The sequence below is a fragment of the Flavobacterium sp. genome, assembly GCF_041392005.1.
In the GTDB taxonomy this organism is placed as follows: Bacteria; Bacteroidota; Bacteroidia; order Flavobacteriales; family Flavobacteriaceae; genus Flavobacterium.
In genome coordinates this window covers 1-42,373 of record NZ_JAWKMX010000022.1, presented here as the reverse complement: position 1 = coordinate 42,373, position 42,373 = coordinate 1, and the positions used below count along the sequence as shown (strand labels likewise).

At 32.3% G+C, this 42,373-nt stretch carries 42 protein-coding genes; 21 read left to right on the top strand and 21 right to left on the bottom strand.

The window, feature by feature from the left end; all coding sequences use genetic code 11:
- From R2808_RS09830 to R2808_RS09810, 5 genes are all read left to right on the top strand, one after another.
- Positions 1 to 299, top strand: a 299-nt coding sequence (locus tag R2808_RS09830) for a type IX secretion system membrane protein PorP/SprF (RefSeq protein ID WP_371270815.1), incomplete at its 5' end; no start/stop codon positions are given.
- A 13-nt stretch (positions 300 to 312) separates the two neighbouring features.
- The gene (locus R2808_RS09825) at positions 313 to 2,331 is read left to right on the top strand and encodes an OmpA family protein (protein ID WP_371270814.1); all 2,019 of its coding nucleotides are present in this window, start codon (positions 313 to 315) and stop codon (positions 2,329 to 2,331) included.
- Between the two features lie 126 nt (positions 2,332 to 2,457).
- Positions 2,458 to 4,788 carry an ATP-dependent helicase gene (locus tag R2808_RS09820; RefSeq protein WP_371270813.1) on the top strand — a complete coding sequence of 777 codons (2,331 nt, stop codon included), beginning with the start codon at positions 2,458 to 2,460 and terminating at the stop codon, positions 4,786 to 4,788.
- A 55-nt stretch (positions 4,789 to 4,843) separates the two neighbouring features.
- Entirely contained in the window at positions 4,844 to 5,464 is a 621-nt protein-coding gene (locus R2808_RS09815) for an L-threonylcarbamoyladenylate synthase (protein WP_371270812.1), read from the top strand.
- A gap of 45 nt (positions 5,465 to 5,509) precedes the next feature.
- On the top strand, positions 5,510 to 5,776 hold the full coding sequence (locus tag R2808_RS09810; protein WP_371270811.1) for a heavy-metal-associated domain-containing protein: 267 nt from the start codon (positions 5,510 to 5,512) through the stop codon (positions 5,774 to 5,776).
- A gap of 75 nt (positions 5,777 to 5,851) precedes the next feature.
- Here the strand turns inward: R2808_RS09810 and R2808_RS09805 are convergent, their stop codons facing one another.
- The 3 genes from R2808_RS09805 to R2808_RS09795 all read right to left on the bottom strand — a co-directional run bounded on the left by R2808_RS09805 (position 5,852) and on the right by R2808_RS09795 (position 8,261).
- Positions 5,852 to 6,712, bottom strand: a complete 861-nt coding sequence (locus R2808_RS09805) for a flagellar motor protein MotB (RefSeq protein ID WP_371270810.1) — start codon at positions 6,710 to 6,712, stop codon at positions 5,852 to 5,854.
- A 73-nt stretch (positions 6,713 to 6,785) separates the two neighbouring features.
- Positions 6,786 to 7,781, bottom strand: a complete 996-nt coding sequence (locus tag R2808_RS09800) for a glycosyltransferase family 2 protein (protein WP_371270809.1) — start codon at positions 7,779 to 7,781, stop codon at positions 6,786 to 6,788.
- 27 nt (positions 7,782 to 7,808) lie between these two features.
- Positions 7,809 to 8,261 carry a type I restriction enzyme HsdR N-terminal domain-containing protein gene (locus R2808_RS09795; protein WP_371270808.1) on the bottom strand — a complete coding sequence of 151 codons (453 nt, stop codon included), beginning with the start codon at positions 8,259 to 8,261 and terminating at the stop codon, positions 7,809 to 7,811.
- Positions 8,262 to 8,342: 81 nt separating this feature from the next.
- Between R2808_RS09795 and holA the strand changes: the two genes are divergently transcribed.
- Positions 8,343 to 9,347 (top strand): DNA polymerase III subunit delta, encoded by a 1,005-nt coding sequence (holA, locus tag R2808_RS09790; protein WP_371270807.1) that lies wholly within the window; start codon positions 8,343 to 8,345, stop codon positions 9,345 to 9,347.
- A 7-nt stretch (positions 9,348 to 9,354) separates the two neighbouring features.
- Here holA and R2808_RS09785 read toward each other — a convergent pair whose 3' ends face one another.
- A complete protein-coding gene (locus tag R2808_RS09785; RefSeq protein WP_371270806.1) occupies positions 9,355 to 9,999 on the bottom strand; it encodes a hypothetical protein in 645 nt (214 codons plus the stop codon).
- A gap of 169 nt (positions 10,000 to 10,168) precedes the next feature.
- On the opposite strand from R2808_RS09785, the gene R2808_RS09780 reads away from it, so the two are divergent.
- From R2808_RS09780 to ettA, 3 genes are all read left to right on the top strand, one after another.
- The gene (locus R2808_RS09780) at positions 10,169 to 10,591 is read left to right on the top strand and encodes a hypothetical protein (protein ID WP_371270805.1); all 423 of its coding nucleotides are present in this window, start codon (positions 10,169 to 10,171) and stop codon (positions 10,589 to 10,591) included.
- 62 nt (positions 10,592 to 10,653) lie between these two features.
- Complete coding sequence (locus R2808_RS09775) at positions 10,654 to 10,836, top strand: CAL67264 family membrane protein (protein ID WP_371270804.1); 183 nt, start codon at positions 10,654 to 10,656, stop codon at positions 10,834 to 10,836.
- A 27-nt stretch (positions 10,837 to 10,863) separates the two neighbouring features.
- Entirely contained in the window at positions 10,864 to 12,555 is a 1,692-nt protein-coding gene (ettA, locus tag R2808_RS09770) for an energy-dependent translational throttle protein EttA (RefSeq protein ID WP_371270803.1), read from the top strand.
- A gap of 26 nt (positions 12,556 to 12,581) precedes the next feature.
- On the opposite strand, the gene R2808_RS09765 is transcribed toward ettA, so the two are convergent.
- A complete protein-coding gene (locus R2808_RS09765; RefSeq protein WP_371270802.1) occupies positions 12,582 to 13,616 on the bottom strand; it encodes a formimidoylglutamase in 1,035 nt (344 codons plus the stop codon).
- 121 nt (positions 13,617 to 13,737) lie between these two features.
- On the opposite strand from R2808_RS09765, the gene R2808_RS09760 reads away from it, so the two are divergent.
- Positions 13,738 to 14,628: a hypothetical protein gene (locus R2808_RS09760; protein WP_371270801.1), complete on the top strand. Its 891-nt coding sequence runs from the start codon at positions 13,738 to 13,740 to the stop codon at positions 14,626 to 14,628.
- Positions 14,629 to 14,670: 42 nt separating this feature from the next.
- Here the strand turns inward: R2808_RS09760 and hutI are convergent, their stop codons facing one another.
- Positions 14,671 to 15,909 (bottom strand): imidazolonepropionase, encoded by a 1,239-nt coding sequence (hutI, locus tag R2808_RS09755; protein ID WP_371270800.1) that lies wholly within the window; start codon positions 15,907 to 15,909, stop codon positions 14,671 to 14,673.
- Positions 15,910 to 16,018: 109 nt separating this feature from the next.
- Here hutI and corA point away from each other — a divergent pair, with 109 nt between their 5' ends.
- Both corA and R2808_RS09745 read left to right on the top strand, forming a co-directional pair.
- Positions 16,019 to 17,092, top strand: a complete 1,074-nt coding sequence (gene corA / locus R2808_RS09750) for a magnesium/cobalt transporter CorA (RefSeq protein WP_371270799.1) — start codon at positions 16,019 to 16,021, stop codon at positions 17,090 to 17,092.
- A gap of 91 nt (positions 17,093 to 17,183) precedes the next feature.
- Positions 17,184 to 17,348 carry a hypothetical protein gene (locus R2808_RS09745; protein WP_371270798.1) on the top strand — a complete coding sequence of 55 codons (165 nt, stop codon included), beginning with the start codon at positions 17,184 to 17,186 and terminating at the stop codon, positions 17,346 to 17,348.
- Positions 17,349 to 17,394: 46 nt separating this feature from the next.
- Here the strand turns inward: R2808_RS09745 and R2808_RS09740 are convergent, their stop codons facing one another.
- Entirely contained in the window at positions 17,395 to 19,872 is a 2,478-nt protein-coding gene (locus R2808_RS09740; RefSeq protein WP_371270797.1) for a TonB-dependent receptor domain-containing protein, read from the bottom strand.
- Between the two features lie 79 nt (positions 19,873 to 19,951).
- Positions 19,952 to 20,293, bottom strand: a complete 342-nt coding sequence (gene arsC, locus R2808_RS09735; protein WP_371270796.1) for an arsenate reductase (glutaredoxin) — start codon at positions 20,291 to 20,293, stop codon at positions 19,952 to 19,954.
- A 61-nt stretch (positions 20,294 to 20,354) separates the two neighbouring features.
- On the opposite strand from arsC, the gene R2808_RS09730 reads away from it, so the two are divergent.
- Together R2808_RS09730 and R2808_RS09725 are read left to right on the top strand one after the other, a co-directional pair.
- Entirely contained in the window at positions 20,355 to 21,272 is a 918-nt protein-coding gene (locus R2808_RS09730) for a lysostaphin resistance A-like protein (RefSeq protein ID WP_371270795.1), read from the top strand.
- Complete coding sequence (locus R2808_RS09725; protein WP_371270794.1) at positions 21,253 to 22,311, top strand: AMP-binding protein; 1,059 nt, start codon at positions 21,253 to 21,255, stop codon at positions 22,309 to 22,311. The genes R2808_RS09730 and R2808_RS09725 overlap by 20 nt, the downstream gene beginning before the upstream one ends.
- 212 nt (positions 22,312 to 22,523) lie before the next feature.
- Here R2808_RS09725 and R2808_RS09720 read toward each other — a convergent pair whose 3' ends face one another.
- Positions 22,524 to 24,137 carry a M1 family metallopeptidase gene (locus R2808_RS09720; protein WP_371270793.1) on the bottom strand — a complete coding sequence of 538 codons (1,614 nt, stop codon included), beginning with the start codon at positions 24,135 to 24,137 and terminating at the stop codon, positions 22,524 to 22,526.
- A 142-nt stretch (positions 24,138 to 24,279) separates the two neighbouring features.
- On the opposite strand from R2808_RS09720, the gene R2808_RS09715 reads away from it, so the two are divergent.
- Positions 24,280 to 24,801, top strand: a complete 522-nt coding sequence (locus R2808_RS09715) for a hypothetical protein (RefSeq protein WP_371270791.1) — start codon at positions 24,280 to 24,282, stop codon at positions 24,799 to 24,801.
- Between the two features lie 11 nt (positions 24,802 to 24,812).
- Here R2808_RS09715 and R2808_RS09710 read toward each other — a convergent pair whose 3' ends face one another.
- From R2808_RS09710 to R2808_RS09695, 4 genes are all read right to left on the bottom strand, one after another.
- Positions 24,813 to 25,013, bottom strand: a complete 201-nt coding sequence (locus tag R2808_RS09710) for a helix-turn-helix transcriptional regulator (RefSeq protein ID WP_371270790.1) — start codon at positions 25,011 to 25,013, stop codon at positions 24,813 to 24,815.
- Entirely contained in the window at positions 25,003 to 25,488 is a 486-nt protein-coding gene (locus tag R2808_RS09705) for a hypothetical protein (protein ID WP_371270789.1), read from the bottom strand. The genes R2808_RS09710 and R2808_RS09705 overlap by 11 nt, the downstream gene beginning before the upstream one ends.
- Positions 25,489 to 25,662: 174 nt before the next feature.
- A complete protein-coding gene (locus R2808_RS09700; protein WP_371270788.1) occupies positions 25,663 to 26,736 on the bottom strand; it encodes an alanine/ornithine racemase family PLP-dependent enzyme in 1,074 nt (357 codons plus the stop codon).
- 1 nt (position 26,737) lies between these two features.
- Positions 26,738 to 27,172 carry a GNAT family N-acetyltransferase gene (locus R2808_RS09695; RefSeq protein WP_371270786.1) on the bottom strand — a complete coding sequence of 145 codons (435 nt, stop codon included), beginning with the start codon at positions 27,170 to 27,172 and terminating at the stop codon, positions 26,738 to 26,740.
- 230 nt (positions 27,173 to 27,402) lie between these two features.
- On the opposite strand from R2808_RS09695, the gene R2808_RS09690 reads away from it, so the two are divergent.
- On the top strand, positions 27,403 to 28,938 hold the full coding sequence (locus tag R2808_RS09690) for a YifB family Mg chelatase-like AAA ATPase (RefSeq protein ID WP_371270785.1): 1,536 nt from the start codon (positions 27,403 to 27,405) through the stop codon (positions 28,936 to 28,938).
- 6 nt (positions 28,939 to 28,944) lie between these two features.
- Here R2808_RS09690 and R2808_RS09685 read toward each other — a convergent pair whose 3' ends face one another.
- The 5 genes from R2808_RS09685 to panB form a co-directional block, all read right to left on the bottom strand.
- On the bottom strand, positions 28,945 to 30,297 hold the full coding sequence (locus R2808_RS09685) for a hydroxymethylglutaryl-CoA synthase family protein (RefSeq protein WP_371270784.1): 1,353 nt from the start codon (positions 30,295 to 30,297) through the stop codon (positions 28,945 to 28,947).
- A gap of 146 nt (positions 30,298 to 30,443) precedes the next feature.
- Positions 30,444 to 31,298 (bottom strand): neutral zinc metallopeptidase, encoded by an 855-nt coding sequence (locus R2808_RS09680; RefSeq protein WP_371270783.1) that lies wholly within the window; start codon positions 31,296 to 31,298, stop codon positions 30,444 to 30,446.
- A 39-nt stretch (positions 31,299 to 31,337) separates the two neighbouring features.
- A complete protein-coding gene (locus R2808_RS09675) occupies positions 31,338 to 32,675 on the bottom strand; it encodes a DUF5723 family protein (RefSeq protein ID WP_371270782.1) in 1,338 nt (445 codons plus the stop codon).
- A gap of 78 nt (positions 32,676 to 32,753) precedes the next feature.
- The gene (locus R2808_RS09670) at positions 32,754 to 33,443 is read right to left on the bottom strand and encodes an RluA family pseudouridine synthase (protein WP_371270781.1); all 690 of its coding nucleotides are present in this window, start codon (positions 33,441 to 33,443) and stop codon (positions 32,754 to 32,756) included.
- A 38-nt stretch (positions 33,444 to 33,481) separates the two neighbouring features.
- The gene (gene panB / locus R2808_RS09665; RefSeq protein ID WP_371270780.1) at positions 33,482 to 34,300 is read right to left on the bottom strand and encodes a 3-methyl-2-oxobutanoate hydroxymethyltransferase; all 819 of its coding nucleotides are present in this window, start codon (positions 34,298 to 34,300) and stop codon (positions 33,482 to 33,484) included.
- Between the two features lie 103 nt (positions 34,301 to 34,403).
- Here panB and nhaD point away from each other — a divergent pair, with 103 nt between their 5' ends.
- On the top strand, positions 34,404 to 35,675 hold the full coding sequence (nhaD, locus tag R2808_RS09660) for a sodium:proton antiporter NhaD (protein WP_371270779.1): 1,272 nt from the start codon (positions 34,404 to 34,406) through the stop codon (positions 35,673 to 35,675).
- Between the two features lies 1 nt (position 35,676).
- Positions 35,677 to 36,111, top strand: a complete 435-nt coding sequence (locus R2808_RS09655) for a nuclear transport factor 2 family protein (protein ID WP_371270778.1) — start codon at positions 35,677 to 35,679, stop codon at positions 36,109 to 36,111.
- Here the strand turns inward: R2808_RS09655 and R2808_RS09650 are convergent.
- From R2808_RS09650 to R2808_RS09640, 3 genes are all read right to left on the bottom strand, one after another.
- Entirely contained in the window at positions 36,108 to 36,464 is a 357-nt protein-coding gene (locus R2808_RS09650) for a DUF2809 domain-containing protein (RefSeq protein WP_371270777.1), read from the bottom strand. The genes R2808_RS09655 and R2808_RS09650 overlap by 4 nt on opposite strands.
- Position 36,465: 1 nt before the next feature.
- Positions 36,466 to 37,881 (bottom strand): L-serine ammonia-lyase, encoded by a 1,416-nt coding sequence (locus R2808_RS09645; RefSeq protein WP_371270776.1) that lies wholly within the window; start codon positions 37,879 to 37,881, stop codon positions 36,466 to 36,468.
- Between the two features lie 78 nt (positions 37,882 to 37,959).
- Entirely contained in the window at positions 37,960 to 39,216 is a 1,257-nt protein-coding gene (locus tag R2808_RS09640; RefSeq protein WP_371270774.1) for a DEAD/DEAH box helicase, read from the bottom strand.
- A gap of 225 nt (positions 39,217 to 39,441) precedes the next feature.
- Here R2808_RS09640 and dnaK point away from each other — a divergent pair, with 225 nt between their 5' ends.
- From dnaK to R2808_RS09625, 3 genes are all read left to right on the top strand, one after another.
- On the top strand, positions 39,442 to 41,340 hold the full coding sequence (gene dnaK, locus R2808_RS09635) for a molecular chaperone DnaK (protein WP_371270773.1): 1,899 nt from the start codon (positions 39,442 to 39,444) through the stop codon (positions 41,338 to 41,340).
- A gap of 245 nt (positions 41,341 to 41,585) precedes the next feature.
- The gene (locus R2808_RS09630; protein ID WP_371270771.1) at positions 41,586 to 41,720 is read left to right on the top strand and encodes a hypothetical protein; all 135 of its coding nucleotides are present in this window, start codon (positions 41,586 to 41,588) and stop codon (positions 41,718 to 41,720) included.
- Positions 41,721 to 42,083: 363 nt separating this feature from the next.
- The coding region (locus R2808_RS09625) for a type I restriction-modification system subunit M N-terminal domain-containing protein (RefSeq protein WP_371270770.1) at positions 42,084 to 42,373 on the top strand (290 nt) is incomplete at its 3' end.

Below are 42,373 nucleotides of genomic sequence, written 5' to 3'. Positions count from 1 at the left end.
AAAGTATTAAATTTAAGCCTGCCTTTTTAGGTAAAGTTGTACAAGGGGCACCACTTCAATTAGATGTTACAGCAAACTTTATGTTTAACAATAAGTTTGTTTTAGGAGCAGCTTGGCGTTGGGATGCCGCACTTAGTGGTTTAGCAGGTTTCCAAGTATCAGACAGATGGTTTATTGGTTATGCTTATGATGCAGAAACTACTAAATTAGCTAATTATAATTCAGGATCACACGAAATATTTTTACGATACGAATTTGTATCTAAAGAGAAAAATATTATTACACCACGATTCTTTTAATACCTAAACAGTTATGAGATATAAATTAATACTTGCTACTGCTGCATTTTTTGGATGTCTTAGCTCTTTTGCTCAGGTAACCAAAGCTAACAAAGAGTACAACCAGCATAATTATTTTAATGCAATAGAAATATACCAAAAAGTGTATGATAAAGGATATTCTTCTCCTGAAGTTTTAACTAGGTTGGCTAATTCGTACTATAATAATGCTGAATATACTAAAGCAGCTACTTATTTTGGTAAGCTTTATTCGGAAAACCCTGGTTCAATGAATGGAACCAGCCTTTTACGATATGCAAATACACTTAAGGCATTAGGTTCTTATAAAGAGGCCGATAAAATTATGCAGAAATTTATCAATCAATCTGATGATAAAGATGTGTTGTCGGTTTTAACAGAAAAATCACAATCGTATTTAGATGAGATAGAAAGAAATTCGGGTCGTTACGATATTAAAAACGCAGGATTTAACTCTTCTGGGAGAGATTATGGTGTTGCGTTTTATAAAGATGACGAAGTAGTTTATTCTTCAACCAGAGATACAGGTGGTATAATTAAAAGAAGAAACGGTTGGGATAATCAAGCTTATTCACAATTGTATGCACAAAAAACAGAATCAGAATCAGGTTCAGAATCTGATTCAACGAAAACAGAGACTAATTCGAAATCTAGTTTGTTTTCAAAAATGATTAATACCAAGTATCACGAGTCAACACCTGTATTTACTAAAGATGGAAACACTGTTTATTTCACTAGAAATAACTATACTAAAGGTAAAAGAGGTTACGATTCTGAAAAATCAACTTTATTAAAAATTTACCGTTCTGAATTTAAAGACGATAATTGGACAGAACCAGTTGAGTTACCGTTTAATAGCGATCAATTTAGTACAGCTCACCCAGCTTTAAGTCCTGATGAAAAAACCTTATATTTTGCATCAGATAGACCAGGTGGATTAGGTTTTTCAGATTTATATAAAGTTTCTATTTCTTCATCTGAAGAAATGGTAGATTCTCTAAATATGGCGACAAGTTATTCATACGGTATGCCTGAAAATTTAGGTAATAGAATTAATACACCAGGTAGAGATACATTCCCGTTTATTAGTAAAAATAACGATTTATATTTCGCTTCAGACGGACAGTTAGGTTTAGGTGGATTGGATATTTTTACTATTAACTTAAGTAATTTAAACAGCCCAGATATTAAACCTCAAAACGTGGGTAAAGAAGTAAATACAACATTCGACGATTTTAATTTTATTATTAACGACGATACTAAAACAGGTTATTTTACTTCAAACAGAACTTCAGATAACCAAGGTTTAGACGATATTTATAAAATAAAAGAGCTTAAAAGAATATGCTCACAAGCATTGGCAGGTACAGTAATAGATTCTGAAACGAGAAAAACTATTCCAAATGCTAAAGTTGAATTGTTAGATAAAGATCACAATTCATTACGTTCAACTACTGCAGATGAAAACGGTGCTTTCGATTTTGGTATTGTTCCTTGTCAAACAGTATATTATATTAAAGCTACGAAAGACGAGTATGAACCAAATGAAGTTATGGCTACTATACCAGGTGTTGAAGGAAAAACAGTTGAAGATGTTGAATTAGCACCTTTAACGCCACCTTTAACTGAAGGTGTTGACCTTAAAGATGTATTAAATATTCCTTACATTTTATTCGATTTAGACAAATCATTTATACGTCCAGACGCTGCAGTTGAGCTATCTAAAGTATTAGCGGTTATGCAAGAGTATCCAACAATGCACATCGATATTCGTTCGCATACCGATTGTAGAGCTTCGTATGCTTATAACATGGCACTTTCAGAAAGAAGAGCACAATCTACTAAAGAATGGTTAATTGCAAATGGTATAGCACCGTATCGATTAACAGCTAAAGGTTACGGAGAGTCGCAATTGGTTAACGATTGTGGTTGTGAACCTACAAACGATTCGCCTTGTTCAGAATACGAACACCAACAAAACAGACGTAGTAATTTCATAATTATGAAAATGTAAAAAAAAACGAACGATAAGTTTATAAAACGTCTCGCAATTTGCGAGACGTTTTGTTTTATAGGCTGTTAATAACTTCACTTGCAATAACTACTTGCATAATGTAATTTTGTACTATATTCTTAATTTATGCAAAAGTATTTAAACCAACTTAACGAAGCGCAACGCCAACCTGTATTGCAAAAAGATGGACCAATGATTGTTATTGCAGGCGCAGGCTCAGGTAAAACACGAGTACTTACTATGCGTATTGCTTATTTAATGAGCCAAGGTGTAGATGCTTTTAATATTTTAGCTTTAACTTTTACTAACAAAGCAGCGCGCGAAATGAAAAACCGTATTGCGAGTATTGTAGGCAATAACGAAGCTAAAAATTTGTGGATGGGAACTTTTCACTCGGTTTTTGCAAAAATACTGCGTATTGAGTCCGAAAAATTAGGCTACCCATCAAATTTTACCATTTATGATACGCAAGATTCTGTTCGGTTAATTTCTGCAATTATCAAAGAAATGCAACTCGATAAAGATATTTATAAGCCTAAACAAGTTCTCAATCGAATTTCGCAATATAAAAACTCATTAATTACAGTAAAAGCATATTTTAATAATCCAGAATTGCAAGAAGCCGATGCCATGAGTAAAAAGCCACGTTTAGGCGAAATTTACCAAAATTATGTAGAACGTTGTTTTAAATCGGGCGCAATGGATTTTGATGATTTGTTGTTAAAAACAAACGAATTGCTTAATCGATTTCCAGATGTTTTGGCAAAATACCAAAATCGTTTTCGCTACATTTTGGTTGATGAGTATCAAGATACCAATCATTCGCAATACTTAATTGTTCGTGCACTTTCCGATAAATTTCAGAACATTTGTGTGGTAGGCGACGATGCACAGAGTATTTATGCGTTTAGAGGTGCAAATATTAATAATATTTTAAATTTTCAAAAAGATTACGATGGCGTAAAAACGTATCGTTTAGAGCAAAATTATCGTTCTACCAAAAATATTGTAGAAGCAGCAAATAACGTTATCGATAAAAACAAAACTAAATTAGAAAAAATAGTTTGGACAGATAACGATGAAGGACCAAAAATAAAGGTACACCGAAGTTTAACCGATGGCGAAGAAGGACGATTTGTGGCTTCAACCATTTTTGAGCAAAAAATGCAACAGCAATTGCCTAACAACCATTTTGCTGTTTTATACCGAACAAATGCCCAATCGAGAGCTATTGAAGATGCCCTGCGAAAACGCGATATTCCATATCGAATCTACGGTGGATTATCGTTTTATCAGCGTAAAGAAATAAAAGATGTGTTGGCTTATCTACGCTTAATCATCAATCCAAAAGACGAAGAAGCATTGGTTCGAGTAATTAATTACCCGGCTCGTGGAATTGGCAGTACAACTGTAGAAAAGTTAACTGTAGCGGCAAATCATTACAAACGTTCTATTTTTGAGGTAATGGAACACATCGATAAAATTGATTTAAAACTAAATTCAGGAACAAAAGCAAAATTGGCCGATTTTGTTACCATGATTAAAAGTTTCCAAATTATAAATGAAAACCAAGATGCTTTTTATGTAACCGACCACGTTACTAAAAAAACAGGACTGGTGCAAGAACTTAAAAAAGATGGAACGCCCGAAGGAATTGCTCGAATTGAAAATATTGAAGAACTTTTAAACGGTATAAAAGACTTTACCGAAGGTCAAAAAGAAGTTGATGAAGCGAGAGGTTCGCTTTCCGAGTTTTTAGAAGATGTAGCTCTTGCCACCGATTTAGATAAAGATACTGGCGATGATGATAGGGTAGCTCTAATGACTATTCACTTAGCAAAAGGATTAGAATTTCCACACGTTTTTATAGTAGGTTTAGAAGAAGATTTATTTCCAAGTGCGATGAGTTTGAACACCCGAACCGAACTTGAAGAAGAACGCCGTTTGTTTTATGTAGCACTTACACGAGCCGAACACCAAGCGTATTTAACCTATGCCGAATCGCGTTACCGATGGGGAAAATTAGTAGATGGCGAACCGTCGCGGTTTATTGAAGAAATTGACGATACCTATTTAGAATATTTGAACCCGCAAACAAATTCTAATTATCGCTATAAACCGATGATGAATGTGGATATTTTTGGCGATATTGATAAATCGAAATTACGACTAAAAAAGCCAACAAATACGACACCGCCAAAATATATAGAAAATCCTAGCGATAAACCAACTATTAGAAAATTAAAGCCTGTTTCGGGTATTAAAACACAAGCTAATACAAATTTATTTGACAGTAACTTAACTGTAGGAAATATTGTAATGCACCAACGTTTTGGAAAAGGGCAAGTTGTAAGTTTAGAAGGAGTAGGAGGCGATAGAAAAGCAGAAATTAAGTTTGATGTAGGCGGAATAAAAAAATTAATTCTTAAATATGCAAAACTTGAAGTAATAGGTTAGTTTTAGTAAAGAGACTTCTATTTTCTTTTATCTTTGCTCTATATTCTTAAAAAAGATGTCACAATTTATAAAAATATACGAAGATAAACCTAGCGAAGCTGCTATAAAAAAAGTAGTAGATGTGTTAAAAAGTGGCGGTTTGGTTATTTATCCTACCGATACGGTTTATGGTTTGGGTTGCGATATTACTAACTCTCGTGCTTTAGAGAAAATTGCTAAAATTAAAGGCATAAAATTAGACCGAGCTAATTTTTCGTTTATTTGTAGCGATTTAAGCCACATTTCAGATTATATCAAGCAAATAGATACAGCAACGTTTAAAATATTAAAACGGGCTTTGCCAGGGCCTTATACGTTTATTCTACCAGGAAATAACGATTTGCCAAAAGAATTTAGAAAGAAAAAAACAGTTGGTATTCGTGTACCCAATAATACTATTGCAAGAGCAATTGTACAATTGTTAGGAAATCCTATAGTTTCTACTTCAATTCACGACGAAGACGATGTAATAGAATATTCAACCGACCCCGAATTAATTTTTGAAAAATGGCAAAATAAAGTAGATTTAGTTATCGACGGTGGTTATGGCGACAATGTAGCCTCAACCATAATTGATTTGACAGGCTATGAACCCGAAGTAATTAGAGAAGGAAAAGGCGACCTTGATATATTTTAAATGATAGATTATTTGTTGTAATTTTGTATAACTAAAAATAATAATATGGAAACAATTTATATACAAAATTTAAAATGTGGTGGTTGTGCTACTACAATTACTAAAAATTTATCTGAAATAAGTGGTGTAAGCCACGTAAACGTAAATGTAGAAGAAAGTTGGGTTACCTTTACTCTTGAAAATGCAGCAGCTTTAGAAATGGTAAAAAATACTTTAAAAAAGTTAGGTTACCCAGAAGATGGCGAGGCTAATTCGCTTGGTTCAAAAGCAAAATCATTTGTAAGTTGTGCAATTGGTAAAATTAGTAACTAAACACATAAAAGCTAACAAAAAAACCGTGTCGTCTATATAAACGACACGGTTTTTTTATACTTGTAAAACGGTTTATTATTTTCCGTTGCTCATATTTTTCATTTCTGTTTCAATCATATTGTAAAACTGATCAATTTTTGGCATAATAATAATTTTTGTTCTTCTGTTTTTAGCTCGGTTAGTTGGCGAATCGTTAGCTACTAACGGAATATAAAAACTTCTTCCTGCCGGAATTAATTGTTTTGGATCAACCTGAAAATCGTTTTGTAGCACACGAACAATAGAAGTGGCTCGCTTAACCGATAAATCCCAATTGTCTAGTAAAACAGCATTTTTAATAGGAAGATTATCGGTATGACCTTCAACCATACATTCAAAATCAGGCTTGCTATTGATAACTTTAGCTACTTTGCCAAGTACATTTTTAGCATTGTCGCTAACCATATAACTTCCAGATTTAAACAGCAAATTATCGGCAATAGAAATCATAACCACACCTTTTTCAACATTAATGTTAATGTCTGGATCGTCAATACCAACTTCGCGTTTTAAACTTGTAACTAATGCCAATGTAACACTGTCTTTTTTTGTTAAAGCATCTTGTAAGCGCGAAATTTTTAAATCTTTTTCTTTTAAACTTTCTAACGATTTTTCAAGATTTTCGGCACCTTTTTGGGTTAAAACCGTTAGTTCTTTAGAACTATTTATTAAATCGGTGTTGTTTTTCTTTAAATAATCAAGTTGATTGTTAAGTGAGCTGTTTTCTTTGTTTAAAGCTTCTTTTTCAGATAAACAAGTATTTAGCTGTAAAGTAGCGGTATTAAGCAAATCTTGTGTTGCTTTTTGCTTCGATTCTAATTCGGCAAATTTCTTTTTAGAAACACACGAAGTTAATGATAAACTAAGAATAAGAGTGGAAACAATTATTTTTTTCATAATATAAATGATTAATACTACAAAATTATTAACATAACCGTAAATTACACTAAAAAAAATAGCTAAACTATTGTTAAAATAGAGTAGAAAATTTCTTTTTTCCTGTAATAAAATAACAATAAACAATAGAATTTACTTTATAATAGTCTAAAATGGTGCTATTTTCTCGTTTTTTATAGAATTTTGTAATAGTGCTATAAAAGTAAAAATGCGCTTTAATTATAGCCCAAGTATGTTTTAAATTGCCTTGAAAAAAAAATTGAATTCCTGCTAAACCATCAAAACAAAGTCTGATAAAAATGATGTGAAATAATCTGTTTTTAGGAAGATTTTTAGTTAGCATCCACAACGAATTGCGAAAATTAAGATAGGTTTTCTGTGGACTTCCAACTTTTAAAGTTGCGCCACCAACATGAAAAACTGTCGATTTTTTGTTATATTTTATTTGATAACCTTTATTATTTATTCGCCAACATAAATCAATTTCTTCTTGATGGGCAAAAAAATCGTCATCGAAACCATTTAATTCTTTAAAAACTGAATTTCGAATAAAAAAACAGGCACCACTTGCCCAAAAAATTTCTGAAATATCATTGTACTGACCGTTATCGGTTTCTATAGATTCAAAAATTCGACCTCTACAAAAAGGAAAACCATATTTGTCAATAAAACCACCAGCTGCACCAGCATATTCAAATTTTAATTTGTTTTTGAAATCTAAAATTTTAGGTTGAATAACAGCAGTATTGGGTTCGTCTTCAAATTGTAATAAAATAGGTTTTAACCAATTTTCAGTAACTTCAACATCGCTATTTACCAATGCTAAAATGGGTTCGTGTACATTTTTTAAAGCTTCGTTATAGCCTTTTGAAAAACCATAATTTAAAGTATTTTGAATAATTTTTACAGTAGGAAATTCTTGTTGCAAAACCTCAATAGAAGTATCTGTTGAAGCATTATCGGCAACATAAATTTCGGCTTCTTTAGAATATTCAATTATAGAAGGTAAAAATTGACGTAACAATTTTTCGCCATTCCAATTTAATATAACTACTGCTATTTTATTCATTTGTTATTGCGAGTTTACGAAGCAATCTTAGTTGCCAGTTTTAAATTCAGGAAGATTCTTCAAGAAAACATATTTTTCATTCTCAAAATCCATTTGGCAAAAATAGTGATTCAAACCATTGGTTACCATTAAATTTTTAGCTTTTAAAATTAAATTATATTGTGCAATTTGATCGAACGTTTTTTGGTTTATAGTAACTTCTGGTGCTTTGCATTCAACTAAAACACTTATACTTCCATTAGAATTGAAAACTACAATATCATATCGTTTTTTTATTCCGTTTACATTCACTAATTTTTCAACATTTATCAATGAAATGGGGTAGTTTAATTCATTAATTAAGAAAAAAAGAGTGTGTTGTCGTACCCATTCTTCTGGTGTTAAAAGCAAAAACTTTTTTCGGATAATATCAAAAATATAGGTTTTATTTTCACTATTTTTGAAGCGAAAGTTATATACTGGGAAGTTTAATTTTTCCATATAACAAAATTAGTTTTTTTGTTTCAAGTTTCAAGTTATTTAAAAACTTTAAACTTGAAACTAGAATTTTAAACAGAATTAATGGACGAAGTCATCAGAATTACCAAAGATATTAAACAAAGAAACTTTAAACCCATTTATTTTTTTATGGGAGATGAGCCTTATTATATCGACAAATTAACCGAATTTATTGAAGAAAATGTTTTGCAAGAGCATGAAAAAGATTTTAACCAAACAATTTTATACGGCAGAGATGTAACCATAGAAGATGTTATTGGAAATGCAAAACGTTTTCCAATGATGGCAGACTATCAAGTAGTAATTGTTAGAGAAGCTCAGGAATTAGCAAAAAATATTGAAAAATTAGAAGCTTATGTAAAAAATCCGCAAAACACAACTATTTTAGTTTTTGCTTATAAATATAAAACTCTCGATAAAAGAAAATCGATAACCAAAGAAATTATAAAAAATGGTGTTGTATTTGAAAGCAAAAAACTTTACGAGAACCAAGTAGGCGATTGGATTAAGCGTGTTTTAAGTGGTCAAGGCTATACTATTGAACCCAAAGCGGCTGCTATGTTAGTCGAGTTTTTAGGGAATAATTTATCTAAAATAAGCAATGAACTGGATAAATTGAAAATTATTTTACCAAAAGGGCATACCATTTCTGCAAAAGATATTGAAGAAAATATCGGGATTAGTAAAGATTTTAATGTTTTTGAATTACGTAAAGCTATAGGCGAAGGCAATCAATTAAAAGCGTATCAAATAATTGAATATTTTGCTCAAAACCCAAAAGACAATCCGTTAGTGCTTACAATAGGGCAAGTTTTTGCCTTTTTCTCACAATTGTTACAATATCACGGATTAAAAGATAAATCGAAAGCAAATGTTGCCAAAATACTGCGTGTTAATCCTTTTTTTGTGTCTGATTATGAAGTGGCAGCCAAGCGTTTTCCAATGAAAAAAGTTAGTGGAATAGTAGCTAAACTACGCGATTTAGATGTTAAAAGCAAAGGCGTTGGCGCTAATTTAGTTACCGATTACGATTTGATGAAAGAAATGTTATTTTATATTTTTAATTGATAAAAAATTATTTTACTTGTTGAATAGAAAATTGTGCATTTGCACTTCCAAAAACCGTTAAATTACTCGATTTAATAGCGAAGTATATTTGGTCGCCTGCTTCAAGTTTTAATAATACGTGAACACGTCTCATGGGTGTTGTTTGTATTCCTAATAAATTAAACGAGCTAAATACTTCACTACCTTCTAGACTGTAAGTGCCACTTGTGTTTCTTTTAATTACGCCAACACCAACATCAGCAAGCGATATAATGGAAGCCATTTTTACATAATAATCAATTTCATAAATTCCATTTACGGGCACTTCAAAGTATTGATCAGTAGTGTTATAATCGTTGTTTTCATCAAAAATAATAGTAGGAAACGAAACAGCATTCCAACCAGAAATTAATACTAATGATAGCACACTAAATCCAGTACCACCAGCGGCTGATATAAAAGTTTTTGGTAAATTTATCGATTTCACTCGATTAATGTTATTATCAACAACCAAAATTTTTTCTTGTTCGTTGTAATTAGCTTCTGGAACATCTTGTATAATTAAGTCTCCATTAATATCGAGTTGTGCATTAGGTGAGCTAGTATTAATACCAACTTGAGCAGCACCATAAAATGAACAGGTAATGATTAGGTAAAATACAATTGGTTTCATAGTTTTGTGGTTTAATAGTTATAAATTGAGTTGTGTTGTTGTTGAGATGATAAATTCTTACAAATTTAATTCTTTTATGTTTTAATAAAAAGTATCTAAGTGTTAAATTTTTGAAATTAATTATATTTATTTGTTATAAAATTATTTTATTTTTAAAAAAAACAAGAAAATGAATAATAATATTAAAAATGTATTGGCTGTAATTGTTGGTGTTATAGTAGGCTCGTTATTAAATGGCGCATTAATTTCAATAAGCGGTAAAGTTATTCCTCCGCCTGAAGGTGTTGATGTTAAAACACTCGAAGGTTTACAAGAAGGTATCCATTTATTTGAACCTAAACATTTTCTTTTTCCATTTTTGGCACACGCATTAGGAACGTTACTAGGTGCTTTTGTAGCAGCAAAAATTGCTTCAAGTTCAAAAGGAATTCCATCTTTTGTGGTTGGAGTTTTGTTTTTAATTGGTGGTATATCAATGTGTTTTCAAGTTCCAGCTCCTACATGGTTTAATGTTTCAGATTTAGTTTTAGCTTATATTCCTATGGCATTTTTAGGCTGGAAATTAGGCGAAATAGGAAAACAAAAAATGTAAAAAACAAGTGTATATCAATATAAAATACGATATTTGCTACCCTTAAATTTAAAATAAAACATATGGGAATGAATAAAAATACTGTCTTGGCTTATGCAACTATTATTATGATTCTTATGGGATTAATAATCATTGCATTAGGGATTTATAGATACGACGATGTTGCAGGTTGGGGCTTTGGCGCCGTAGGAATAGGTTTTTTTGCTATTGCTTGGGTTTTTAATGCGCTAAAGGGCAGAGTGTAATATTTTTAATTATTTAAGAAATAGAATATGTCAGACGATAAGAAAGTAATTTTTTCCATGTCGCGAGTAAGCAAAACTTACTCAAGTACAAACAAAACCGTTTTAAAAGATATTTACCTAAGCTTTTTTTACGGCGCAAAAATTGGAATTTTAGGTCTTAATGGTTCAGGTAAATCCTCGTTATTAAAAATCATTGCTGGCGTTGATAAAAATTATCAAGGCGATGTAGTTTTTGCTCCTGGTTATACTGTAGGTTATTTGGAACAAGAGCCACAACTCGATGAAAATAAAACCGTTATAGAAATTGTTCGCGAAGGCGCAGCAGAAATTTATGCTTTGCTAGATGAATTTAACAAAATTAATGACGATTTTGGTTTGCCGGAAGTATATGAAGATGCAGATAAAATGCAAAAGCTAATGGACCGCCAAGCCGAATTACAAGATAAAATTGATGCCGCTGGTGCATGGGAAATCGATAATAAATTGGAAGTAGCTATGGATGCCCTTCGTACTCCAGAAGCTGATACGCCAATTAAAGTATTATCTGGTGGTGAAAAACGCCGTGTAGCTTTGTGTCGTTTATTGTTGCAACAACCCGATGTTTTATTGCTAGATGAGCCAACTAACCACTTAGATGCCGAGTCGGTACTTTGGCTTGAACAACATTTACAACAATATGCAGGAACAGTAATTGCCGTAACGCACGACCGTTATTTCTTAGATAATGTTGCCGGTTGGATACTAGAATTAGATAGAGGAGAGGGTATTCCTTGGAAAGGCAACTATTCATCTTGGTTAGATCAAAAAGCAAAACGTTTAGAACAAGAAGAAAAAACAGCTTCTAAACGCAGAAAAACGCTTGAACGAGAGTTAGATTGGGTACGTCAAGGTGCCAAAGGTCGTCAAACCAAACAAAAAGCGCGTTTGCAGAATTATGATAAATTACTTGCTGAAGATCAAAAACAATTAGAAGAAAAGTTAGAAATTTATATTCCAAACGGATCACGCTTAGGTACAAATGTTATAGAAGCTAAAAATGTTGCGAAAGCGTTTGGCGATAAATTATTATATGAAGATTTAAATTTTACGTTGCCACAAGCTGGAATTGTTGGAATTATCGGGCCAAACGGAGCCGGTAAATCAACTATTTTTAGAATGATAATGAATGAAGAAAATCCAGACGGTGGTTCATTTACTATTGGCGATACGGTAAAAATTGCTTATGTTGATCAATCACACAAAGATATTGATGTAAACAAATCGATTTGGGAAAACTTTTGCGACGGTCAAGAATTAATTATGATGGGCGGGCGCCAAGTAAATTCTCGTGCTTATTTATCGCGATTTAATTTTGGAGGAAGCGATCAAAATAAAAAAGTAGCTACACTGTCAGGAGGTGAAAGAAACAGACTGCATTTAGCCATGACGTTAAAAGAAGAAGGTAATGTATTGCTTTTAGATGAGCCAACCAATGACTTAGATATTAACACACTTCGAGCTTTAGAAGAAGGTTTAGAAAATTTTGCGGGTTGTGCCGTAATTATTTCGCACGACCGTTGGTTTTTAGATAGAGTTTGCACGCATATTTTAGCCTTTGAAGGCGATTCGCAAGTATATTTCTTTGAAGGAAGTTTCTCAGAATATGAAGAAAACAAACGCAAACGATTAGGAAAAGAAGTAACCCCAACGCGCATTAAATATAAAAAATTAATAAGATAAAAAAATCGGCGAAAGCCGATTTTTTATTATGAGATTGTTTTACTTTTCATAAAATCTGTAATCAAATAAGCAATTAATTTTCCCGTTAAATGATTGTTATTGGTTTCATCTAAATCGGGCGCACCTTCGCAAATATGTAAATAGGAAGCGTTTTTGTGTTTTCCAAAAAAATGAACATATTCGCGTGCTTGTTGCATGCTAAAGCCACTTGGCGTCATAGCGCTAGAATAAACATTTGGAATAGCATCTAAATCGAGTTCAATTCCAAAAGGTTCTGTTTTAATAAAGCGTAAAGCATTTTCGAGTTCAACATTAAATTCTTTCGTTTTTCGAACTTCAATTTCTTCATAAGTATTGTAAGCAATACGTTCTTTTAAGTCTTTTATCGTTTGAAAAACGCTTTTCGATACATAACTTTCGTGTAAACCAAAAATAAAATAATTTTTTAAAAACCCATCTTCAAACGCATAGGTAAAACCATTACCAGAATGCCTACCTTCCATTATTCTAAAATCGGTATGCGCATCAAAATTTATAGCATTTACAGGTTTTCCTTTTGCTAAAGCCAAACCTTTAATGTTACCATAAGCATTATTATGTCCGCCGCCAATAATTATAGGAATTTTACCTGTATTAATAATTTCGTGTACAATATGTGAAACTTCTTTATCTATAGCCGAAACAATTTCGAATAACCTTTTTTTATCTTCTTTATTTGTTATCGCTAAATTTTTAGCTTCTTCCATTAAGTGAGAAACGTCAATTTCGCCTAATGCAATTAAGTTACTGCCTTTACAAAATTTATTATGCTGAATGTTTACAATGCTTTTTAAAGCATTTTTAAATGCAGATGCAGTTCCAGAACGACCATAATTAGCCCTAACGCCAATATCTTCCGAAATGCCTAATAAAACAAATTGTGCAGTTGTATTTTTTAAAAAATCATGATAATTTTCTTTAGCAGGAAGTGTTATCATTTTTTCGCCAAATTTAATTTCGCCACTTCTATGGTTTGTAATTTTGGCTAAATCGTTGTTTGTTAATAATTTGATGCTTTTCATTAGATGCTTTAAAAACAATAGCAATTTAAGGTTTTTTGCTAAAAATAAAAGAAAAATTACCTTAAAAAATGAATTTAAAATTTGTAATTTTGTTTAAATGTTTAAAAAAATATAAAATTTTATGGAGAGTAACTCTAAGAATTCTGGGCTTAAAGCAGCGGTTGTTATTTTATCGCTATTACTACTAGCTAGTATAGGTTATATATATAAATTAACTACAGATAATACAGCAAAATCTACCGAAATAGAATCGTTAGCAATAGAAAAAGAAAATTTAACAAACGATTTAAAAGCTCGAATAGCAGAGCTTGATAAAATGACAGAAGAAAACACCTCTTTAAAGCAAGATATTGAAGAACAAAAAGCTGAAATGACCAAGTTGCTAAAGGAAATTGAACAATCTAAGGGCGATGCCGCCTCTATGGCTCGATATAAAAATGAATATTTTCGCTTAAAAAGAGAAATGGAAAGTTTAGTTGCCGAAAATAAATTGTTAAAAGAAAATAATATTAAACTAACTTCTAGTATCGATAGTACAAATGTGGTATTAACCGATACTAGAAAGTTTGCCGATACGTTATTAACGCAAAACGATAATTTAACCAAAACTGTTTTAAAAGGTCAAAAATTAACTGTTTTAAACCTAAATGTAGTAGCCGTAAAAGAACGTAACTCGGGCAAGCAAATAGAAACCGACAAGGCGCGTAGAGCAGACAAATTGAAAATTGCATTTATTATTGCAGAAAATCAAATTGCAGAAGAAGGCGCAAGAAAATACTACGTACAAGTGATAGATAGTAGAAATAATGTATTAGGCGAAAAGAAAACCATTGCCATGGGTAATGATCTTTCGTTAACGTATAGTTTTTTAAAAAATATAGAATATCATAACAAAACGGTTGAAGTACAAGAAGAAATAAGTGGCGATAATTTTGAAGCAGGAAATTATTTTGTAAACGTTTTTAACGAAAAAGGAGAAAATGTTTCTAAAACTAGTTTTGTTTTACGATAATAAAAAATAGTGTATAAAGAAGCTGTTGTTAAACAGCTTTTTTTATACATTAAATTTACCATTTATTACTACTTTTTCAATAAGGTTAGAACCAAATTCATACGGAAGCTGGTAATAAGAATGAATAGGTTTTGTAATAATTACATTAGCCTTTTTGCCTTTTGTAATGCTACCTACTGTATTAGAAACTCCCATAGCATAAGCGGCATTTATAGTTGCTGCATTTATGGCTTCTTCAGGAGTCATTTTCATTTTTATGCAAGCTGTTGCTACTACAAAATTCATATTGCCCGAAGGTGTTGTTCCAGGGTTATAATCGGTAGCTAAAGCTAATGGTAGCCCAGCATCAATAATTTTACGGGCTGGCGTATATGGAATACTTATAAAATACGAACAACTAGGTAAAGCAACAGGCATTGTATTAGAATTTTGTAAAGCCTCAATATCGTCATCGGTTACTACTTCTAAGTGATCTACAGAAAGCGCATTGTGTTCAACACACATTTTAATTCCGTTTATTGCGGTAAATTGGTTAACATGAATTTTGGGTTGTAAACCGTATTTTTTACTTGCTTCTATAATGCGTTTGGTTTCTGTAACCGAAAAATAGCCCGTTTCTAAAAAAGCATCAACATAATCGGCTAAATTTTCTGCAGCAATTTTAGGTAGCATTTCATTAATTATTAAATCGATATATGCCGAATGATTGTTTTTAAATTCGGTAGGAAAAGCATGAGCACCTAAAAAAGTCGCTTTTATAGGAATTGCGTAATTTTCTTTTAATTTTTTAATGACTCGTAGCATTTTTAACTCACCTTCAACGGTTAATCCGTATCCCGATTTTATTTCTACAGCACCTGTTCCTTGCGCTATAACTTCATCTAGTCTTTTTTTAGATTGTTCGTATAAATCGGTTTCAGAAGTTTCGTTAAGTTTTTTTGCCGAATTTAAAATTCCACCGCCACGATTTGCTATTTCTTCATACGACAATCCGTTTATTCTATCTACAAATTCTTGAATGCGATTTCCTGCATACACAATATGCGTATGACTATCGACCCAAGTAGGCAAAACTACACGACCAGTAGCATCAACGAGTTCACAATTTTCATAATTGGGACAATTTTCCATTTTTCCAAAATCGGCTATTTTTCCATTTTCTATCAATAAAAAAGCATTGTCAATTTTAGGAAGTGTTTTCATTTCATTACCCGAAACTTTTTCAATTGCGGTTTCGCGTACTTGTAAAAGCTCTTTTATGTTGATTAAAAGGGTTTTCATTGTGGTGGTGTTTTAAAAAATTAATGTAGCATTTACATCATTACAAAATTCTTTGTAAAAGTAAGTACGAACTTTAAAAAATCCTATCTTTATAAAAAATAAAAACGTTTTGAGAAAGCTTAAATATAATAAAGGAAGAAGCAATCAGCCACATATTTACGATTATACAGGAATTTATACCGATATTAAAGCAGAAACGCAATTATTTGTTTACAATGAAGAAACAGTTGCAGAATATGAAAATGTTTCGGTAGAAGATTTTGCTAGTAAACAAAATAAAACAAAGAATAACTGGCTTAATTTACATGGCTTAACCAATGTTGATTTTATTAAAAATTTGGCAGCCCAATTAAACATTGCAAGCATAATTGTTGCCGATATTTTGAATATTTCGCGCGGCACTCGTTTCGATGAATTAGACGATTGTTTGTTTTTTAGTATCAAATCTATTTTACCATCAGACGATGCTAACGATGCTATAAAAATGGAACAAATTAGTTTTCTTATTCAAGATAATATACTAATTTCATTTCAAGAAAAACGAGGTGATTTTTTTACACACATACGCGAAAGATTGCGCAACAACACAGGAATTGTACGTAAGAAAAAAGTCGATTTTTTACTCTATTTAATGCTCGATTCGGTTTTAGAAAATTTTTACATAACCATTGCCAATAAAGAAAGTGAAATAGAAAAATTACAAATGCTTTCTAAAACATCTGATAATCCTAAAATTGTTGAAGACATAGAGAAATGTAGCGAAATTTTTTATGTATTAAAGCGTTCGCTTTCGCCTTTAAAAGATGCTTTGTTTACGATAAAAACAATTAAAGACGATAACGAATTTAATACTATAGAACCTTCAAATTTTGTTTATTTTAGTAGGTTACATCAAAAAACTGTTGATCTTTTAGAGCAAATAGATTACGATATGAATTTACTAGATAGCGCTAGTAATTTTTATTACACTACACAAAACCATAAAATGAACGAAGTTATGAAAACACTTACGGTTATTTCTTCGGTTTTTTTACCCATTACTTTTATTGCAGGTGTTTATGGTATGAATTTTAAAAACATGCCCGAATTAGACTATAATTATGCGTATTTTATTGTTTTGGGTATAATGTTTTTAATTATGATTGCAATGCTTATTTATTTTAAATATAAAAAATGGTTTTAATACAGTAAGTAAATATTCTACAAGTAATAATTGCTCATAAAAAAAAATACTAGTATCTTTGACGTGAATATTCACAAAATTCCGGAAAATTATGTTCGATTTTCAACAGTATTTAGGTTTTTTACTTTTCTTAACTATTTTAACCATAGGTTTTTGGTTAATGATGTTTTTAATTCCGTTTGTGTTGTACTGGGTAACTGGTGCTACCGTAGAGTTAATGAAAGAAAGAAAAGCAAAAAGACAAAGCGAAGAATAATTGTAAAATTATTTAACAAAAAAGGTTACCCATGGGTAACCTTTTTTTATCCCATAAAGTCGCCATCGCCACCGCCATCTTCATTTCGGTTTTGACGATCTCTTTCGTTTTTATTTTTATTAAATCGGTAAGTAAAGGATACTGTAATTTGACGTTCGCGCCATTGAAATTCTGAATACGCATTTGAAACGTCTGGTAAATATGTTTCTATTCTACGTTTTCTAGAGTTAAACAAATCGCTAACGTTTAATGCTATTGTAGCTTTATCTTTAAATAGATCTTTACTAAAGGCTAAGTTAACCGATGTCATTGATAATCGTTTACCTTGCGCTGTAGTTTGTGGTGCTTGGTAAAAAGCATTGGTTTGCCAGTCTATTTTATAAGGCAATGTTAATTTTGATGAAATTCTAGTGAACCAAGTTGTTGCAATGTTATCGAAATTTTGAACAACGGTTTCATTTTGAAAGTTTACGTAGGTATAATTGCCTTTGGTTTCATTTCGGAACAAATTAAAATTACCATTTAATCGCCACCATTTAAAAGGAGAATAATTAACATTAAACTCGAAACCAGAACGGAATTCTTTTGCTAAATTAATAGGAGTGCTAAGAATTACGGGCACGCCATCTACAAAAGCACCCGATTCTTTTCTGATAAATTGAAAAGAATTGTCGGTTATGTTGGTATAAACTGATGAGTTTAAGGTTAATTTGTCCCATTTTTTTAGATAGCCTAATTCTATTGCATTAGTATAAGCCGGATTTAAGTCTGGGTTTCCTTGAAAAATATTAATATTACTAGAGTAGGTAGAAAATGGATTTAGAAAACGACCTCTTGGACGGTTAATTCTTTTACTGTAACTAACACTAACAGTACTAGATTCGCTAAATTCGTAGTTTAATGTAGCAGAAGGGAAAAAGTTATTGTATTTTTTAGTATTGTAATTGTTTGCTGTAATAGAATTTACATCAATATTACTGTTTTCCCAGCGAATACCTAAAAAGTAAGAAAACTTGTTAATTTTATTTCCGTATTGTGTATAAAAAGCGTTAATATCTTCGTTATACTCAAGTAAGTTAGAGTAATTAGTATTGTTTATCCAAGTATTGTTTTGGTTCTCATCAATTTGAAAATCGGTTATGTTACGTTGAAAACTTCCTCTATAACCAGCTTCAAATCTTCCGTTTTCGCCTATTGGCAGCACGTAATCGGTTTGTAGTAATTGGCGTAGTTGCTTTTGATTGTTTAATGTGCGTTCGTTAAATAGGGTTGAGGTGTCGCCTAAAATTTCATCGGAAATAATAGCGTTTTCATTTTCTTGATTTTGAGAAACCGAATAATCTAAAGTTAATTTATGGTCGTCTTTTTCGAAGTTTTTAGTAAAATTTGTGGCATATTCTAGTGCATATTCTTCTTCTTTTTCATCGTTAAAGCGGTTACGTGTAAAGGTGCTATTTTGGTTGGCATCAAAATTATAAAAGAAAACATTTGCTGGGTTGGTTTGTTTCGATTTTCTAAAGCTTAATGAATTTGTCCACGATAAACTTTTAGTTAAAAAATATTCTAATCCAAAATTTCCGTTAAAACCTTTATCATTTCGTTCATTCGTTCGGCGTTCGTTAATAAAAACACTTTCGGGGTTAACATTGTTGCCTAAATAATGAGTGTCGTTTAACGAATTCCCTTTAGACCCACGATCGTTATATCCAAAATTTGAAAATAAATTAAAATTTTCGCTTCTAAAATTAATGCTTGAGTTTAGCCCATAGGTTTCTGGGTCGCCTATTGATGCTATAATTGAACCGTTAAGACCATTTGCTTTTCCTTTTTTTAGCACAATATTTATAATACCGCCACTACCTTCGGCGTCGTAACGAGCCGACGGATTGGTAATAACTTCTACCTTGCTTACAGCGTCTGCGGGCAACATTTTTAAAGCGCTAGAAACGTCGATACCTGCTAAGCCAGAAGGTTTTCCGTCTATTAAAATGCGAACATTTTCGTTTCCTCGTAGTGCAACGGTTCCGTCTGTATCTACAGTAACCGATGGTACGTTGTCTAGCACATCACTCATAGTGCCGCCTTTTACGGTCATATCTGAACCAACGTTATATACTTTTTTATCGAGTTTTATTTCTACAGTAGATTTTTCTTCTACAATTTCGAGTGCGTTTAATTGTGTGCTTTCTGTTGCTAAATAAATTGTACCAAAATTTTTATTTTCGTTATACGTTTGCTTTTTATACTCTATGGTTGCAAAAGAAATAAATTCGAAACGAACATTGTAAGTTCCTGCGGTAACTTCAAAATTAAAATTTCCTTGAGCATTTGTAACGCCACCCGAGAGTTTGTGTGTAGTAACATCTTCAAAAACTACTGTAGCATATTCTAGTGGCGAGTTAAAATCTTTATCTAAAATGGTGCCCGAAATTGTAATTTTTTTAGCATTTTTAGGTTTTTGCGAAAAACTAAAAGAAGTAGTAAACGCTAATAGTAATAAAAAAAGTTTGTGTGTACAATTCATTTGATTAGTTGCTTTCTTTTTAGAACACAAAAATAGCTTTTGGTTTAAGCCTACAATCACAAACTTTTGTTAAAAATAGTTAAAGAATTTCGTTTATTTTTTCGGTAGGTCTAGCAATAACAGCTTTATTGTTTTTTACAACAATAGGCCGTTCTATTAATTTTGGATACTGTAAAAGGGCATCAATAATTTCGTTGTCGGTTAGGTTTTTATGTGCAAAGTTTTCTTTCCAAATGGTTTCTTTTGTTCGAACTAATGCAATAGGGTTTGTATTAAGTTTTTTAATAACGCTAATGAGTTCTTCTTTTGTAAAAGGTTCGTCTATATATTTTCTAATGGTAAAAGGTTCTTTATTATTTTCTAAAAAACATAATCCTTCTCTCGATTTTGAACATCTATTGTTGTGATAAATAGTTATCATAATTTCATTTTTTTACAAAGATAAAAAATACTATTTTAGTAAAAATTATAAACCAATACTTATGTATATAGAACAGCTAAAAAAACTACGTCCTAGTTTAATATTGTATTTGCCTATTCCATTAGGCTTTATAGGTATGATGATTTGGAACTACATTATTTCTTTAGATGTTGATACCGCAGAGATGATGAATCAAATGATTGCAATGCTAGGTGTAAATATGACTTTTGTTATAATGCTTGCCCCTTTAGTTATAGGGTTGTTTGTAGTGCTATTATGGACAAAATTTATACAAAATATTAGCATAACCATGCTAACGACTTCGCGTTCTAAAATTGACTGGCAGCGCATTTTTTTTTCCTTTTTTTTATGGACAGCTATAACTACGTTTTTAGTATTAGTAGCGTATTTTTTAAATCCGGAGAATTTTGAATTGAATTTTAAACCTACACAGTTTTTCGTTTTTTTAGCATTGGCTATATTGTTAATACCTTTGCAAACCAGTTTTGAAGAATATTTGTTTCGCGCCCATATGATGCAAGGAATAGGCTTAGCTACAAATTCAAGATTAATACCATTAGTAATTACATCGGTTTTGTTTGGTTTAATGCACGCTGCTAATCCGGAAGTAGGAAAAGTAGGTTGGCTAATAATGATTTACTATATAGGAACTGGCTTTTTCTTAGGAATTATAACTTTAATGGACGAAGGTTTAGAGCTAGCTTTAGGTTTTCATGCCGCAAATAATCTTGTAGGCGCATTACTTGTAACAGCCGATTGGACAGCTTTTCAAACGCATTCTATTTTTAAAGATATATCAGAACCATCTGCAGGATTTGAAATAATACTACCAATATTTGTAATTTTTCCATTATTGTTATTTTTCTTTTCTAAAAAGTACAAATGGAATAATTGGAAACAAAAATTAACGGGAAAATTAATTGAAACAGAAATTGAAAATGATACCTCATTACACTAAAATTCACAATAATTTTACATTAGAAGGCAACCATTATGGTAGCGAAGAATTAAATGAAATTGCCTATAGTTTTATAAAAGAAGGTTTACCTTACGAAAAAGAAATAGGTTTGTTTTTGCTAGATTGGCTAGACGATTCCGATACTATTATAGTGCAAACTTCGGGAACAACAAGTGAGCCAAAGCGCATAAGAATAAAAAAACAAGCTATGGTTAAATCGGCCATAGCAACAGGTAATTTTTTTAATTTGCAACCCGGTAATTCGGCATTACATTGTTTGCCTGCCAATTATATAGCAGGAAAAATGATGCTTGTGCGAGCATTAGTAATTGGTTTAGTATTAGAAATAGTTTCGCCAAAAGGCAATCCGCTTGCTCAGAAAACAAAAACCTACGATTTTGCCGCAATGGTGCCTATGCAAGTAGAAAAAGCAATGCCGCAATTGCATCAAATAAAAACCTTAATTGTAGGCGGTGCAAAACTTTCGAACACAATAATTACGCAATTGAAAAAGCAAAATGCTAATGTGTACGAGACTTACGGAATGACAGAAACCATTACACATATAGCCGCAAGGCCAATTAACGAAGCTTATTTTAAAGCGTTGCCAAATGTTAGTTTTACTTTAGACGATAGAGAATGTTTGGTAATACATGCCCCAAAATTAATAAACGAAACTATTACTACTAACGATAGGGTAACTCTTGTAAATGAAAACACATTTGAATGGCTGGGACGTATAGACAATGTAATAAACAGCGGTGGTGTAAAATTATTTCCAGAACGTATAGAAGAAAAACTGCAAAATAAAATTTCAACTCGTTTTTTTATTGCATCGGAACCTAATGAAGTATTCGGAAATCAAGTTGTTTTGGTTGTAGAAACAACTGAAAATAAATTAGATACATCAATTTTTAACGAGCTAGATTCGTATGAAAAACCAAAGAAAATTTATACTATTCCGAAATTTATAGAAACAGCAACAGGAAAAATTCAGCGCAATAAAACGCTAGAAAAACTAAATATTAAAAGTTTATAATTAACCCATAGTGCATTTAGAAGCTAAAAGTTATTAAACGACGTTACTTCGAGTAATTTTTCGTAGTAAAGCGAAGAAAAATTTTATCGAGAAGCATTAAATTGTAAGTTCTCGATACATTTCTTAGATAAATTGCATAAAATTTATCCAAGAAATACTCGAGCTGACGGAAATAAACAAATAAAATTTTCTAAATGCACTACGGGTTATAACTACTGTTTAATAAAAAATTTATCGGTAGCTACATTAAAATTTTTAAATCCATTAATTGCAATAGGAGCAATTTGCCATTCATTTGTAGCATTTAACCTGCGTGTTTTTCCTTCTATTATAACTTCTACAGGCATTTCAAAATTTTCTACATCGGTTACCCATCGGTATTGGAAACGATTTTTATAGCCTTTAATTTCTAACTTTGGCAAATTAGTATAACGCAAATATTGATTAAAAATAGGGGTTAAATTTTTTCCAGATTGTTGGTTAAAAAATGCAATTACTGTTTCAGTATCAATAATTTGTTTTTTGTATGTTTCGGCAAATTTGTATAACAAATTCCACCATAGCTCATCATTATTTATAACGTGGCGTAATGTGTTTAATAAAAGAGCTCCTTTGTAGTACATATCGCCACTTCCTTCATTATTTACACCATATTTACCAATGATTGGCTTATTGTTACTTACATTTTTTGCTTGCCCGTTAATGTATTGTAATGCTTTTTCATATCCTTTTTGGCATTCTACAAAAACAGACTCGGTATAAGTCGTAAACCCTTCGTGAATCCACATATCGGCAATATCTTTACTGGTTATACTATTACCAAACCATTCGTGTCCTGTTTCATGAATTATAATATAATCGAAAAACATACCTATACCAGTTCGCGAATTATCGAAACCTAAATATCCTTTTCTATATTTGTTGCCGTAGGCAATAGCGCTTTGGTGTTCCATACCTAAATAAGAAGTTTCTACTAATTTATAACCATCTTCCCAAAATGGGTATTTTCCAAATTTTTCTTGAAAACAATCTAACATTGGTTTTACATCGTCTTCAAAATGCTTTTTTGCTTTTTCTTCATTTTCTTTTAACACGTAAAAATCTAAATCTAAACCATTATAATTATCATGAAAATGTGTATAATTAGCAATATTAACTGTAATATCGTAATTATTTATAGGGTTTTGTACTTCCCAATCCCAGCGTGTATAACCGTTTTTTAAATCTTCTGAACCTTTAAAACGACCGTTAGAAACATTCTGTAAGCCATTAGGTACTGCCACCTTAATAGAGGCACCATTGTTCGGTTCATCGGTTTGCGAATCTTTACACGGATACCATAAGCTTGCGCCTGTGCCTTGCACGGCAACACCAATAAAATCGTTATTATTACTATCTTTTTTAAATACAAAACCGCCGTCCCAAGGTGCATTTTTAGCTTCTTTTGGTTTTCCAGAATAATAGAAAACAATATTTTCGGTAGTGTTCTTAGTTAAAAATGAGGGAAAATTAATAAAAACAGCATCAAAATCTCGTGTATAATTTAAGTCTTGGTTGTGGTAAATAATAGAGTCAATCGTCATGTTTTCAAACAAATCGACCTGAATTTTTTGCGTAGGCTCAACTACTTTAAATGTGATAGCGTTATAACCAACAATATTTTTTTCTTTAGGATTTACGGTAATATTTAAATCGTAGCGCAGTACATCGTACGAAGTTCTTTCAAAGCGTAAGCCGCCTTGTAACGAATCGCGACGTGTAAAGTTTTGCGCAAAACAAGTGTTTAAAGTAGTAAGCGCTAGTAAAACAATAATAAATGGTTTCATATATCGAATTTTAAACAAATATAAGAACCATTTTAAAAGTATAATATGTTTATATGAAAACATTTTTGTTTTAAAATAGTAATTATTAAGAAAAATCTTATTTTAAGAAATAGTATATTTGTACGATTAAAAGTTATAGATTATGAAATTATTAGGAATAGGATCGCGCATTCAACATCCAGAATATGGTGCGGGCGTTGTTACCAATGTAGCTTCAAAATACTACTGGGTAACTTTTATTGAAAAAGGTATTGAAACTATTGATTTAACCGATACTTTTGAAGTGGTTGAAGCTGTAGAAAACGAAGTAGATACGGTAAGTTTATATGAGGTAGAAAAATTAATGAAAAATTTACTACAAAAATATACCGATATTACGCCTACTACTTCTATTGCCGATAAGTGGAAAGGCGGAAAATTAATTTTAGAACCAAGTACACCTACACAAAATAAAGAGCTACCTATAGAAACTTTTTTTAATAAAATAATTATGGTACGCGATAGACTACGTGTAATGGAGCAAAAAATTAATTCGAGCAATTTAGAACATTCTGAAAAAATAGAATTGCAACAATATATTACTCGTATTTACGGAAGTTTAACCACTTTTAATGTGTTGTTTAAACTAAAAGAAGATCAGTTTGTAGGGGAAAAGAAGTCGTAAGACTTCTTTTTTTATTCATTTTCTTCTAATTCAAAAATGGCTTCTACAGGTTTTTTAAAATAGCGAGCTAATTTTAATGCTAATAACGTAGAAGGCACATATTTCCCTTTTTCCATTGCATTTATAGTTTGTCGGCTTACCTCAATTTGATGGGCTAATTCTTCTTGCGAAATATTTTTAATAGCGCGTAAAACTTTTAAATTATTCTTCATTGCTATTTTGTTTATTTAATTTGTAAATGCTGTAATGAAAGCGAATAATAAAAAATAGAAGTAAGCTAAATGTATTGTAAAATAGAACATTTAAAAAAGAAATTCCATACATAAACGCTGTGCATAAAAGTAGTATAACATAGTTAAAATAGGTTGCCCAAACCAAGCTTTCGTATCGAATTTGTCCTATCATTTCGTCTTCTTTTTTTAATTTAGAAAAACCTACTAAAAGTCCGCCAATTACCAATGAAAAAGTTAAGAGTTCGTCTGATAGGCTATTTTCTATAATTTGAAAAAAGGCACTCGAATTGTTTTGGAAAAAACCATCATTGTAAATAGCAAAAACTTTACAAGTAAAATAGTTGTCGATATTCCAATTTAATACTGTTGCTAAAACCGAAATAACTAAACTTGGAACAAACAAAAACCAACCAATTATTTTGAATTGATTTGGAAATAAAAAATGTGTTTTCATATATGTAAAATTTATTTGTTAGTGGTCATATATGTTATCGCCTTTTTATTTATTGGTGTTTGCTTACGCAAACTTTTTGTTAATGGCGATTTCATACAAATTGATTTTAAACACAATCCAAATGTAAAGTTTATTTTACAAATAGACAAATGGATTTTACAAAAAGTAAAAAAACTATTCCATTATTTTTTCAATATAATCGGAATTTAATAAGTATAATGCACCCATATATTGTAATTTGAACGAAACTAAATCGCCAATTTTATAATTTTTTTCCGAGTTAGAAATATCGATAACCATCATATCGGAACTGGCATCTACAATGGAAATATTTTCATTTTCTGGCAACAAATACTGCGGTTGCATATCGAGCAAACCAATATCGAGAATAGCACGAAGCGAAGTTTGGCTTAAATCAGTTTCATTGTTAATTTCGTAAGTGTTACCCGCAACATTTTCGCCTAATTCGCCAATTGGATTATCGGGTTTTTCGGTTATTTCTATAATTTCTGCAAAAAGTTTAAAAACCTCGTTGTTCATACCTTCAATGGTTTCGTTTGTAAATAAATCTTTTCCAAAAAATAAGGCTTCGCCAATTCGGAAATGATTAACAGCCATTGGCCGAGCATTTTTTAGTAATAAAGGAATGGCAACCGAAGTTCCGCCAGAAACCCAAGGAATTTTCACATTAAATTTGGCTTCAATAAGTTGTTTGTATAAACTTAGCTGAATTAATTTATCTTGCGTGGGCATTACACCGCTTAAACAGTTTAAATTAGTACCAATTCCGCTAATTTCAATATTGGGTAAACTAAACACTTGCTTGTAAAATTGTAATAATTCTTCGCCTAAAACGCCTTCGCGCAAATCGCCCATTTCTATCATAATAATAATTTTGTGCGTTTTGTTTTGTTTTTGCGCTTCTTCCGATAGCATTTTTAGGGTAACTATTTCGGTATTAAAACTCACATCGGCATACTGAACTATTTTTTTGATATTCCGTTTTGAAGGCGGTTTTATATAAACCGTTTGAATAGCTGGGTTAAGAAGTTTAATCTTCTTTAAATTACTGATTCTAGAATCGAGCATTTCGGTTACACCTAAATCAATAATTGCTTTAATAAATAAATTATTTCCACAAAGCAATTTGGTAACAACACCCCATTGTATATTTCTTTCTTTAAATAAAGTATCTAAAAATGTATAGTTTTCTTTAAGTTTACTTTTGTATAGTTTTAAAAAAGCCATTTTATTTTGTTAAACGCATTTCTAAATATTTATTAACAAAGCCTAATTTTTCATATAGTTTTTTTGCAGGATTTTTTGGTTCTACGTGTAGTGCAATAGAGCCAGTTGTAACTTCAATGGCTTTTTGCATTAATTTTTTACCATAACCTTTTCCTCTTTGCGAATTATCTACAGCTATGTAAACCAATATGTTTTCAGGAATATAATCGTGCATTCCTGTATTATTTAAAATAGTAATGCCTACAATTTTATTTTCATCAGTTCCAATAATAATGTTTCCGCCTTTGCTTGGGTTCATTACATAATCGATACATTTTGCGATAGCTTCTTTAGTATCGCCATATTGTTCAAGATGTGTAAATAAAAAATTGATAATTGTTTGTTTTGAAAACACTTCAGATTCTCCCGTAGAAGCATTTACTAGAGTAAAATTCATAAAAATAAATTTGTTCACACTTAAGTGCGAATTAATGTATAAAAACCAAATTGGATTTTCCAAAAGGCATTCAGTAATACTGAATTTATCGAATGATAGCAAGACCGACGTCTTTAAATTGTCTAGACTAGACAAAAAATCAAATAACTACTGCAAATTTAAAAAATTATACAACTAATAAAAAACTTTTCTATATTTGTATAATATAAGCCTTATTAAAATTACACGCCATGTTAGTAAAAGTATTTGGAAGCGCCGTTTTTGGTGTAGATGCTACAACCATTACCGTAGAAGTAAACATCGATAAAGGAATTGGCTACCACTTGGTAGGTTTGCCCGATTCTGCTATAAAAGAGAGTAGCTATCGTATAGCAGCAGCACTAAAAAACAATCACTATCATTTTCCGGGAAAAAAAATTACGATAAATATGGCACCTGCCGATTTGCGTAAAGAAGGTTCCGCTTACGATTTAACCATTGCCGTCGGAATTCTAGCCGCATCTTCTCAAATTAATTCAGATGAAATAGGAAATTATATTATTATGGGCGAACTTTCTTTAGACGGAAGTTTACAGCCTATAAAAGGAGCTTTATCGATAGCTATTAAAGCTAAAGAAGAAGGCTTTAAAGGAATTTTGTTGCCTATTCAAAATGTAAAAGAAGCCGCAATTGTTGATGGAATAGATGTTTATGGAATTGAAAACGTAGTTGAGGTTATCAATTTTTTTAATGGAAGTGCTACTATACAACCTACAAAAATTGATTCGGATATTGAGTTTTCTAAAAATTTAGATTTTCCAGAGTTCGATTTTGCCGATGTAAAAGGTCAAGAATCAATTAAAAGATGTATGGAAATTGCTGCTGCCGGTGGGCATAATATTATTTTAATTGGCCCGCCAGGTGCTGGTAAAACTATGCTTGCCAAACGATTGCCGAGTATTTTACCGCCCATGACCATGCAAGAAGCATTGGAAACCACCAAAATACATTCGGTTGCAGGAAAAGTAAAAGAAGCAGGTTTGTTAACACAACGGCCATTTCGTTCGCCACACCATTCTGCTAGTTCTGTTTCACTTGTTGGTGGCGGCAGTTATCCACAACCAGGCGAAATTTCGTTAGCCCATAATGGTGTTTTATTTTTAGATGAATTACCCGAATTTAAACGTGAAGTTCTTGAAGTAATGCGCCAACCGCTTGAAGATAGAGAAGTAACTATTTCGAGAGCAAAATTTACAATAACGTATCCGTCAAGTTTTATGTTAGTTGCCAGTATGAACCCTAGCCCAAGTGGCTATTTTAACGATCCTAATGCGCCTATTAGTAGTTCGCCAATGGAAATGCAACGCTACTTGAGTAAAATTTCGGGGCCACTTTTAGACCGAATAGATATTCATATAGAAGTAACTCCCGTTCCATTTGAAAAATTATCGGATACCAGAAAAGCAGAAAGTAGTAAATTGATAAGAGAACGTGTTACCAATGCCCGATTAATTCAAGCAAAACGTTTTGTTGCGTTTAATCATATCCATTACAATGCGCAAATGAGTAGTAAATTAATTCGTGAGTATTGTATGCTAGATGATGCTTCTTTGCAATTATTAAAAACAGCTATGGAACGTTTAAATTTATCGGCACGAGCTTACGATAGAATTTTAAAAGTATCGCGCACCATTGCCGATTTAGAAAATGCAACCAATATTCAATCGCACCATATTGCCGAAGCCATACAATATAGAAGTTTAGATAGAGAAGGGTGGTTAGGGTAGTTAAAGCTATTTACGTTTGTAATAGCGAGCTCCTTTTAAAACTGTTTTTTCTTTTTCTATATAATCGAGAACAAACTCATTTTTAGGTTCTAAAACAGGCGTTTTTAATTCTTTTTTATGTAGTTTTTCATAGGTTTCAAAACGTATAGGTGTTCGGTTTTCGAGCACTTCAAATAACTGCGTTTTTAGAATGTTATTTTGCCAGTTTGGCATTAAATTTCCTTCAAAAACCTTAGATTTTGAACCGCTTCCGTAAGCAATAAAACCAACCTTATTGTGAAGCAATGTTGTATTTTGAGTTGCACTATAGTATAACGCCGATAAAAATGCTAAAAATATTGAACCCGTATAAATGTTTCCTACTTTTCCTGAAGCTATTTCTGCTGGAACTATTTTTTTTGAAACCAACTCTACATATTCTGAAGATTTTGAAAGCATTTTAATTTTATCTTTTTGGGTTTCGCCAATTTGCTCATGCACTAATTCAGAATTTTCTTCTGCAAAAATATCAATAAATGTTCTTCTACCTTGAAAACAATAGGGTAGGTGCATCACAATTAAATCCCAATTTTTATACACTTTTTCAGTTGTATTGCTTTCTTTTTTAAAATGATTATAGGCTTCGGTAATTCGATTAATGTAGCATTCGTTAGAATAATGTCCATCAAAAACAGGTTGCTCTTTTGTAATTGAAATTTCGGTTTCTAAAACGCCAAACCATTCGTTATTTTCGTTATTTGCTACAATAGTTTCTTTAGCAATGGTTTGTTTTGGTTTAAAAAAATCGAAAACACCTTCGGTTGCAACTCCAGTTGTTTGATTAAATGCAACAATTTTAGGATTTGACGTAATTAACATTGCAATAGCGCCAGCACCTTGCGTATATTCACCAGTAGAATTTAAATCGTATTTAGCATTATCGGTAGTTACTACTATAGCTTTTTTATTAGGATGTAAACGTACATAGTCTAAACAGTTTTGCAACGCATCAACTCCACCAATGCAAGCAAATGTCATATCAAGTGCATCGCAATGTTTTAATGCTCGTGGGCCAAATTCTTGTTCTAAAAGTTGCATAATGTAAGTTGCTATTGGTTTCGAATTATCAATAGCGCTTTCTGTTCCTACATAAATTCTTGATATAGTAGCTAAATCTACATTTTCTTGTTTAATTAATTTATAAACCGCATTTGCAGCTAATGTTACTACATCTTGATGTACATCGAGAAAGCTCATTTGTTGTAAACCCAAACCTTTTTCAAGTTTTGCAGGTTCAATATTTCGTTCAATTGCTAGGGTTTCAATTGGTAAATAAATTTTTGGCACATCAAATTGAATGGCATCTATTCCTACAGTCATAATATCAATAAAAAAAGTGAAAACAAATTTACATTGATTTCACTTTATATAAAATACTATAAAATAGAATTACGAATATTTAAATAAAACGATTAGTACATTATATTTTTTAAAATTCTAAAACGATTGAGTATGTTTTTTTTCTATTATAATTCTTCCGAAAAAGTATCGTGATAACGAATATCGCCTGTTTCGTAACCTTTCATAAACCATTTCATACGTTGTTCAGAAGTTCCGTGTGTAAACGAATCGGGTACAACATGACCTTGCATTTTGCTTTGAATGGCATCATCGCCTACGGCATGTGCTGCACTTAAAGCTTCTTCAATATCGCCTGTTTCTAAATATTTTTGATTGTAATGTGCCCAAAGACCAGCATAAAAATCGGCTTGTAATTCCAAACAAACACTTAATTTGTTAGCATCGGCTTTACTTTTTCCTTGTTGTAGTTGTCGTACTTTTCCAGATGTACCTAGTAAAGTTTGTACATGGTGCCCTACTTCGTGAGCAATTACATAAGCAATGGCAAAATCGCCACCCTTTGCTCCAAAACGCGTTCTAAGTTCTTCAAAAAAAGTTAAATCCATATATACTTTATGGTCGCCTGGGCAGTAAAACGGACCAGATGCCGAGCTTGCACCGCCACAAGCCGTTTGAACGCTACCCGAGAAAAGTACCATTTTTGGTTTTTCGTATTGGCCTAAATTGTTTTCTGCAAATATTTGTGTCCAAGCGTCTTCTGTATCAGCTAAAACAGTAGATGCGAATTCTCCTAGTTCAATTTCTTCAGGAGTAAGTTCTCTTTGTTCAACTTGTTCTGTTTGCTGTGTAGCTTGGCTTTGCTGTATAGTATCTACAAAAGGTGCCGCTTCTGGAAAAAATACTTTTACTAAAAAGAAAACTACTGCTATAGCGCCACCACCAGCAATTACTTTTCCTCCGCCCGACATACCTCTACGGTCTTCTACGTTATCACTTTGACGTCTTCCTTGCCATTTCATAATAAAAACTTTTTTAAATATATTATGTGGGTAAATATATTAAAAAGCTAATCTAAATCCTAAATAAAAATCGCCTTGTTGCGAATTGTTTAACAAAGCGGTTATGGCAGAACCAGAACCTATAAAAAAGCCACCTACTCTAAAGCCAACACCAGTAGTAAAATCGGAAATTTCGTTTTGCGATACAGGAACATACACTTCAAAAGCTTTAGTTGTAAAGCGTGGAGTAATTGTGAAAATGTTTTGAACTGTAGTAAAGTCGTTTTTAGAGTCGTCGGCTATTTTTTGTTGTAAATAGGCAGAAAGATGTAATCTTTTTACAATTTGATAATCGGCATACACATTAATAACTGTTGGTAGTTTTATTGTGAAATCTTTTTTGGTTTCCGTTTTGGTTACATAGCCGCTACTAATTAATACGTTTTCTATATCTTTTATACTTTCGGCACCGTCGAATTGGTTTAAGTTTAACGATTCTAACTGAGTAGCATCTATATCTAAATTATATTCGTTTTGAATATTATTATCAGACTTAAAAGTTAGACTTCCCATATTTCTAAGTGCTAAACCCGCTTTTAATTTGTAGTTAGTATCGTTTTCATCAGGAATCCATTGGTAAGTTACTCCAATATCGCCCGCAAATCCATTTAATCCTCCTGCAAAAAAAGATTCATAATTTTCGCTATCAGAAAAATCGTCTGCTAGTGGGCCAGAATACGCAATATTAAGATTAGCAGTTGCATTGGTTAACTCCATATTGCCTGCAACATTTACGATATCTCCATTTAAATTGGAAATTCCCATATTCATATAAGAACCTGGAAAAAGTAAACGAAGCGTTGCACCAACAGTAAATTTATGATTTTTTGTAACGTTTAGTTCTCGTGCCGCGCTTAAACCTATTTCTCCCCAAGCTATGGCATTTAATCGTTGGTTATAGTTAGCATTTACATTTGTTATTCCGGCAATTTCATTACCAATTGCATTTCCTAAATCAACATTAACATCAATAATATTAGCTTTAACGTTGGCTGAGGTAGCCAACCCAAATGCCCATTTTTTTTGTTTTATAGCAAAAGCAGGCCCTAGAATAGCAACGTCAACTCTTGCATTTACAGGTTCTGAACCCGTGAAAATTTTATCTTCAATATCGCTATCATTGGTTAAATCTTTAATTGAAAGTTTATTATTTGAAATGTTAGCACTTATATTAAATAAATTAATTTCAAATTTGTTGCTTAAATTACCTATTTCGGCAGGGTTAATAGTTGCATTAAGCAATCCTACTCGTTTTGTAGTATTAATACCAGAAAAATGTTCTTGTGCGGAAGTAATAAGCCCTAAAAATGTAAAAAGAGAAACAGCGTATTTTTTCATTGTAAAATAGGTTTTAGTTATATAACAACGAAATTAATACTTTTTTCTTACAAATAATTACCTAGTATTGGGTATATTTTAGATTAAATTCCAAATTATATCGGGTGGAGTTGGTGCTATAAAGGTTAAAAATTCTTTAGAAACAGGGTGTATAAGTTTTAATTTCTGGGCATGTAAATGAATGCCACCATCGGGATTACTTCGATTAAAGCCGTATTTTAAATCGCCTTTTATAGGAGAACCAATAGCTGCTAATTGTACTCTTATTTGATGATGGCGCCCAGTGTGTAAATCAATTTCTAAGGCAAAATAGTTATCAAGTTTTTGTATTATTTTGTAGTGTAAACTAGCTTTCTTGCTATTGCTTACTTCTTTATTATGTGCTTTAGAAGTGTTGTTTTTTGGGTTTCGAGTTAGCCAATGCACTAAAGTTTCATTTTCTTTTGGCGGACAATTTTTAACAACTGCCCAATACGTTTTTTCGGTTTCTCTGTTTTTAAAACTTTCATTTAATCGCGAAAGTGCTTTTGATGTTCGAGCAAACAAAACGATACCGCTTGTAGGCCGATCTAATCGATGTACTACACCTAAAAAAACCTCGCCAGGTTTATTGTATTTATCTTTAATATATTCTTTTACAACTTCCGACAAGGGTTTGTCGCCTGTTTTATCGCCTTGCACAATATCGCCTACACGCTTGTTTACCACAATAATATGGTTATCTTGGTACAGTACTTGGAGGTTTTCTTTAGTAGAAAGGGTTTTCATTTTCAAATTTTCAAATTGCTAAATTTTTCAAATTTGAATTAATATTGCTCATTTTCATTAGGAAAATCTAACGATTTTACATCACTAACATATTGTCCAATAGCGTTGCTCATATCTTCATACAAATTCATATAACGACGAAGAAATCTTGGATTAAATTCGTGTGTCATTCCTATCATATCGTGCAATACTAAAACTTGGCCATCAACACCATTACCAGCACCAATACCTATAACAGGAATTGAAATACTTTCGGCAACTTTCTTTGCTAATTTTGCAGGAATTTTTTCTAAAACCAACGCAAAACAACCAATTCGTTCCAGCATTTTAGCATCTTCAATCAATTTTTCGGCTTCTGCATCTTCTTTAGCACGAACCGTATAAGTACCAAATTTATAAATAGATTGTGGCGTTAACCCTAAATGTCCCATAACTGGAATACCTGCATTCAAAATTCGTTTAATACTTTCTTTAATTTCGCTTCCACCTTCTAATTTTACGGCGTGGCCACCACTTTCTTTCATAATTCTAATGGCAGAACGTAGTGCTTCTTTTGGGTCTGATTGGTAACTTCCAAATGGTAAATCGACTACAACTAATGCTCTTTCTGCAGCTCTAACAACCGACGACGCATGATAAATCATTTGATCTAGTGTTATAGGTAAAGTAGTTTCGTGCCCAGCCATTACATTACTTGCCGAATCGCCTACTAAAATAACATCTATGCCTGCTGCATCTACAATTTTTGCCATAGTGTAATCGTAGGCTGTTAACATCGAAATTTTTTCGTTGTTTTCTTTCATTTCAATTAGCGACTTGGTCGTAATTCGCTTATAATCTTTCTTAGCTACAGACATTTTTTACATTTTTAGATTACAAATGTAAAAAATGTATTTTCTTTTTTTAAAAAAACCAGTATCAATTTGATTTTACTTAATTTTACCAAAATTTAATAAAAAGATGATTACGCTTCTTATACTAGTAGCCACTTTAGGTTATTTTGCTGTAATTTTTGAATCGCCGTTGCGAATAAGTAAAACCATAAGTGCTTTATTAACAGGTTGTTTTTGCTGGGTAATTATTGCTTTATACCATCATAATCATCATGAAACGTCCGAAATTTTAATAAGTTATTTTGGCGAAATATCAGGGCTGCTCATATTTTTACTAGGAGCAATGACTATTGTTGAACTTATAGATATTCATAAAGGATTTACCGTAATAACGCATAGAATTCGTACAAAATCAGTATTCAAATTGCTGTGGATTGTAGGTTTAATCACTTTTTTTATGTCGGCCTTGCTAGATAATTTAGCTACGGCAATAATAATGGTTACGTTATTAAAAAAATTAATGCCAAAAGGCAAAATTAGAATGATTTTGGCTGGTGTAGTGGTAATTGCTGCAAATGCTGGTGGTGCATTTAGTCCTATTGGCGATGTTACGACTACTTTATTATGGATTGGAGGACAAGTTAGTGCCGAAAATATTGTAATAAAACTAATTTTACCTTCTCTTGTAGCACTTTTAATTCCTTTATTTATTGCGGGTTTTCGAATGAAAGGTTTTGCGGTGTTGCGCGCACAAATTTCAATGGCACAAGCAATACAAGAAGAAAAAATGAGAGGTAGTGCAAGTGTTTTTACTGCAGGTGTTATTGGTCTTTTATTGGTTCCTGTAATTAAAACAGTAACAGGTTTACCACCATTTATTGGAGTTTTAATTTCGTTATGTATGGTTTCATTAGTTTCCATTGTTTACCATCGGCATAAAACGGCAGAGGAAAAAGCTAAATTTTCAGTAAATTATGCTCTTACGAAAGTTGACGTAAATTCAATTTTATATTTTATGGGAATATTATTGATGGTTTTTGCCCTGCAAGAAGCTCATATTTTATCGGCATTGGCATTAAAATTAGAAGAAATATTACCAAACAATAATGCCATGATTATTGCTATAGGATTTTTATCATCGTTAGTAGATAATGGAAGTTTAGTAGCTGCTACACAAGGAATGTTTCCACTTTCACAATTTCCTATAGATAACCAGCTTTGGGAATTTATTGCGCTTTGTGCAGGCACAGGTGGTAGTATGTTAATTATTGGCTCTGCTGCTGGTATTGCCGTTATGGAAAAAGAAAAGATTAGTTTTGGTTGGTATTTAAAATATATTACACCACTTGCCGTTGCAGGATACATAGGAGCAATTTTAACTTTTTTATTACTACATTAATATGAAATATTATTATTATTTTTTTTGGCTAATTGTTTCTCAAGTAGTTTTTAGCCAAGATAATCCAGAAAATACTATTGTTACTTTTTTTGAAGCGTTTCATAAAAAAGACACAATAGCTATGAAAAAAGTTTGTCATCAATCGTTAATTTTACAAACAGTTGCAAACAAAACCGATTCTACTCGTTTAAAACAAGAGCCAGCAAGTGAGTTTTTTAAATCGTTTGCAAGAATTCCAAAAGACATGATTTTTTTTGAGAAAATTTTGTCGTATAAAGTTCAAATTGATGCTAACTTAGCTCACGTTTGGACGCCTTACGAAGTTTATATAAATAACAAATTTGTTCATAAAGGTGTAAATTCTTTTACACTTATTAAGGAGCCCGATGGTAACTGGAAAATTATACACCTAATTGATACAAGAAGAAAAGATTAGCGATTTAAAAGTTTAGTATCGATTAAATAAGCTAAAATTGTTCCTATGCTATAGCATATTAAATCGCTTATTAAAAAACCTTCGCCTAATACATAATGTCCTAAAGTAGTGTTTCGGATAGATTGGAGCCAATGCCAATGAAGTAATTGCGAAAACTCAATACAAAAACAAAAAAATAAACTAATTGCCATTGTTGTACGCATAGAAAATAATTGGGTGGTTCGTAAGCCAAAATAAATAAAAATGGCATATAAAATATCGCCAATAAAAAGAGGAATACCATTTATTTTACGAGAAAGTATCCCTAAAACTAGTGTTATACAAACAAAAAGTAAATAATTTATCTTCTTCAAACTAACAATCTACTAAGTTTACGCCAACAGCTAAGCCGCCTTCGCTAGTTTCTTTATACTTAGCATTCATATCTTTTGCGGTTTCCCACATTGTATTGACTACTTTATCTAACGGAACTTTTGCGTTTTTAGCATCGGTTTCAAGGGCTAATTCGGCAGCATTTATTGCTTTTATAGCACCCATAGTGTTACGTTCTATACAAGGCACTTGAACCAAACCACCAATAGGGTCGCAGGTTAAACCCAAATGATGTTCCATAGCAATTTCGGCAGCCACTAAAACTTGTTCGGGTGTTCCGCCCATTACTTCGCATAGTGCAGCGGCAGCCATAGCACTCGAAACGCCAATTTCGGCTTGGCAACCACCCATAGCAGCACTAATTGTAGCTCCTTTTTTAAAGATACTGCCAATTTCGCCAGCCGTCATTAAAAATTGTTTAATTTGTTTTTCATTGGCTTCATGATTTTCAATAACCAAATAATACATTAAAACCGCAGGAATAACACCCGCACTTCCGTTTGTTGGCGCTGTTACCACACGACCTAAAGAAGCATTAACTTCGTTAACCGAAAGTGCAAAACACGAAACCCATTTTAATATTTGACGAAATTTCACTTCGGTTTGACGAATAATTTGCAACCACGAATACGGACTATCGTAGGGCAATACACCAATTAAATTTTTGTGCATATCGTAAGCTCTTCGTCTTACATTTAAACCGCCAGGTAAAATACCTTCGGTATGACAACCAATATACATACACTCAAGCATAGTATCCCAAATGCGAAGTAATTCGTTGTGAATTTCTTCTTCTGTACGCATCGATTTTTCATTTTCATATACAATTTCTGATATCGATTTGTTTTCTTGCTGGCAAAATGCTAATAGTTCACTCGCTTTATCTACAGGAAAAGGAAAAGCACATTTTATTTCTTCTAAATGGTTGTTTTCGTTTTCTTGCACTACAAACCCACCGCCAATAGAGTAATAGGTTTCCGAAAAATCGGTAGTTTCAGTATAAGCAGTAAACGTAATTCCATTAGCATGAAAAGGCAAAAAATTTCGATTAAAAACAATATCATTTTCGGCATGAAAAGGAATAATAATTTCGTTTCCTAAAAAAAGTTCATTTTTGTTTTTAATAGCCGAAATAATAACATCTATGCTTTCTACGGGAATATATTCTGGATCGGCACCACTTAATCCTAGCATTACAGCCAAATCGGTAGCATGACCTTTTCCGGTTAATGATAAAGAACCAAATAAATCGACTTTTACCCGAATAATCTGGTCAATTAAATCTTGTTTGCGAATTTTTTCCAAAAAGCGTTCGGCAGCACGCCATGGTCCTAAAGTATGCGAACTCGATGGGCCAACACCAATTTTTAACATATCGAATACCGAAATACATTCCATAACTAAATCGTTTGAGAAACAAAGATAGTGAAAAGGCAATCACTTTTTATAAAATGTTATCGATGTAAAACAATAGTATTAATACCAGCGTTTTTTATTTTTTTTGGAATTGTTCGACTTTCTAGACTTCGAATTTTTAGTATTTCGAAAATCTTTTTTAGGTTCATTTTTAGTTGAAGAAGTTCCATTTTCATTTGTATTCCAAGGAAACGGATGGTCGTTCACTTCTTTAACTCTCGATTTAATTAGTTTTACAATGTCTTGCCAATACGCTTTTTCATCTTTTCCGCAAAGCGAAATAGATTTTCCTTCGTTACCAGCTCTACCTGTTCTACCAATTCTGTGAACGTAAGTTTCGGGAATATTAGGCAAATCAAAATTAATAACTGTAGGTAATTGGTCAATATCAAGTCCGCGTGCCGCAATATCGGTAGCTACTAAAAATTGAACGTCTTTATTTTTAAATTCGTCTAAAGCTCTAACCCTAGCATTTTGCGATTTATTTCCATGAATAGCAATGGCTTTTATATTTTTTTTACCCAATGTTTTTACTAAATTATCTGCTCCATGTTTGGTTCTAACAAAAATTATGGCGTTTTCGAGTTGTAAAGTTTCAATTAAATGCAGCAATAAATTACGTTTGTTTTCTTTCTCTACAAAGTAAACCGATTGTGCAATATTTTGAGCTGTACTCGAAACAGGATTAACCAAAATATACTTCGGATTGTTTAAAAACTCATCGGCTAAAACTCGAATTTCAAACGGCATAGTTGCAGAAAACAACAACGTTTGACGGTTTTTTGGCGATAATTTTATAATTTTCTTTACATCGTTAATAAAACCCATATCAAGCATTAAATCGGCTTCATCTATAACCAAATGGTGCATTTGATCGAGATTAATAAAACCTTGTTTGTGTAAATCTAAAAATCGCCCTGGCGTAGCAATTACAATATCGACACCTTGTTTTAGCGCTTCTACTTGCGGGTTTTGGTTAACACCACCTAGTAACACCACCGAACGCGTATTTAAATATTTTCCGTATAAATCGAAATTTTCTTGTATTTGTAACGCCAACTCGCGCGTTGGTGCTAAAACGACTGTTCTAATAAATTTTCGCTTTTTTAACGAACCAACTATTGGATGCAATACTTCTAAAATAGGTATAGCAAAAGCCGCCGTTTTTCCTGTTCCTGTTTGCGCACAACCTACTACGTCATTTCCGTTTAATATTTCAGGAATAACTTGTTCTTGTATAGGTGTAGGGTTTTTATAATCTAATTCGGCAATAGCTTCAAATAAACTACGATGTAAATTGAATTCGGTAAACGTCATGAATTTTTTTGGCAAAGATACGCTATTATTTGCAATCAAAATTGTCGCATAAAAAAACCAAAAAATGTCATCTTGTCATATTAAAACGATATTTTCTGACATTTTTTATAACTAAACACTCATTTTTTCCATTGGCATAATACTTGACTAGTTATTGTCGTGCAACAGCACTGTTCACTCTTAGAGGAACAATCTTATATGAATATTAAAAAGGAGAAAAATATTATGAGTAAAATTATTGGAATTGATTTAGGAACAACAAATTCGTGTGTTGCAGTTATGGAAGGTGGAGAACCAGTAGTAATTGCTAATGCAGAAGGAAAAAGAACAACACCATCGGTTATTGCGTTTGTAGATGGTGGCGAAATTAAAGTAGGCGATCCTGCAAAACGTCAGGCAGTTACAAACCCTACTAAAACAATAGCTTCTATTAAACGTTTTATGGGTAACAAATACTCAGAAAGTTCAAAAGAAGTAGGAAACGTAGCTTACAAAGTAGTAAAAGGCGATAACGATACACCACGTGTTGATATTGATGGTCGTTTATATACACCACAAGAATTGTCGGCAATGACGCTTCAAAAAATGAAGAAAACCGCCGAAGATTATTTAGGAACAACTGTAGATAAAGCAGTTATTACAGTACCTGCATATTTTAACGATGCGCAACGTCAAGCAACTAAAGAAGCAGGTCAAATTGCTGGTTTAGAAGTAATGCGTATTATTAACGAGCCTACAGCTGCTGCTTTAGCGTATGGTTTAGATAAAGCCGGAAAAGATCAAAAAATTGCAGTTTACGATTTAGGTGGTGGTACATTCGATATCTCTATCTTAGAATTAGGCGATGGTGTTTTCGAAGTATTATCGACTAATGGAGATACACACTTAGGCGGAGACGATTTTGACCAAGTAATTATCGATTGGTTGGCAAATGAGTTTAATAGCGCAGAAGGTGTTGATTTACGCAAAGACCCAATGGCGTTACAACGTTTAAAAGAAGCTGCTGAAAAAGCTAAAATTGAATTATCATCGTCAACACAAACGGAAATTAACTTACCGTATGTAACGGCTACGGCTAGCGGTCCAAAACACTTAGTACAAACGTTAACACGTGCAAAATTTGAACAATTAGCACACGATTTAGTAAAACGTTCAATGGATCCTGTAGCTAAAGCTTTAAAAGATGCTGGTTTATCAACATCAGATATTGATGAAGTAATTTTAGTAGGTGGTTCTACACGTATTCCAGTTATTCAAGAAGAAGTAGAAAAATTCTTTGGTAAAAAACCATCAAAAGGAGTAAACCCAGATGAGGTTGTGGCAATTGGAGCTGCTATTCAAGGTGGAGTATTAACAGGAGATGTAAAAGATGTATTGTTACTAGACGTTACGCCACTTTCTTTAGGAATTGAAACTATGGGTGGTGTTATGACGAAGTTAATTGAAGCTAATACAACCATTCCTACTAAAAAATCGCAAGTATTCTCTACAGCGGCAGACAATCAACCATCGGTAGAAATTCACGTATTGCAAGGTGAACGCCCAATGGCTCAAGACAACAAAACAATTGGTCGTTTCCATTTAGATGGTATTCCGCCAGCACAACGTGGTGTGCCACAAATTGAAGTAACTTTCGATATCGATGCAAACGGAATTATTAAAGTATCGGCAACCGATAAAGGAACAGGAAAATCGCACGATATCCGTATTGAAGCATCGTCTGGTTTAACACCAGAAGAAATTGAAAGAATGAAAAAAGAAGCCGAAGCAAATGCCGATGCCGATAAAGCAGCTATGGAAAAAGCATCGAAGCTTAACGAAGCCGATAGTATGATTTTCCAAACCGAAAAACAATTATCAGAATTTGGCGATAAACTTTCGGAAGGCAATAAAACGGCTTTAAACAGCGCTTTAGAAGAATTGAAAAAAGCTTACGAAACAAAAGACGTAGCCACTATTCAACCGGCTTTAGACAAAATAAACGAAGCGTGGAAAAACGCATCAGAAGAAATGTATAAAGCACAAGCCGAAGCGCAAGGCGGCGGCGCACAACAAGCAGAACCACAAGGTAATGCAGATGCTGGCGACCAAACCCAAGACGTAGATTTTGAAGAAGTAAAATAAAGTTTTTCATAGTTAATTATTTTGTAAAAAACCCGAGCACTTTTGGTAGTGTTCGGGTTTTTTTATGCGCTTTAACAAAGTAAAATGTAACATCAAAACAAGGTTTAGTAAAAAATAAAAAATAGCACATTAAATTGTAACTTGCGTTTTATACAAGTTTTTATTATAACACTACAACAATACATCGACAAAATAAATACACTTTATAAACAGGAAACGCCAGAGAGCATTCCTACAGAGGCGATTTGCAACAACTTTTAATGACTATTTTACCCGATGTATTGGTTATCAATGAACCTAAGCGGGTTAATTGTGGTGCGCCCGATTATGTGTTAACCAAAAAAGATTTTCCTGTAAATCGTCAGCAAAAAGAGAACTGATTTAGTTAAAATTTGAGAGAGTGTTTTCAAAATAACAATTGATTAATTACCAGCTGTAAAGCCTTGTGGTTTTCTGTGTACCAATTTAACAGCTTACGCAATCGTTAATATTTTCGAATGGTAAAGTTAGTAAAACAATTCAAGAAATAGATTAGAAAAGCATTGTTAAAAACTTATTAGTTATTTTACGGAAAACCTCAAATACATTATAACTTATATTCGTAAATTGCAGATAGTTATTGTTATTTATACTTTTATACGTATAAATACGTACAAAATTACGTGTAAATACGTATAGGAATAACCTAATTTAATAGTTAAATTTGAAGCAAAACCTTACAACAATATAGTATCAAAATACCCATGACCCAACAAGCAAAAACAAAAAAAGAAAAATCGATAGAAGAAACCCTTTGGGATTCAGCCAATAAATTAAGAGGAACCGTAGAATCCTCAGAATACAAACACGTAGTTTTAGGCTTAATCTTCCTAAAATTTGCCAGTGATAAATTTGAAGACCGTCGCAAAGAAATACTTGCCGAAGGCAAAGAAAAGTTCTTAGAAATGAAGGAATTCTACAACATGCAGAATATTTTTTATTTGCCAGAAGAAGCGCGTTGGTCGTTTGTAATGGAAAACTCCAAACAAGCCGA

Coding starts and splice junctions, on each gene's coding strand:
- R2808_RS09825 (WP_371270814.1), top strand. CDS start 313: ATGAGATATAAATTAATACTTGCTACTGCTGCATTTTTTGGATGTCTT.
- R2808_RS09820 (WP_371270813.1), top strand. CDS start 2,458: ATGCAAAAGTATTTAAACCAACTTAACGAAGCGCAACGCCAACCTGTA.
- R2808_RS09815 (WP_371270812.1), top strand. CDS start 4,844: ATGTCACAATTTATAAAAATATACGAAGATAAACCTAGCGAAGCTGCT.
- R2808_RS09810 (WP_371270811.1), top strand. CDS start 5,510: ATGGAAACAATTTATATACAAAATTTAAAATGTGGTGGTTGTGCTACT.
- R2808_RS09805 (WP_371270810.1), bottom strand. CDS start 6,712: ATGAAAAAAATAATTGTTTCCACTCTTATTCTTAGTTTATCATTAACT.
- R2808_RS09800 (WP_371270809.1), bottom strand. CDS start 7,781: ATGAATAAAATAGCAGTAGTTATATTAAATTGGAATGGCGAAAAATTG.
- R2808_RS09795 (WP_371270808.1), bottom strand. CDS start 8,261: ATGGAAAAATTAAACTTCCCAGTATATAACTTTCGCTTCAAAAATAGT.
- holA (WP_371270807.1), top strand. CDS start 8,343: ATGGACGAAGTCATCAGAATTACCAAAGATATTAAACAAAGAAACTTT.
- R2808_RS09785 (WP_371270806.1), bottom strand. CDS start 9,999: ATGAAACCAATTGTATTTTACCTAATCATTACCTGTTCATTTTATGGT.
- R2808_RS09780 (WP_371270805.1), top strand. CDS start 10,169: ATGAATAATAATATTAAAAATGTATTGGCTGTAATTGTTGGTGTTATA.
- R2808_RS09775 (WP_371270804.1), top strand. CDS start 10,654: ATGGGAATGAATAAAAATACTGTCTTGGCTTATGCAACTATTATTATG.
- ettA (WP_371270803.1), top strand. CDS start 10,864: ATGTCAGACGATAAGAAAGTAATTTTTTCCATGTCGCGAGTAAGCAAA.
- R2808_RS09765 (WP_371270802.1), bottom strand. CDS start 13,616: ATGAAAAGCATCAAATTATTAACAAACAACGATTTAGCCAAAATTACA.
- R2808_RS09760 (WP_371270801.1), top strand. CDS start 13,738: ATGGAGAGTAACTCTAAGAATTCTGGGCTTAAAGCAGCGGTTGTTATT.
- hutI (WP_371270800.1), bottom strand. CDS start 15,909: ATGAAAACCCTTTTAATCAACATAAAAGAGCTTTTACAAGTACGCGAA.
- R2808_RS09745 (WP_371270798.1), top strand. CDS start 17,184: ATGTTCGATTTTCAACAGTATTTAGGTTTTTTACTTTTCTTAACTATT.
- R2808_RS09740 (WP_371270797.1), bottom strand. CDS start 19,872: ATGAATTGTACACACAAACTTTTTTTATTACTATTAGCGTTTACTACT.
- arsC (WP_371270796.1), bottom strand. CDS start 20,293: ATGATAACTATTTATCACAACAATAGATGTTCAAAATCGAGAGAAGGA.
- R2808_RS09730 (WP_371270795.1), top strand. CDS start 20,355: ATGTATATAGAACAGCTAAAAAAACTACGTCCTAGTTTAATATTGTAT.
- R2808_RS09725 (WP_371270794.1), top strand. CDS start 21,253: ATGATACCTCATTACACTAAAATTCACAATAATTTTACATTAGAAGGC.
- R2808_RS09720 (WP_371270793.1), bottom strand. CDS start 24,137: ATGAAACCATTTATTATTGTTTTACTAGCGCTTACTACTTTAAACACT.
- R2808_RS09715 (WP_371270791.1), top strand. CDS start 24,280: ATGAAATTATTAGGAATAGGATCGCGCATTCAACATCCAGAATATGGT.
- R2808_RS09710 (WP_371270790.1), bottom strand. CDS start 25,013: ATGAAGAATAATTTAAAAGTTTTACGCGCTATTAAAAATATTTCGCAA.
- R2808_RS09705 (WP_371270789.1), bottom strand. CDS start 25,488: ATGAAAACACATTTTTTATTTCCAAATCAATTCAAAATAATTGGTTGG.
- R2808_RS09700 (WP_371270788.1), bottom strand. CDS start 26,736: ATGGCTTTTTTAAAACTATACAAAAGTAAACTTAAAGAAAACTATACA.
- R2808_RS09695 (WP_371270786.1), bottom strand. CDS start 27,172: ATGAATTTTACTCTAGTAAATGCTTCTACGGGAGAATCTGAAGTGTTT.
- R2808_RS09690 (WP_371270785.1), top strand. CDS start 27,403: ATGTTAGTAAAAGTATTTGGAAGCGCCGTTTTTGGTGTAGATGCTACA.
- R2808_RS09685 (WP_371270784.1), bottom strand. CDS start 30,297: ATGACTGTAGGAATAGATGCCATTCAATTTGATGTGCCAAAAATTTAT.
- R2808_RS09680 (WP_371270783.1), bottom strand. CDS start 31,298: ATGAAATGGCAAGGAAGACGTCAAAGTGATAACGTAGAAGACCGTAGA.
- R2808_RS09675 (WP_371270782.1), bottom strand. CDS start 32,675: ATGAAAAAATACGCTGTTTCTCTTTTTACATTTTTAGGGCTTATTACT.
- R2808_RS09670 (WP_371270781.1), bottom strand. CDS start 33,443: ATGAAAACCCTTTCTACTAAAGAAAACCTCCAAGTACTGTACCAAGAT.
- panB (WP_371270780.1), bottom strand. CDS start 34,300: ATGTCTGTAGCTAAGAAAGATTATAAGCGAATTACGACCAAGTCGCTA.
- nhaD (WP_371270779.1), top strand. CDS start 34,404: ATGATTACGCTTCTTATACTAGTAGCCACTTTAGGTTATTTTGCTGTA.
- R2808_RS09655 (WP_371270778.1), top strand. CDS start 35,677: ATGAAATATTATTATTATTTTTTTTGGCTAATTGTTTCTCAAGTAGTT.
- R2808_RS09645 (WP_371270776.1), bottom strand. CDS start 37,881: ATGGAATGTATTTCGGTATTCGATATGTTAAAAATTGGTGTTGGCCCA.
- R2808_RS09640 (WP_371270774.1), bottom strand. CDS start 39,216: ATGACGTTTACCGAATTCAATTTACATCGTAGTTTATTTGAAGCTATT.
- dnaK (WP_371270773.1), top strand. CDS start 39,442: ATGAGTAAAATTATTGGAATTGATTTAGGAACAACAAATTCGTGTGTT.